Annotated in this window: 48 protein-coding genes and 1 pseudogene (2 of these 49 running past the window's edge); 14 read left to right on the forward strand and 35 right to left on the reverse strand. The window is 64.3% G+C overall.

From position 1 onward, the window contains the following. Together SFA35_RS16680 and SFA35_RS16685 are read right to left on the reverse strand one after the other, a co-directional pair. Positions 1–2,183, reverse strand: the 5' end (the start) of a protein-coding gene (locus SFA35_RS16680; protein ID WP_320571646.1) for a filamentous hemagglutinin N-terminal domain-containing protein. The gene continues 8,773 nt to the left of window position 1, outside the view; the window shows 2,183 of its 10,956 coding nt (coding positions 1–2,183); its start codon is at positions 2,181–2,183; the stop codon falls past the left edge of the window. 20 nt (positions 2,184–2,203) lie between these two features. Beyond that, positions 2,204–3,904, reverse strand: a complete 1,701-nt coding sequence (locus tag SFA35_RS16685) for a ShlB/FhaC/HecB family hemolysin secretion/activation protein (protein ID WP_414058414.1) — start codon at positions 3,902–3,904, stop codon at positions 2,204–2,206. Positions 3,905–4,159: 255 nt separating this feature from the next. Between SFA35_RS16685 and SFA35_RS16690 the strand changes: the two genes are divergently transcribed. Continuing rightward, a complete protein-coding gene (locus SFA35_RS16690; RefSeq protein ID WP_320571647.1) occupies positions 4,160–4,969 on the forward strand; it encodes a shikimate dehydrogenase in 810 nt (269 codons plus the stop codon). Between the two features lie 36 nt (positions 4,970–5,005). Here the strand turns inward: SFA35_RS16690 and SFA35_RS16695 are convergent, their stop codons facing one another. Next, complete coding sequence (locus SFA35_RS16695) at positions 5,006–5,938, reverse strand: LysR family transcriptional regulator (RefSeq protein ID WP_320571648.1); 933 nt, start codon at positions 5,936–5,938, stop codon at positions 5,006–5,008. Positions 5,939–6,086: 148 nt separating this feature from the next. Here SFA35_RS16695 and SFA35_RS16700 point away from each other — a divergent pair, with 148 nt between their 5' ends. Together SFA35_RS16700 and SFA35_RS16705 are read left to right on the forward strand one after the other, a co-directional pair. Further along, positions 6,087–6,836, forward strand: coding sequence for a 3-oxoacyl-ACP reductase family protein (locus tag SFA35_RS16700; RefSeq protein WP_320571649.1), 750 nt, complete (start codon positions 6,087–6,089; stop codon positions 6,834–6,836). A gap of 348 nt (positions 6,837–7,184) precedes the next feature. After that, positions 7,185–7,472 carry a DUF3077 domain-containing protein gene (locus tag SFA35_RS16705; RefSeq protein ID WP_320571650.1) on the forward strand — a complete coding sequence of 96 codons (288 nt, stop codon included), beginning with the start codon at positions 7,185–7,187 and terminating at the stop codon, positions 7,470–7,472. A gap of 54 nt (positions 7,473–7,526) precedes the next feature. Here SFA35_RS16705 and SFA35_RS16710 read toward each other — a convergent pair whose 3' ends face one another. Then, positions 7,527–8,963 carry an MFS transporter gene (locus SFA35_RS16710; protein ID WP_320571651.1) on the reverse strand — a complete coding sequence of 479 codons (1,437 nt, stop codon included), beginning with the start codon at positions 8,961–8,963 and terminating at the stop codon, positions 7,527–7,529. A 200-nt stretch (positions 8,964–9,163) separates the two neighbouring features. Here SFA35_RS16710 and SFA35_RS16715 point away from each other — a divergent pair, with 200 nt between their 5' ends. Beyond that, positions 9,164–10,183, forward strand: coding sequence for a YncE family protein (locus SFA35_RS16715; RefSeq protein WP_320571652.1), 1,020 nt, complete (start codon positions 9,164–9,166; stop codon positions 10,181–10,183). 134 nt (positions 10,184–10,317) lie between these two features. On the opposite strand, the gene SFA35_RS16720 is transcribed toward SFA35_RS16715, so the two are convergent. Further along, positions 10,318–11,169 carry a hypothetical protein gene (locus SFA35_RS16720; protein ID WP_320571653.1) on the reverse strand — a complete coding sequence of 284 codons (852 nt, stop codon included), beginning with the start codon at positions 11,167–11,169 and terminating at the stop codon, positions 10,318–10,320. Positions 11,170–11,719: 550 nt separating this feature from the next. Next, positions 11,720–12,571 (reverse strand): LysR family transcriptional regulator, encoded by an 852-nt coding sequence (locus SFA35_RS16725; protein WP_320571654.1) that lies wholly within the window; start codon positions 12,569–12,571, stop codon positions 11,720–11,722. Positions 12,572–12,645: 74 nt separating this feature from the next. Here SFA35_RS16725 and SFA35_RS16730 point away from each other — a divergent pair, with 74 nt between their 5' ends. Then, complete coding sequence (locus SFA35_RS16730; protein ID WP_320571655.1) at positions 12,646–13,593, forward strand: DMT family transporter; 948 nt, start codon at positions 12,646–12,648, stop codon at positions 13,591–13,593. 168 nt (positions 13,594–13,761) lie between these two features. On the opposite strand, the gene SFA35_RS16735 is transcribed toward SFA35_RS16730, so the two are convergent. The 3 genes from SFA35_RS16735 to SFA35_RS16745 all read right to left on the reverse strand — a co-directional run bounded on the left by SFA35_RS16735 (position 13,762) and on the right by SFA35_RS16745 (position 16,868). Further along, positions 13,762–14,583 (reverse strand): alpha/beta hydrolase, encoded by an 822-nt coding sequence (locus tag SFA35_RS16735; protein WP_320579074.1) that lies wholly within the window; start codon positions 14,581–14,583, stop codon positions 13,762–13,764. 246 nt (positions 14,584–14,829) lie between these two features. After that, positions 14,830–16,131, reverse strand: coding sequence for a HAMP domain-containing sensor histidine kinase (locus SFA35_RS16740; RefSeq protein WP_320571656.1), 1,302 nt, complete (start codon positions 16,129–16,131; stop codon positions 14,830–14,832). Further along, positions 16,128–16,868, reverse strand: a complete 741-nt coding sequence (locus SFA35_RS16745) for a response regulator (protein ID WP_320571657.1) — start codon at positions 16,866–16,868, stop codon at positions 16,128–16,130. The genes SFA35_RS16740 and SFA35_RS16745 overlap by 4 nt, the downstream gene beginning before the upstream one ends. 210 nt (positions 16,869–17,078) lie before the next feature. Between SFA35_RS16745 and SFA35_RS16750 the strand changes: the two genes are divergently transcribed. Then, on the forward strand, positions 17,079–17,852 hold the full coding sequence (locus tag SFA35_RS16750; RefSeq protein ID WP_320571658.1) for an alpha/beta hydrolase: 774 nt from the start codon (positions 17,079–17,081) through the stop codon (positions 17,850–17,852). Positions 17,853–19,209: 1,357 nt separating this feature from the next. On the opposite strand, the gene SFA35_RS16755 is transcribed toward SFA35_RS16750, so the two are convergent. Next, positions 19,210–20,010 (reverse strand): class I SAM-dependent methyltransferase, encoded by an 801-nt coding sequence (locus SFA35_RS16755; RefSeq protein ID WP_320571659.1) that lies wholly within the window; start codon positions 20,008–20,010, stop codon positions 19,210–19,212. Between the two features lie 176 nt (positions 20,011–20,186). Here SFA35_RS16755 and SFA35_RS16760 point away from each other — a divergent pair, with 176 nt between their 5' ends. The 3 genes from SFA35_RS16760 to SFA35_RS16770 all read left to right on the forward strand — a co-directional run bounded on the left by SFA35_RS16760 (position 20,187) and on the right by SFA35_RS16770 (position 23,406). Further along, complete coding sequence (locus tag SFA35_RS16760; protein WP_320571660.1) at positions 20,187–21,062, forward strand: alpha/beta hydrolase; 876 nt, start codon at positions 20,187–20,189, stop codon at positions 21,060–21,062. A gap of 54 nt (positions 21,063–21,116) precedes the next feature. Next, positions 21,117–22,415 (forward strand): dicarboxylate/amino acid:cation symporter, encoded by a 1,299-nt coding sequence (locus SFA35_RS16765; protein ID WP_320571661.1) that lies wholly within the window; start codon positions 21,117–21,119, stop codon positions 22,413–22,415. Positions 22,416–22,491: 76 nt separating this feature from the next. Beyond that, on the forward strand, positions 22,492–23,406 hold the full coding sequence (locus tag SFA35_RS16770) for a LysR substrate-binding domain-containing protein (RefSeq protein ID WP_320571662.1): 915 nt from the start codon (positions 22,492–22,494) through the stop codon (positions 23,404–23,406). A gap of 22 nt (positions 23,407–23,428) precedes the next feature. Here SFA35_RS16770 and leuD read toward each other — a convergent pair whose 3' ends face one another. The 12 genes from leuD to SFA35_RS16830 form a co-directional block, all read right to left on the reverse strand. After that, the gene (gene leuD, locus SFA35_RS16775; protein WP_320571663.1) at positions 23,429–24,043 is read right to left on the reverse strand and encodes a 3-isopropylmalate dehydratase small subunit; all 615 of its coding nucleotides are present in this window, start codon (positions 24,041–24,043) and stop codon (positions 23,429–23,431) included. Then, complete coding sequence (gene leuC / locus SFA35_RS16780; RefSeq protein ID WP_320571664.1) at positions 24,040–25,485, reverse strand: 3-isopropylmalate dehydratase large subunit; 1,446 nt, start codon at positions 25,483–25,485, stop codon at positions 24,040–24,042. The genes leuD and leuC overlap by 4 nt, the downstream gene beginning before the upstream one ends. A 58-nt stretch (positions 25,486–25,543) precedes the next feature. Beyond that, positions 25,544–26,122, reverse strand: a complete 579-nt coding sequence (locus SFA35_RS16785; RefSeq protein ID WP_320571665.1) for a hypothetical protein — start codon at positions 26,120–26,122, stop codon at positions 25,544–25,546. A 56-nt stretch (positions 26,123–26,178) separates the two neighbouring features. Continuing rightward, entirely contained in the window at positions 26,179–26,553 is a 375-nt protein-coding gene (locus SFA35_RS16790; RefSeq protein WP_320571666.1) for a hypothetical protein, read from the reverse strand. Between the two features lie 83 nt (positions 26,554–26,636). Further along, positions 26,637–26,813, reverse strand: a complete 177-nt coding sequence (locus SFA35_RS16795; protein WP_320571667.1) for a hypothetical protein — start codon at positions 26,811–26,813, stop codon at positions 26,637–26,639. A gap of 1 nt (position 26,814) precedes the next feature. Beyond that, positions 26,815–27,345, reverse strand: coding sequence for a hypothetical protein (locus SFA35_RS16800; protein WP_320571668.1), 531 nt, complete (start codon positions 27,343–27,345; stop codon positions 26,815–26,817). A gap of 57 nt (positions 27,346–27,402) precedes the next feature. After that, entirely contained in the window at positions 27,403–27,894 is a 492-nt protein-coding gene (locus tag SFA35_RS16805) for a DUF4272 domain-containing protein (protein ID WP_320571669.1), read from the reverse strand. Positions 27,895–28,720: 826 nt separating this feature from the next. Further along, a complete protein-coding gene (locus SFA35_RS16810; RefSeq protein WP_320571670.1) occupies positions 28,721–29,149 on the reverse strand; it encodes a DUF4279 domain-containing protein in 429 nt (142 codons plus the stop codon). Positions 29,150–29,214: 65 nt separating this feature from the next. After that, positions 29,215–29,847 (reverse strand): hypothetical protein, encoded by a 633-nt coding sequence (locus SFA35_RS16815; protein ID WP_320571671.1) that lies wholly within the window; start codon positions 29,845–29,847, stop codon positions 29,215–29,217. Positions 29,848–29,942: 95 nt separating this feature from the next. Then, positions 29,943–30,509 carry a hypothetical protein gene (locus SFA35_RS16820; protein ID WP_320571672.1) on the reverse strand — a complete coding sequence of 189 codons (567 nt, stop codon included), beginning with the start codon at positions 30,507–30,509 and terminating at the stop codon, positions 29,943–29,945. Positions 30,510–30,624: 115 nt separating this feature from the next. Further along, a complete protein-coding gene (locus SFA35_RS16825) occupies positions 30,625–30,987 on the reverse strand; it encodes a hypothetical protein (protein WP_320571673.1) in 363 nt (120 codons plus the stop codon). Positions 30,988–31,077: 90 nt separating this feature from the next. Next, positions 31,078–31,497, reverse strand: coding sequence for a helix-turn-helix domain-containing protein (locus SFA35_RS16830; protein WP_320571674.1), 420 nt, complete (start codon positions 31,495–31,497; stop codon positions 31,078–31,080). Positions 31,498–31,583: 86 nt separating this feature from the next. On the opposite strand from SFA35_RS16830, the gene SFA35_RS16835 reads away from it, so the two are divergent. After that, entirely contained in the window at positions 31,584–32,429 is an 846-nt protein-coding gene (locus SFA35_RS16835) for an SDR family oxidoreductase (RefSeq protein WP_320571675.1), read from the forward strand. A 91-nt stretch (positions 32,430–32,520) separates the two neighbouring features. On the opposite strand, the gene SFA35_RS16840 is transcribed toward SFA35_RS16835, so the two are convergent. From SFA35_RS16840 to SFA35_RS16860, 5 genes are all read right to left on the reverse strand, one after another. Next, complete coding sequence (locus SFA35_RS16840) at positions 32,521–34,791, reverse strand: glycoside hydrolase family 5 protein (protein ID WP_320571676.1); 2,271 nt, start codon at positions 34,789–34,791, stop codon at positions 32,521–32,523. A 148-nt stretch (positions 34,792–34,939) separates the two neighbouring features. Then, positions 34,940–36,493, reverse strand: a complete 1,554-nt coding sequence (locus tag SFA35_RS16845; protein ID WP_320571677.1) for an efflux transporter outer membrane subunit — start codon at positions 36,491–36,493, stop codon at positions 34,940–34,942. 17 nt (positions 36,494–36,510) lie between these two features. Continuing rightward, positions 36,511–39,618, reverse strand: coding sequence for an efflux RND transporter permease subunit (locus tag SFA35_RS16850; RefSeq protein ID WP_320571678.1), 3,108 nt, complete (start codon positions 39,616–39,618; stop codon positions 36,511–36,513). Then, entirely contained in the window at positions 39,615–42,839 is a 3,225-nt protein-coding gene (locus tag SFA35_RS16855; protein ID WP_320571679.1) for an efflux RND transporter permease subunit, read from the reverse strand. Before SFA35_RS16855 ends, SFA35_RS16850 begins: the two co-directional genes overlap by 4 nt. Then, positions 42,836–44,134, reverse strand: a complete 1,299-nt coding sequence (locus tag SFA35_RS16860) for an efflux RND transporter periplasmic adaptor subunit (RefSeq protein ID WP_320571680.1) — start codon at positions 44,132–44,134, stop codon at positions 42,836–42,838. Before SFA35_RS16860 ends, SFA35_RS16855 begins: the two co-directional genes overlap by 4 nt. A gap of 601 nt (positions 44,135–44,735) precedes the next feature. Here SFA35_RS16860 and SFA35_RS16865 point away from each other — a divergent pair. Both SFA35_RS16865 and SFA35_RS16870 read left to right on the forward strand, forming a co-directional pair. Beyond that, positions 44,736–45,608, forward strand: a complete 873-nt coding sequence (locus SFA35_RS16865; protein WP_320571681.1) for an SDR family oxidoreductase — start codon at positions 44,736–44,738, stop codon at positions 45,606–45,608. Beyond that, positions 45,593–45,847, forward strand: a pseudogene (locus tag SFA35_RS16870) (hypothetical protein); the annotation flags it as partial. The gene SFA35_RS16865 and the pseudogene SFA35_RS16870, both read left to right, overlap by 16 nt. 112 nt (positions 45,848–45,959) lie before the next feature. Here SFA35_RS16870 and SFA35_RS16875 read toward each other — a convergent pair. The 4 genes from SFA35_RS16875 to SFA35_RS16890 form a co-directional block, all read right to left on the reverse strand. After that, complete coding sequence (locus tag SFA35_RS16875) at positions 45,960–48,176, reverse strand: TonB-dependent siderophore receptor (protein ID WP_320571682.1); 2,217 nt, start codon at positions 48,174–48,176, stop codon at positions 45,960–45,962. 246 nt (positions 48,177–48,422) lie between these two features. After that, positions 48,423–49,709 (reverse strand): MFS transporter, encoded by a 1,287-nt coding sequence (locus SFA35_RS16880; protein WP_320579076.1) that lies wholly within the window; start codon positions 49,707–49,709, stop codon positions 48,423–48,425. A gap of 158 nt (positions 49,710–49,867) precedes the next feature. Next, positions 49,868–51,028, reverse strand: a complete 1,161-nt coding sequence (locus SFA35_RS16885; RefSeq protein ID WP_320571683.1) for an L-talarate/galactarate dehydratase — start codon at positions 51,026–51,028, stop codon at positions 49,868–49,870. A gap of 167 nt (positions 51,029–51,195) precedes the next feature. Beyond that, the gene (locus SFA35_RS16890) at positions 51,196–52,245 is read right to left on the reverse strand and encodes a LacI family DNA-binding transcriptional regulator (protein WP_320571684.1); all 1,050 of its coding nucleotides are present in this window, start codon (positions 52,243–52,245) and stop codon (positions 51,196–51,198) included. A 115-nt stretch (positions 52,246–52,360) separates the two neighbouring features. Here SFA35_RS16890 and SFA35_RS16895 point away from each other — a divergent pair, with 115 nt between their 5' ends. Further along, positions 52,361–53,011, forward strand: coding sequence for an HAD-IA family hydrolase (locus SFA35_RS16895; RefSeq protein WP_320571685.1), 651 nt, complete (start codon positions 52,361–52,363; stop codon positions 53,009–53,011). A gap of 66 nt (positions 53,012–53,077) precedes the next feature. Here SFA35_RS16895 and SFA35_RS16900 read toward each other — a convergent pair whose 3' ends face one another. From SFA35_RS16900 to SFA35_RS16915, 4 genes are all read right to left on the reverse strand, one after another. Continuing rightward, positions 53,078–53,362, reverse strand: a complete 285-nt coding sequence (locus SFA35_RS16900) for a hypothetical protein (protein ID WP_320571686.1) — start codon at positions 53,360–53,362, stop codon at positions 53,078–53,080. 219 nt (positions 53,363–53,581) lie between these two features. Continuing rightward, positions 53,582–53,797, reverse strand: a complete 216-nt coding sequence (locus SFA35_RS16905) for a TOBE domain-containing protein (RefSeq protein ID WP_320571687.1) — start codon at positions 53,795–53,797, stop codon at positions 53,582–53,584. Positions 53,798–53,963: 166 nt separating this feature from the next. Further along, a complete protein-coding gene (locus SFA35_RS16910) occupies positions 53,964–54,887 on the reverse strand; it encodes a nucleoside monophosphate kinase (RefSeq protein ID WP_320571688.1) in 924 nt (307 codons plus the stop codon). A 116-nt stretch (positions 54,888–55,003) separates the two neighbouring features. After that, positions 55,004–55,462, reverse strand: a complete 459-nt coding sequence (locus SFA35_RS16915) for an Lrp/AsnC family transcriptional regulator (protein ID WP_320571689.1) — start codon at positions 55,460–55,462, stop codon at positions 55,004–55,006. Between the two features lie 151 nt (positions 55,463–55,613). Here SFA35_RS16915 and SFA35_RS16920 point away from each other — a divergent pair, with 151 nt between their 5' ends. Further along, positions 55,614–56,688 carry the 5' portion of a cysteine desulfurase family protein gene (locus SFA35_RS16920; protein ID WP_320571690.1) on the forward strand. 80 nt of this gene lie beyond the right edge of the window, so 1,075 of the gene's 1,155 nt are visible here — the first part of the coding sequence; its start codon is at positions 55,614–55,616; the stop codon falls past the right edge of the window.

A 56,688-nucleotide genomic window follows, 5' to 3' on the forward strand; every position in this document is an offset into this window, starting at 1 on the left:
TTGTTCAACAGGCCGTGGTTGAGATCGAGGCTGAGGCTGGCATTGCTGAAGAGCTGTCCGCCCTGTTGATCCAGGCCTGTCACACTGGCCGTCAGTGCCCCATCGCTGGCGATGCGGCCAGCGCTGCCGTTGTTGACCTGGCCGGCGAACAGATTGAGGGTGCTGCCGCTGGTGAGGCTGCCGCCCTGGCCGTTGTCGAAACGGCCCGTGGTCACCTGCGTCGCGCCTTTCCCGGAAAGGTGGCCTTGCTGCTGGTTGTCGAGGCTGCCAGTGCTCAGCGTCAAACCCTGGTCGGTGGTGATGGAACCACCCACGTTGAGCAAGGCGCCCGGGAGCACTACCGACAGGGGGCCAGCACTGGTGACCGTGCCTGCGCTGTTGTCGAAGACGCCTGTATTGACACTCAGTACGCCATCGCTGGACAGCAGACCGCCGGCCTGATTGTTCACCTGCGCAACCGTCAAGGCCAACGCCGTACCGGCCAATACCTTGCCATTCTGGCTGTTGTCCAATTGCTGGCCACTCAGCGCGACATTGGCCGCGCCGGAGATCATCCCGCCGCGATTGATAAGATTGGCGCTCGCCACGCTCAGAGGACCCTGAGCGGCCAGGCGACCGCCTTGATTGTTGACGACGCCTGAGGCCGTGATGCTCAGCCCCCCGCCTGCGCTGACCAGACCGGCGACGCCGTCCAGAGACCCCAGGGCGAGGCCGACATCAGCCTGGCTGGAGAGCTCGCCGGCGTTGTTGTTCACGTAGCCGGCCTGGGCGGTCAGCGTACCGTTGCTGGTGATCAAGCCGCCTTGAGCGTTGAGCAATTGATTGGCATTGATGCCCAGCGCGCCGGTGCTCAGCACCCGGCCGCCGTTGCGGTTGTCCAGGGTGTCGGCCGTCACTTGCAGCTGTTGCCTGGCGCTCAGGGTACCGCCGTGGTTGCTCAGCGTGTGCGTCACCTGGGTGTTGAGCTTGCGGCTGGCAATCACGCTGGCCGTGTTGCTCAATGTCTGCGCAGCAAGGCTCACATCACCGCTGGCGTTGCGGCTGTTGTCGGCATTGACCCCGGCTTCGATGATGCCGCTGTTGCTAAGCTGGCCGCCGGCGCTGAGGGTGATGCTGTCCCGGGCGGCGAGGTTCTGGCTGTTGGCCAGGTCGCCGCGGGTGGTCACCGCCAATTGGCTGCCGGCATACACCGGGCCCTGGGTGGTGACGCTTTGCGCGGTGATGCGCACCGCGCCGCTGGCGGCAGCCTGGGCCACCTCCAGGTGCCCATTGGCATCGAGCTGGATGTCGCCGGCGCTGGCGGCAAGGTTGCCCGCCACCTTCACGCCGACCCCGGCCTCGGTGCCCACCAGCTTGATCGCCCCGGCGTACATGCCGCCAAGGGCCGTGGAGTCGATGGCCAGGGTCGGCTTGGCGCTGCCGTCGTCGGCGCGCGGGGTGGCCTGCAGGCTGCTGGCGTCGACGTCGTTGCGCCCCGCCACCACGCTGAGCCGGTTGGCGTTGATCTGCGCATTGATGCGCGCCGAGCGGGTGATGACTTCGAAGCTGTCGACGTTGCCGGCGTTGATGCCGGCGCCTTCGATGGCCACGTCACCGCCGTCGACCTGGTAGTGGTCCAGGCGCCCGGCGGCGTCGAGCACGGTTTTGCCGGTGGTCAGGGTGGCGCGCGGGGTGTTGATGAAGCCGCAGCCGTTGCAGGTGATGCCGTAGGGGTTGGCGACGATGACATGGGCGGCCTGGCCGGCCACTTCGGTGTAGCCGTTGAGCTGGCTGCGGTTGTTGCCGGTGACCTCGTTGACAATGGTGCTGGCGGCCGCCTGGCCCTTGAGGTTGGGGTTGCCGACGATGATGCCGCCCAACTGGGTGCTCTGGGTGCTGCCGTTGGCGTTGTTGAGGATCAGGCCGTTGCTGCCGACGTTGTAGTCGCTGTACTGGTTATGCGACAGGCCGGCGGCGTTGGGCGCGGCGATGTTGACGATCGGCACGCCGTTGCCGGCGCTGCCGAGCGTGGTCCCCGGCCCGCTCACCACCACGCCGCCGGCCTGGGCCCAGAGCGGTTGCCAGAACAGCGCATTGGCCAGAATCAGCGCCAGGCCGCGCTTGGGCAGGCCCCAGAAGTGCTCGCGAGGCTGAAGGCGGGCCGAGGGTTGGCGGGCCAGCAAGGCCAGTTGGCGTACGTCCATGTGCAAGGTCTCGCAAGCTTTTAAAGAAGAAATTCGACGCGCAGGTACACCGGTGCCTCGCTGTCCCGCAGGGCGGCCGGGCGTTCCAGCGAATGGGCCAGGGTCAGGCTGAAGCTCAGGTGGCGGCCGCGGGCGAACAGCTCCAGCGAATCACTGGAGACCCGCCCGTGTTCGCTGCCCGCGTGCGCGACGTCACTGATCACGCCCTGGTCATAGCCGATGCCGCTGCCGTATTCGCTGAACACCGGCTGCAGCCAGTTCCAGGCCACGGGCCGGGTCCAGCGCAGGTCGTTGCGCCAGTAGCCGCCGCTGTCACCGGTGAGGAACTGGTCCTTGTAACCACGAATGGACGACTCGCCGCCCAGGCTCATGCGCTGGGGGCTGAACAGCACGTCTTCACTGTGCTGCCCGGTGGCCAGGCTGCTGAAACTGAACGCCTCGCCCCATAGCTTGAACGGCTGCAGATAGCTGACCGTGGCGGTGTACTTGGTGTAGCGCGCGGTGGGGTCGGCCGGCCCGGGATCGTGCTCGCCCTGGGCACCGAGGGCGCCGATGCCTTGCTGCAGGCCCAGGTCGAGGTTGAGAAAGGCCCCGCCGAGGCGCCGGCCATGGTTCACGCCGTATTGCAGCTCGGTGATGCGGTTGCTGCTGTTGTCCAGGCGGCTGCCCGCCACGTAGTTGTTGCTCGTCAGATGCGACAGGCCCAGGCTCAACGAGGTCTTGCTCAGGGTGTCGCGGTACACCACCCGCTCGGCCTTGAGCTGGTGGGTGGTGCTGTCGCCCCTCTGCTTGAAATCAAAGCTGTTGGCCTGGGCCAGCGCGCGGTAATCGCTGCGGTTGTAGGCATAGTTGAAGTTCCACCAGCCCCAGGGCAGGTTGTAGTTCAGGCCGGCGTTGTGCGAGTTGTGCTGGTCGTCGGCGTGGGCGTCCTGGCCGCCGTTGATACCCAACTGGTCGGCCAGGCCCAGCGGGCTGTCCCAGTCCAGGCGCGTGCCCCACTGCTGTTCGCCGGAGCTCTTCTGGCCGTCGTTGCTGCGCGACAGCGCCACCCGCCAGGGCTTGCGCGCGGTGTTGTTGACCACCACGTCGGTGCTGCCGACGGTCTGCCCGGGCACCAGCGCCATCTGCGCCTGGTTGGAGGGCAGGCGGTTGAGCTGGTCGACCAGCTGCTCGACCGCGCGCAGGTCGAGCAGCTCGCCGGCGCGGTCGGGAAAGCCCATGTCCAGCTCGCGCTGCGACAGGCCGCTGCCCTGCCCCGGCTTGAGGCTTTGCAGGTGGCCTTCCACCACTTGTACCAGCAGGTGGCCGTGGGCCAGATCCTGCGGCGGCAGGTAGGCACGGCTGGTCACCAGGCCCAGGGCTATATAGCGGTCGGTGATGACCTTGAGCACTTCGTTGAGTTGGGCCACGCCCAGGCATTGATGCAGGTAGGGGGCCAGCAACCGCTCGCGGTCACCGTCCGGCAGATGGTCGGCGCCCTTGAGCTCGATGGTATCGATGGTGAAACAACGCGAGCTCGCCGGCGCTGCCGGGGCGGGCTGCTCGGGGCTGGGGGCCGGCAGGTTCTGCAGGTCATCGAGCCGCTTGCGCTGGTCTTCGAGCAAGCGGTCCTGACGCTCGCGAATCAGGTCCTGATCGCCCGGCGTAGGGCTGCCGGCCGCCTGGGCCAGGGGCATGGCCGCGGCCAGGGCGAAAGCCAGGGCGAGGCGCTGCAAGGACATCCTTTTCCACATTGAACACATCGTTGGGTACCGTACCGCTGCGGGGCGAATATTTACATTTGGTTACATTTCAACGGCCGCGATATTAGGTAGCCATCATTCTGACGTCAATTAACTATCGATCCCTTTCGTCGGCACGGCCTCTATCGGCCACTGGCGATTTGTCTGAAGGGTGCGGTTGCCTGGCGAAGCTCAAGGTGCGCTGCCTCACGGCCCGTGCTATTGGTAATGCTTCATTCGCACACAGGAGGCGCCATGCTCGACGGCACAACGCAACTGGTGGCGATCGTCGGCTCGCCGATCGTCCAGGTGAAATCGCCACTCAATTTCAACACCTGGTTCCAGGACCACGGGCTGGACCTGGCCATGCTGCCCATCGACCTGCGCGCCGACAGCCTGCCCGCCTTCATCGGCCTGCTGCGCGGCTGGCAGAACCTGCGCGGTTGCGTGGTCACCGTGCCCTATAAACAGCTGCTGGCCGGGCAGCTCGACCAGCTCAGTGCCCGGGCGCAATTGCTCGGCTCGGTCAACGTCATCCGCCGCGAGGCCGACGGCACCTTGTGCGGTGATAACGTCGACGGCGAGGGCTTTCTCGGCGCCGCTCGCCAGCACGGCTTTGTGCCGGCCGGGGGCAATGCCCTGGTGCTCGGCGCCGGAGGCGTCGGCAGTGCAATCGGTTGCGCGTTATGCGAGGCCGGCCTGGCCCGGTTGGTGATCACCGATGTCGACGCCGCCCGCGCGCGGGCCTTGGGCGATTCGTTGCGCGGGACGTTTCCCGCGACCGAGATCCTGCATGAGTACGCTTCGCTGGCAGACTTTGCGCTAGTGGCCAACGCCTCCCCGGTGGGCATGGGCAACGGCGGTGAACTGCCCCTGTCCGAGGCGATGCTGGCGACCTTGACGCAGGGTTGCCTGGTGGCCGATGTGGTCACTTCACCGGCCGTGACCGCATTCCTGCACCGCGCCCGGGCGCTGGGTGCGCGCACCCAGACCGGCGCCCAGATGGCCCGGGCGCAGATGGGCCATCTGGGGCATTTCATGGGGGTGATGCCGCCAGGGGTCTAAGTCCCTCGCGTACCGTCGGCGGCCATCGGTGAGGGCTTACGGGCCCTGGAGCGCATTGAACCGCTGCATCAACCCCTGCTCGCGAAACCGCTCGATGACGAAGTCGACGAACGCCCGGGTCTTGCCCGGCAGCAGCTTGTGCTCGGCGTAGTACAGGGAAATGTTGCCGTCATCCACATACCAGTCCGGCAGCACCCGCACCAGGCGCTGCTGCTCAAGGTACGGCACGGCGAACGGCAGGCTCACCAGGGCCACGCCCAGGCCCTGTTCGGCGGCTGAGCAGGCTGCCTCCGAGTCGCTCATGGTCATGCGCGGCTTGAGCTGCAACGCGCATTGTTCCTGGCTGCGGTGGGTCAGCGGCCATTGGCGCACGCGGCCGGTCTGCGGCGAACGTATCAGGATGCCGTCCAGCGCATGCAGATCGTCGGGGTGGTGCAGCGGCGCGCGTGCCTGCAAGTACCCGGGCGCGGCCACCAGCACCCGGTGGGCCGGCGCCAGCTTGCGCGCGACCACCCCCGGCGGCAGCTCGAAGCCACCGCCGATGGCGGCGTCGAAGCCCTGGCCGATCAGGTCGACCTGGCGGTTGTCGAAATGCCAGTCGGCGACGATGGCCGGGTAACGCTGCACAAAGTCGGCCAGCAGCGGCACGATGTACAGGCGGCCGAAGACCACGCCCATGCTCACCTTGAGCGTGCCGGCCGGCTGGCCCTCGGCGCTGGCCAGGTTGGCCACGGCGTTCTGGATGATGGCAAAGCTGCCGGCCACCTCGTCGAGAAAACGCCGCCCCGCCTCGGTCAAGGTCAGGCGCCGGGTGCTACGCTGGAACAGCCGCACGCCCAGGCGCGCCTCCAGCCCGGCGACGTTCTTGCCCACCGCCGCCGGGGTCAGGCTCAGGCGCCGGGCGGCCTCGGCGAAGCTGCCGGCTTCGGCACTGCGAATGAAGCTTTCTATGCTGCCAAAGGTTTCCATGGGCCTGCTCCACCGGCAAAGGCTGCGGATTATAAACTGCGGGTTTACTCAGCCTATGCCATTACTGGTCTACACGATAGGTAATCCACAGCGGATACTTCCTTCCATCCCAGGGCACACCGCCCTGTTCAGCTCAGGAACTCTTATCATGTCCAACCCTACCCCACTCGCCGGCAAGGTTGCCCTGGTTCAGGGCGGCTCGCGCGGCATTGGCGCGGCCATCGTCCAGCGCCTGGTCGCCGATGGCGCCAGCGTCGCCTTCACCTACGTCAGCTCGGCGGCCAAGGCCCAAGCCCTGCAGGCGCAAATCGTCGAAGCCGGGGGCCGCGCCCTGGCCCTGCAGGCCGACAGCGCCGATGCCCAGGCCGTGCAACAGGCCGTGGCCAGCACCGCGCAAGCGTTCGGCCGCATCGATATCCTGGTCAACAATGCCGGCGTGCTGGCCTTGGGCTCGGTGGCCGAGCTGCCCCTGGCCGACTTCGACCGTACCCTGGCCATCAATGTGCGCAGCGTGTTCGTCGCCAGCCAAGCGGTGTTGCCGCACATGGGCGACGGCGGGCGCATCATCAATATCAGCAGCACCAACGCCGAGCGCATGCCGTTCGCCGGCGGCGCCACCTACGCCATGAGCAAGTCGGCGCTGACCGGGCTGGCCAAGGGCATGGCCCGCGACCTCGGCCCTCGGGGCATTACCGTCAACAACGTGCAGCCGGGCCCGGTGGACACCGACATGAACCCGGCCGACGGCGAAATGGCGCCTGGCATGCTCGGCCTGATGGCGCTGGACCGCTACGGCACCGCCGAGGAAATCGCCGGCTTCGTGGCGTACCTCGCCAGCCCCCAGGCCGCCTACATCACCGGCGCCAACCTGACCATCGACGGCGGATTCGGGGCCTGAACTGGCCACTGGGCACGGGGCTTGTAGGAAATTCAGACGCACGCCTGTAGGACCTTTCTGAAAGTGTGCCTTACCCTCCCGCCGCGCTTGTTGCTGCCCGGGTGATGGGATAGTTTCCCTCGGTCGCTGATTTTCGGCGGCCGGGTTTAGTCGCCCGCTCAGTGTTCTATCAAGCCCCAGACTGGCCCGGCGGGTGTGCTTCTCCCGTCGGGTCACTATGGCAGCTGTGCATGGGAGGGCTTCGGCCCTGCCGGGCTATTGGTAGTACACGCCGGTCGACTAACCCGTGCACAGCCGCCACCCACCTGTTGCGGGCAGGCGGCTCCATGATTGCTCTGGAGTATGCCCATGGACAGTTCAGACGATTCCAAGCCAGGCCCGAAAACCCCCACCTTCACCCACTCGACCCCCTTCGGCCGTGGCTACACCGGCCAGACCCTGTTCGCCGTACAGGCCGGCATTCCCACCGAGGTGGCGCTGACCCAGGCCTGCGAAGTGCTCGCCGGCACCGCCGCTACCCTCTGTGAAATGGCCGAAATCTGCCCGGTGGAATATCGCCCCTTGGCGCGCTCGGCCATCTACCAGCTGGAGGTGGCCACCGCGCTGGTGGAATCCTCGGTGCCGACGTCGCTCTAGCCCATCACGCTCGACCGATCGGGGGCTTGCCCCCCCGGGCGGCTCGAAGCCTGCCTACACCCCGCGAAACTCGTCGCCTTCGTCCGCCCGCAGGCGGCGGAACCATGCCACCGAGAGCAAGGTGACGCACCCCACCACAATGAACGCGGGGGTGAAGTCGCGCGCCTGCAACGGCCCGCCGGCGTCGCCGTGCCAGGCGCCAATCAACGCCAGCAAGGTGGCGCCGAGCACCACGCCCAGGCACACCGACAACTGCTGGGCCATGCTCGAAGCGGTGGTCGCGTGGCTGGTGCGGTCAGGGGGCACCTGAGTGAAACCCAAGGTGTTCAGCGAGACCATGGCCATCGAGTTGCACAGGCCGCCGAGCAGCAGCACGCAGAAGATCGCCACGTGCGGCGTGGCTGCGGTAAAGAAGCCGTAGCCCATGTAGAACAGGCTCGACAAGCTCGCCGAGCCGACCAGCAAGGTCTTGAAGCCCACCGCCCGAATCGCCCGCGCCACTACCGTACGGGTGCTCAGCGAGCCGACCGCCGTGGCCATGGTGAGTAGCCCCGACTGCAACGGCGACAGGCCGAAGCCGACCTGTAGCAGCAGCGGCAGCATGAACGGCGAAGCGCCGATGGCGATGCGCAGCGGCATGCCGCCCAGCACGGCGGCGCGGTAGCTGCTCAAGCGGAATATCCCCAAGTCGATCAGCGGGTGCACGCTGCGCCGGCTGTGCCAGCCATACCCGAGCAAGGCGCACACCCCCAGCGTCGCGCCGGCGAGCATCACCGGCCAGGGCAACAGGCCTTTGCCGGTGGTTTCCAGGGCGCCAATCAGCGCGGCCAGGCCCAGTGCCAGCAAGACGAAACCCAGGGCATCGAAACGGCGCCGCGGGCCGCTGGGCAGGTCCTTGTCGATAAAGGTCAGGGCCATCACCACCCCCAACAGGCCAAAGGGGATGTTCACCAGAAATATCCAGTGCCAGGAGGCGACCGTCACCACCGCCCCGCCAAAGAACGGCCCGGCCAGCCGGCCGATGGCACCCGGCACGGTGAACCAGACCATGGCGTTGACGATCTGCGCCGGGGGCACCGAGCGCAACAGAATGAGGCGCCCGACCGGCAACATCATGGCCCCGCCCACCCCCTGCAACAAGCGCCACGCCACCAGCGCCGGCAACGAGCCAGCCAGCCCGCACAGCGCCGAGCCCAGCGAAAACAGAGCAATCGCCACACAGAACATGCGCCGCGCGCCGAAGCGGTCGGCCAGCCAGCCGCTGATCGGCAAAAAGATCGCCAGGCTCAGCAGATAGGCGGTCACCGCCAGGTTGAGGTCGAGGATGTGCACGTCAAGCGAAGCGGCGATCGACGGCAGCGCCGTGGCCATCACCGAAGTGTCGAGGTTCTGCAGGAACAGCGGGCAGGCTACAACGAGGGGGACGATACGGGTGTGCGCGGTGGGCAAAGCGATGACCTCGGCAGGGTTGGCATCAGCGATCATAGCCATACCGGGCACTAACCGGCATGGCAGATGAGAAAAATGGCTGCCAATCGCAACGGCCGAGGCCGCCGTGCTCCACAACCCCCTGACTCACGCCCACCCTGGCCCCGCCAACCAATGCATGACCCGCCTGAACGTTCTGCCCTGCCCCGTGCTCTCAAAAGAGCCGGTGCAGAGCCTTCGAGACCCTTTTCAAGGACTATGTCATGACCCCATTCAACCGCCGCCACGTCCTGCAGATGATTGCCGTCAGCAGTGCCTTGCCCCTCGTACCCCGCGTATTCGCCGACAGCCGCCCCAGCAATGAACTGGTGCTGGTGGAAAAGGAAGCGCCGGGCATCAGCTTCTACCAACTGCCCGACGGCCAGCCGTTGGCGCATATCGCCCTGGCCACCCAACCCCACGAAATCGTCGCCGACGCCCAGCACCGCTACGCCTACGTGGCGCAGTACGGCATGGAGAAATGGCTGGCGCCCGGTGACGGTGGGCATCTGGTGTACGTGATCGACCTGGTGGCGCGCAAGCTGGTGCGCACCCTTGACCTGACGCCCTACCACCGCCTGCATGGCATCCGCATGGACGCCGCCGGGCGCCTGTATGTGCTCAGCGAAACCGACTCGGTGATGATCCGCTTCGACAACCCGTCGCAGGACGAGTACCCCAGCCAGATCGTCCCGGTGGGCGGCACCCGCAGCCACTACTTCGCGCTGACCCGCGACGGCCACCGCGCCTACGTGGCCGATACCCTCTCGGGCATGGTCATCATGCTCGACCCCCAGGACCCCACCTTCACCCCGGTCAAGCAGCTGCTGGGCCAGGCGCCCGAGGGTTGCTGCCTGAGCGTCGACGAGCAGACCTTCTACGCCATCGACCGCTTCCAGGGCGTGCTGCACGTGTTCGAAGCCGCCACCTTGCGCCCCATCAGGCAGGTCAAGCTGCGCGGCGAAGCGGTGCGGGTAGTGGCCCTGGCGGACGGCCGGCTGATCGTCGCCAACCAGGCCGACAAGAGCCTCAGCCTGCTGCAGGCCGACACCCTGGCCGAGGCCGCGCACCTGCCGCTGGAGGCCGCCGCCCCCGGGCTCAACCTGTCACCTGACGGCCATACGGTGTATGCGTCGCTGGAGAGCAACAAGGTGGTGGTGATCGACATCGCCCGGTGGCAGATCACCGCCTCCTTCGCCACGCAGAAGGCGCCGGATGCCGCCGCCGTGATCCTGCGCGGCTAAAGCCGAAAATGCTGGCCGATCGCTTCGGCCAGCCGTTCGCAGGCTGCAAGCTATCTCAAAGATGTACAAACAGCGCTCGCTGCACCGCTGGCACCCATTTTGGCTGGTTTGAATTCGAAAACTCTTCCCTCATTTCACGTCTTCTTCAATCTTCGCTCTAAAATGGGCATCAAGTACTGCAATATTTTCGGCATAGTATGGATAGGAATTTGGCTACACGCAAAAAATAACGCCATGCCAGGTGAAAGCGACGCACCTAAAACCGACCAGAGCAGACCGACATTACGATTACCAGCATTTAACCCCATAGTTAATCTTTGGCAAAAATCCCCCGGATAGACCAAGCACATCAATACTTGGGATAATGCATTTAAAAAGTACGCGACGCCTACTAGAGCCAGCACCCATAAAGGATCAGAAAGAATGGCCGCTTGCAGCCCAGCCATTGTGCCGAGAGCGAATACAAATAATGCACAGACTATTCCGCCATCAATCACGAATGGATAACTCTGCACAATCCGAAACGCAAATTTGCGCGTCAACCAAGCTATGGCTTGAGCAGCTACAAGCAGAAAAGCAAGTTTCAAGCCCAATGCCAGCGGATCAATCACCACATCCAGTTCCGCTGCCAAAAAAGTCACCAAAAGCGGTGCCGTGAGTGGCACTAATAGCATGGAACTGAGCGAGGTCACCAATGACATTGACGGATCAAGCCCCAACATTCTACATACTGCAGCATTGCCACTTGCAGGCGGAGATGCGTAAGCCAAGGCAACCGCCATCGACAGCTCCCACTCCCCCGTAACAATCATACAGAGCATGCCAAATGCTACCGGATATCCGACTACCATAACCAGGGGAAAAGCGATAGATATCTTCAAGTCTCTGGCTGCTCGCCAAAACAAATTGGTTTCTACTCGCAGCAACGTCCCCAAGACAAAAACAAAAACCATCAGGGGTAAAAAAGGTCTTGCCAAATCTGCCATGGGCGGCGCCAGGATACCAATAATACATCCTGATGCGAGGACGGTTGGGCCCCTGCGGCTTATCCAACTGAAAAAGCTAATCATTCGACCATCAACCTTTATAGGTGCCTGTCAAAATTCGGTAACCACAGGATTTGTAGATGGCGGCGGAGAGTTCCTGGATTGCCTGACCACTATCTTCCCGTCAATAATTACCAGATTTCAACGCCGATGCACCGGGATGCTGCCTTTTGACTTACCGAAGATTGCCGGCGGCGGTCAGCGATGAATTATGCAGTCAGACACCATGAGCGTTGTCGCCAGAACTACGAAGACAGCACCATACCCCTGCCCCTATAAGTTTTCAGCACCCAAACAGACAATCAGAAAGATCCTACAAAAAGAGGTAAACTTTCCTACGAGCAAAATTAGTTATCTCGCTTCAACGGCAACGCCTAATTACCACGAGTTACGAAAAGAATCCGCAAGCCAAATAAACGCAGCCCGCAACCTCCATACCACGGCCAATACACTTTTGGATAAGCTCGGGCCAGTGTGATATGTCCTAGGGCTAAAGCCGAAAATGCTGGCCGATCGCTTCGGCCAGCCGTTCGCAGGCTTGATCCACCCCCGAGGGCGCACGCAGCAACACCACTTCGTGCTCGGCGATGGCGGGCAGCCCGTCCAGCAGGCGCATGCGCGGGCTGACGTAGGCGCGGTCCATCAGGCCGACGGCCAGGCCGGCCTCGACGCAGGCGCCGATGGCCTGGCTGGACGGGCTGTCGAGCACCACCCGCCATTCCCGGCCAGCGCTTTGCAGGGCCTGCAGCATGGCGCGTCGGTATGGGCAGTCGGCGCCGTACAGGGCCAGGGGCAACGGCCGTTGGTGCTCGGCCTGGCCGGCCAGTGCGGCGACCCACACCGGCGCGGCGGCGCACAGCACCTGGGCCGCCTCGCTGGCGTCCTGACGGGGCCGCGCCATGACCACCATGTCCAGCTTGCCGCCCAGCACCTGCTCGCGCAGCGAATAGCTGGGCGCGGTGGTGACTTCAAGAATCACCGCCGGCCAATGGGCGGCGAACAGCGGCAGGATGTCGCCAATCACGTGGGCGGCGTATTCGTCCGGCACCCCGAGTTTGATCCGCCCAGCCAGCTGCGCGCCGTGCAGGTCGGCGACGATGCGGTCGTGGGTGTGCAGCAGCTCGGCGGTGGCCGCCAGCAGGCGTTCGCCCAGGGCGGTGACGCTGACCGCCTGGTTGTCGCGCTCCAGCAGGCGGCCGCCGGCGACGGCCTCCAGGCGCTGGATATGCACGCTGATGGCGGCCGGGCTCTTGTGCAGGTACTGGGCCGCTGCGCGGAACTTGCCGATGCGCGCCACGGCGTGGAAGGTGCGCACCAGCTCGATGTCGAGGGTCGGTAACATGGTTTCGTTTTCGTGAACGACTCAAGCAATTAATTTTGATTTATCAGACTAGCTCAGAGGCCTAGGCTAAGGCCATGACTATCAGCCCTGACCTGACCAACGCCAGCCAATCCCCGCCCCGCCGCCAGCGCCGCCCCTGGCACCGCGCCGTGCCCTTGCCGCTGCTGGAGGCGGGCCTGGTGCTGACCTGGAGCTCGGGCTTCGTCGGCGCGCGCTTTTCCCTGGACTATGCCCCGGCGTTTCTGGCGGTGTTCTGGCGCTGCGTGCTGGTGACCCTGCTGCTCACCCCGCTGGCCTGGGCGGGGCTGCGGCGGGCTTCGCCCAAGGCGTTGCTGCACAACGCCGGCATCGGCCTGCTGGCCATGGCCGGCTACCTGTGCGGGGTGGTCGGGGGTATCGCCCTGGGCGTGCCGGCCGGCCTCGCGGCGCTGGTGGCCGATCTGCTGCCGGTGGGGGTGGCGCTGCTCAGCGTGGTGCTGCTGGGCCAGCGTTTGCCGGGGCAGGCCTGGGCGGGGCTGGCCATCGGCAGCTGCGGCGTGCTGCTGGTGACCCACGGCGCCCTGGCCTTGGGGCATGCGCCGCTGTGGGCCTATGGCCTGCCGTTGCTGGGCATGCTGTCGCTGGCGTTCGCCACCCTTTGGCAGCAGCGCCTGGGTGAAGGTGCAGCGCTGGGGCCGGCGGTCAATCTGTGGTTGCAGTGTGGGGTGTCGGCGCTGGCCTTTGCCGTGGTGCAAAGTGTGCAGGGCGGGCAAGGAGGCCTGTCGCCATTGCCCACGGCAGGTTTTGCCCTGAGTGTGCTGTGGACCGCCGCGCTTTCGACCTTGGGCGGCTACGGCCTGTACTGGGTGTGCCTGGCGCGCGCGGGGCATACGCGGGTGGCCAGTGTGCTGTTTCTGAGCCCCGGGGTGACCTTGCTGTGGGGCTGGTGCATGTTCGGCGAGCCGTTGTCGTGGGCGATGCTGGCGGGTACGGCGGTGAGCGCCGGGGGGATCTGGCTGGTGCTGCGCGGGCAGCACGGCTAGGCCATCGGCCGCCCGCTCCCACGTCGTGGGGTGCTGCGCCTTCGACGTGGGAGGGGCATGGACCCGAGAGGCCGCAGGCCGGTGTGATCTTCGATCAGATCCAGGGCCTGACCTGGAATGCAATCACGGCCACCACTAGCCGCCCGCGCGGGGTGAGCCGCAGCGCTGTCAGCCCTGGATGAACGCCAGCAGATCGGCATTGATCACATCGGCATGGGTGGTGCACATGCCATGGGGGTAGCCTTTGTACACTTTCAGGGTGCCGTGCTTGACCAGCTTGATCGACAGTTCGGCCGAGTCGGCGATGGGCACGATCTGGTCGTCGTCGCCGTGCAGGATCAGCACCGGCACGTCGATAGCCTTCAGGTCTTCGGTGAAGTCGGTCTCGGAGAAGGCCTTGATGCAGTCGTAGTGCGCCTTGATGCCGCCGGCCATGCCCTGGCGCCACCAGTTTTCGGTGACCCCGTCGAGCACCTTCACGCCTTCGCGGTTGAAGCCGTAGAACGGAATCGGCACTTCCTTGTAGAACTGCGCGCGGTTGGCCGCCAGGGACGTGCGAAAGCCGTCGAACACCTCGATCGGCAGGCCGCCCGGGTTGGCAGCGGTCTTGAGCATGAGCGGCGGTACTGCGCCGATCAGCACCGCCTTGGCCACATGGCCGGCGCCGTGGCGGGCGACATAGCGCGCCACTTCGCCGCCCCCGGTGGAGTGGCCGATGTGCACGGCATTGGTCAGTTTGAGGTGAGCCACCAGCGCGGCGACGTCGGCGGCGTAGGTGTCCATGTCGTTGCCATGGGCGGTCTGGGTCGAGCGACCATGGCCACGGCGGTCGTGGGCGATGACGCGGTAGCCCTTGGAGAGGAAGAACAGCATCTGTGCGTCCCAGTCGTCGCTGCTCAGCGGCCAGCCGTGGTGGAACACGATCGGTTGCCCGCTGCCCCAATCCTTGTAGAAGATTTCGGTGCCGTCAGCGGTGGTGAAGGTGGTCATGGCGTCTTTCCCTTTGTGCGAGGTGGAAGCGGCGTTGGAGGTGGCAGCGGCCTGGGCGGAACCTGCGCCCATCACCATAGCTGAAAGGGAACCGGCCGCCAGTGCGGCGGCACTGGCCTTGAGTACTTGGCGACGCGAGCTCGATGTTGCCTGGGTTTGTTCGGACACAAGGCTTCCCCATTCGGTGGTGGGATGAATGATTCAGAGGTACGGTCAACGGTACCCCTTAAGCCGGCCCGGCGGTCTTTAAGCGTTCTGAAATGAGCTGAAGCGCAATTGCACAGCCAGGCCCCCGCCCTCCCGGGGCGCCAGCAGCAGTTGCGCGCCCAGCGCCTGCGCCAGCTGCTGGGCGATCGCCAGGCCCAGGCCGCTGCCGCCGCTCTCGCGGTTGCGCGAGTTTTCCAGGCGGTAGAACGGTTTGAGCACCTCGCCCAGGTGCTCGGCGGCGATGCCCGGGCCGCGGTCGAGGATCTCGATCACCACGCCCCGGGCATCGGCGCGCACGTGCAGCTCGGCGGCGCCGGCGAACTTCAGGGCATTGTCCAGCAGGTTGACGAGGATGCGCCGCAGCGCGTGGGGGCGAGTGTCCAGCACCACGGCGCTGGTGCCTTGCAGGCTTACCGGCTTGTCGAGGTCCTGGTAGTCGAACACCAGGCTCTGCACGAAGGCGTCCAGGTGAATGCGCCGCGCCGGCTCGCTGGCCTCGTGGCTGCCGCGGGCGTAGGCCAGGCCTTCGCGAACCAGCTGCTCGATCTCGCCCAGGTCGTGCCAGAGTTTGTCCTTCTCGGGAGATGGCTCCATGAATTCGGCGCGCAGTTTCATCCGCGTGATGGGCGTCTGCAGGTCGTGGGCGATGGCGCCGAGCATGTGCATGCGCTCTTTGAGCGACTCGGCGATGCGCCGCTGCATGGCGTTGAAGGCCGCCGCCGCGTGGGCCACTTCCCGCGGGCCCTGTTCGGCCAAGGGTGCGCCGGGCTGGTTGGGGTCCAGCTGCTCGGCGGCCCTGGCCAGACGGGCCAAGGGGCGGATGGCCAGGCGCACGGCCAGGCCGGTGCACAGTAACAGCAGCAGCAGTTGCACCGCCAGCGCCGTGGGCAGCCACAGCGCCAGCGGCAGGTCCAGGGGCTGCACATCAAGGGTGACCGGCGCGCCGTCGGTCAGGCGCAAATGCACCTCGAAGTGCAACACCGGCCCCGGCACGCGGCTGAAGCTCAACGGGTAGCGGGTGCCGAGTGCCTGGGCGATGGCGGCCGCAGCCGGGATGCCGGCCGGGTCGAGCGCTTGGCCCGGGCTGCCCTCGCCCAGCTGCAAACGGTAGCTGCGACCCTGCAGGCGCTCGAGCCAGGCGCCCCGCTCGGCGGCCGGCAGGCGATCGAGCACCGCCACGCTGACGCCCACCTCGCGCTCGATGATGCTGTTGATCATGCTCGACGAGCTCTGGTAGCGCTCGTAGAACTGCGCGGCGAACGACAGGGCGTAGGCCAGCAGCAGGCCCAGTAGAAAGATCAGCGACAGCTGCCCACTCAGGGTCCCCGGCCAGCGCTTCATGCGCCGCCCGCTTCGGCGCGCACGGCCATGGCGAAGACATAGCCCTCGCTGCGCACGGTCTTGATGAAGGCGGGCTCGCGGGCGTCGTCGAGCAGGCGCTGGCGCAGGCGGCTGACCAGCAGGTCGATGGAGCGGTCGAACAGCTCGGCGTCGCGGCCCTGGGTCAGGTTGAGCAGCTGGTCGCGGCTGAGCACGTGCTGCGGGTGGTCGAGAAACACCTTGAGCAGCCGGTATTCCGCGCCGCTCAGGGCCACCAGGGTGCCGGCGGCGTCCAGCAGATGGCGCGCCACGGTGTCCAGCCGCCAGGGCCCGAAGGCCAGCAGGGCGCCGCTCGGCGGGGTCGCCAGGTTGGGCGGCAGCATGCGCGTGCGGCGCAACACGGCGTTGATCCGCGCCAGCAGCTCGCGGGCGGAGAACGGCTTGGTCAGGTAATCGTCGGCGCCCATTTCCAGGCCGACGATGCGGTCGGTCTGGTCGTCGCGAGCGGTCAGCATCAATACCGGCGTGGCCCTGTGCTTGCCGGCGCGCAGCTCGCGGCACAGCTGCAGGCCATCGTCGCCAGGGAGCATGATGTCGAGCACGATCAGGTCGACCGGGTTGGCCTCGAGAAATCGGCGCATCTGCCTGCCGTCGGCGACCACCGAGGCGCGCAGGCCGTTCTTCTTCAGGTAGCCGCCGATCAGCTCGCGGATCTCGCGGTCGTCGTCGACGATCAGGATATGGTCAACGTGGTCCATTCGCGCTCCAGGGGGCAGTGATCGGGTCCGATTCTAACGGCCGACCGGCGCCGCCAGTGACGGCTTTGTATCGCAGTGTATCCAGCCCGGCGGGCGACACAGAACATTTCAATAGGCCCGCCTGCGGACACAGTGCAGATACCTCACAAGCGCTCAATAGCCTCAACGCCACACACCGATTGCACTGACCCCACCGATAGAGGCCCCACCATGAACATTCTGCACAAGGCTGCATTCACCCTCCTTGCCAGCGCCGCCCTCGCCTGCGGCGTGGCCCAGGCCGCCCAGGCCGCCCCCGTAAAAAACATCGTGCTGGTCCACGGCGCCTTCGTCACCGGCGCCGGCTGGAAGCCGGTGTACGACATCCTCAGCAAAGACGGCTACCACGTCTCGGTGGCCGAGCACCCCCTGACCTCGTTCGCCGACGACGTCACCGCCGTCAAGCGTATCGTCGATGCCCAGGACGGCCCGACCATTCTGGTCGGCCACAGCTACGGCGGCGCGATCATCACCGACGTCGGCAACGCGCCGCAGGTAAAGGGCCTGGTGTACATCGCCGCCCACGCCCTGGACCAGGGCGAAACCGAAGCGGGCAACGGCAAGCTTTACCCCAACGCCACCAAGGCGGTGAAAAAGACCGCCGACGGTTTCCTCTACCTCGACCCGGCCGCCTACCCGGCCGACTTCGCCGCCGACCTGCCCAAGGCCCAGGCCGCCTTCGAGGCGCAGAGCCAGGCGCTGACCAACAGCAGCGTGTTCACCACCCCGGCCGGCGCTCCGGCCTGGAAGACCAAGCCCAGCTGGTACGCCGTGGCCAAGGCCGACCGCATCATCAACCCGGACCTGGAACGCCTGTATGCCCAGCGTGCCCACAGCCATACCATCGAAGTGGATGGCGCCAGCCACTCGGTCTACGAGTCGCACCCCAAGGAGGTCGCCGCACTGATCGAACAGGCCGCGCTGCACGCCGAGGATGGGCAGTAAGCCGGGCTTCGCCGGCTCCTACGCCACCTGTGGTGCATCCCGGGCCGATGTAGGAGCCGGCGCAGCTGGCGAGCGCATCACCTCGATGACCGGGTGGATGATCTAACGGTATCGCGCCCCATGGCCAATCAAGCCTGCCGTCCGGTGCTGCCCCGCTCGCCAGCTTCGCCGGCTCCAACGCCATCTGTGGTGCATCCCGGGCCGATGTAGGAGCCGGCGCAGCTGGCGAGCGCATCACTTCGATGACCGGGATGGATCATCTAACGGTATCGCGCCCCATGGCCAATCAAGCCTGCCGTTCAGGGTTGCCCCGCTCGCCAGCTTCGCCGGCTCCTACGCCACCTGTGGTGCATCCCGGGCCACAGTAGGAGCCGGCGCAGCTGGCGAGCGCATCACCTCGATGGCCGGGTGGATGATCTATCGGTATCGCGCCCCAGGGCCAATCAAGCCTGCCGTCCGGTGCTGCCCCGCTCGCCAGCTTCGCCGGCTCCTACGCCATCTGTGGTGCATCCCGGGCCGATGTAGGAGCCGGCGCAGCTGGCGAGCGCATCACCTCGATGGCCGGGTGGATGATCTATCGGTATCGCGCCCCAGGGCCAATCAAGCCTGGCGTGCGGTGGTGCTTCACTCGCCAGCTTCGCCGGCTCCTACGCCACCTGTGGTGCATCCCGAGCCGCTGTAGGAGCCGGCGCAGCTGGCGAGCGCATCACCTCGATGGCCGGGTGGATGATCTATCGGTATCGCGCCCCAGGGCCAATCAAGCCTGGCGTGCGGTGGTGCTTCACTCGCCAGCTTCGCCGGCTCCTACGCCACCTGTGGTGCATCCCGAGCCGCTGTAGGAGCCGGCGCAGCTGGTGAGCGCATCACCTCGATGGCCGGGTGGATGATCTATCGGTATCGCGCCCCATGGCCAATCAAGCCTGCCGTCCGGTGCTGCCCCGCTCGCCAGCTTCGCCGGCTCCAACGCCATCTGTGGTGCATCCCGGGCCGATGTAGGAGCCGGCGCAGCTGGCGAGCGCATCACTTCGATGACCGGGATGGATCATCTAACGGTATCGCGCCCCATGGCCAATCAAGCCTGCCGTTCAGGGTTGCCCCGCTCGCCAGCTTCGCCGGCTCCTACGCCACCTGTGGTGCATCCCGGGCCACAGTAGGAGCCGGCGCAGCTGGCGAGCGCATCACCTCGATGGCCGGGTGGATGATCTATCGGTATCGCGCCCCATGGCCAATCAAGCCTGGCGTGCGGTGGTGCCCCGCTCGCCAGCTTCGCCGGCTCCTACGCCAGCTGTGGTGCATCCCTGACCGCTGTAGGAGCCGGCGCAGCTGGCGAGCGCATCACCTCGATGGCCGGGATGGATCATCTAACGGTATCGCGGCCTATGCCCGGCCAATCCACTCGCTGGCACACATAGGCCTGAGTGAAATACGGCATTTCGATGGTCGCCTTGCCGCGCAGCGCCGGGTGGGTGTCGATCAAGTCATGCAACTGGGCCGTGACCTTGGCCTTTTCTGCCTCCGGCAACGACGCGATAAAGCTCACCGACATGAAGCGGTCGATGATCACCGTCTGCGGGCTGCCGACATGCCGGTACTGGAACTGGCTCAGTTGCGGCTCGCTGAAATAGCGACCATTGAACGCCTGGCGCCACTGGCCGGTATGAAAGCGCGGGGTGTCACCCTCATACGGCGTAACGATGTCGGTCAGCCGGGCGACCCAGTCCTGGGCCTCGTCTCGCACGTTCCACACCAGCCCCAGACGCCCTCCCGGTTGCAGCACCCGGTGAATCTCCGCCAGCGCCGCCTCGGTGGCGAACCAGTGGAAGGCCTGGGCGCAGACCAGCGCCTGGGCGGTGCCGCTGTCGACTGGAATGGCCTGAGCGGTGCCGGACAGCAGCTTGATGTGCGGCAGCTGCGCGAGCAGTTGCTCGCCCATCTTGGCCACCGGCTCCACGGCAATCACCTCGGCGCCGATGGCATCGAGCAGGCGGGTGAATTTGCCGGTGCCGGCACCCAGGTCGATCACCGCAGCGCCGCTGCCGGGCAGCAGCGCGTCGCGCAGCCAATCCTTGAGCGCGGGCGGGTAGTCCGGGCGACCTTGCGCGTAGGTGTCGGCCTGGGTGGAGAAACCCTGCTGGGCGGCGTGATGGACATCGGTCATGGCAGTGAGTCCTGAAGGCTGGTCGCTGTGGGGGGCGGTGCCGCCATTCTAGTTCAGCGGCGCTGCACGAGCCCGCTCGAGGTACACATTTCATGAACCGTTCGACCACGCTGCGCACATTGCTGGCGACGCCCTGCCCTTGCAGGATGCGAGCACCATTACAAGGAGTCATGCCCATGTTCGCCGGTTTCGTCAAACAGCAGCGTCACGTCAACGGCGTCGACATCAGCTACCGCATCGGTGGCAGCGGGCCGGGCCTGCTGTTGCTGCACGGTCACCCGCAAACCCATGTGATCTGGCACAAGGTCGCCGAACAACTGGCCGAGCATTTCACCGTGGTCGCTGCCGATCTGCGCGGCTACGGTGACAGCGGCAAGCCGCCGGCCAGCGACGATTCCAGCCACTACTGCAAGCGCGAAATGGCCGGCGACGGCGTCGAGCTGATGCAGGCGCTGGGCTTCGAGCGCTTCAACCTGCTGGCCCACGACCGCGGCGCGCGGGTCGCCCACCGGCTGGCGCTGGACCATCCACAGGCAGTGCTGCGCCTGATCCTGCTGGACATCGCGCCAACGCTCGCCATGTACAGGCAAACCAATGAAGCCTTCGCCCGCGCCTACTGGCACTGGTTCTTCCTGATCCGCCCGGCGCCGTTGCCGGAAAGCTTGATCGAGGCCGACCCCGAGCTCTACCTGCGCAGCGTCATGGGCAGCCGCAGCGCCGGGCTCAAGCCTTTCACCGACGAAGCGCTCGGCGAATACCTGCGCTGCCTGAAGCTGCCCGGCACGGCCCGCAGCATCTGCGAGGACTACCGCGCCAGCGCCGCCATCGACCTGGACCACGACCGCGCCGACCTCGCCGCCGGGCACCACTTGCAGGTGCCGCTGCTGGTGCTGTGGGGCCAGGACGGCACCGTCGGCCGCTGCTTCGAGCCGCTGCACGAATGGCAGCAGGTGGCCTTGGACGTACGCGGCAAGGCCCTGCCCTGCGGCCACTACGTCGCCGAAGAGGCGCCCGAGCAACTACTCGGCGAGGTGCTGGCTTTCCTGCGCTGACGCCACAGGCTGCACCCGTTCGCCCCGCCTGAACCCAACCTCGAGATAATAACAATGACAATCCGAAAACTGCTGGGAACCCTCTACGTCCAGGTGGTCATCGCCATCGCCTGCGGTGTGCTCATCGGCCATCTGTGGCCCGACACCGGCGTCGGCCTGAAACCGCTGGGCGACGGCTTCATCAAGCTGATCAAGATGATCATCGGCCCGATCATCTTCTGTACCGTGGTCTCGGGCATCACCAGCATGCACGACGTGCGGCAGGTCGGCCGGGTGGGCGGCAAGGCGTTGTTGTACTTCGAAGTGGTGTCGAGCATCGCCCTGCTGGTCGGCCTGCTCGCGGCCCATGTGCTGCACCCCGGCAGTGGCTTCAACGTCGACGTGAAGACCCTCGACTCCGCAGCCATCGCCGGCTACGTCGGCGCTGCGCAGCACAGCGAAGGCATCACCGGCTTTGTGCTGAACATTATTCCGACGACCTTCTTCGATGCATTCGCCAAGGGCGAGATCCTGCCGGTCCTGTTCGTCTCGGTGCTGTTCGGCCTGGGCCTGGTGATGATCGGTGACAAGGGGCGGCCGCTGGCGAGCATGATCCACCAGGCCAGCGAAGTGTTCTTTCGCATCGTTGCCATGATCAGCCGCGTGGCACCGATCGGCGCCCTCGGCGCCATCGCCTTCACCATCGGCAAATACGGGGTGGGCTCGCTGCTGCCGTTGCTCAAGCTGGTCGGCACGTTCTACCTGACCGCCTTCATCTTCGTCGCCTGCATTTTGGGCAGCATCGCCCGCTACGTCGGCTTCAGCATCTTCAAGCTGCTGGCCTATATCAAGGCGGAGCTGCTGATCGTGCTCGGCACCAGCTCTTCGGAGTCGGCCTTGCCGCAGCTGATCCAGAAGCTCGAGCGCCTTGGCGCGTCCAAGGGCGTGGTCGGCATCGTGGTGCCCACCGGCTACACCTTCAACCTCGACGGCACCAACATCTACATGACCCTGGCCGTGCTGTTCATGGCGCAGGCCACCGGGATCGATCTGTCGCTGGAGCAGCAATTGACCCTGCTGCTGGTGGCCATGCTCACCTCCAAGGGCGCCGGCGCGGTGGTCGGCGCCGGCTTCGTTGCGCTGGCCGCAAGCCTGGCGGTGGTGCCGACGGTGCCGGTGGCGGCAATGGTGCTGATTCTCGGCGTGGACCGTTTCATGGCTGAATGCCGTTCGTTGACCAACATCATCGGCAACGCCGTGGCAGCCCTGGTGGTGGCGGCCTGGGAAGGCGAACTGGACCGCGAGAAGATGGCGCCGATCGCCTTGAAAGGTCGCCGGCGGCCGGTGGTGAGCGAGAAGGTTCGGGTTGAGTGAATCAAACCGGCCTGGCGGGGGCTCTGGCCCCTCTCCCGTTGATCGCGATGAATGCACCAATGCTATGCTGGGCGCCATGACCCAGCACAAAGATGCCATCCCCCTTCCGGAAGACCTGCGGGTCTTCCTCATGGTGATCCGCAAGAGCGGCTTCGCCGCGGCGGCCGATGAACTGGGGCTGTCGCCGGCCTACGTCAGCAAGCGCATCCAGATTCTCGAAAGCACCCTCGGCACCCGGCTGCTGCACCGCACCAGCCGGCGCATCGCCCTCACCGACGACGGCGAGCGCGTGCAGCGTTGGGCGCTGCGCATCCTCGACGACTTCCTGCAACTGCACAGCGAACTGGCCGACGCCCACGCCACGCCCAGCGGCCACCTGCACTTGTGCAGCAGCTTCGGCTTCGGCCGCAACCACGTGGCGCCGGCGATCTCGCAGTTGGCCCAGGCCTACCCGGCCCTGGAAATCCGCCTGGACCTGTTCGACCGCGAAGTGGACATCGTCAACGAAGGCTTCGACCTGGAGATTCGCGTCGGCGACGACATTCCCGGCCAGCACATCGGCCGGCACTTGGTGAGCAACCGCCGCGTGCTCTGCGCCGCCCCCGACTACCTGCAACGCCGTGGCACGCCGACCCATCTGGCCGAGCTGGAGGCGCATGACTGCCTGGTGATCAAGGAGCGCGACAACGCCTTCGGGGTGTGGGATCTGCAACACGGCGCCAGTGCCGAGAGCGTGCGGGTGCGCGGCCCGCTGTCGTCGAACAACGGCGAGATCGTGCTGCAATGGGCATTGGATGGTCGCGGCGTGTTGCTGCGCTCGATGTGGGACGTCAAGCCGTTACTGGAGCAGGGTCGCCTGGTGCAGGTATTGCCGGGCTACAGCCAGCCGGCCAACGTCTGGGCGGTGTACCCGACGCGGCTGGCGTATTCCGGCAAGCTGCGCGCCTGCGTGGAGTTTCTGGAGCAGCATTTCAAGGGCTTGTCGCTGTAGGGGCCTGTGATTGCAAGGCCGGTCAGGCCAGCCAGGGGTTCTCGGCCAGGTGCCGCTGCTCGAAGGCCTGGATCTGCGCGCGGCGCTGCAGGGTGTTGCCGATCGCATCCAGGCCCAGCAGCAACGAGGTCTTGCGCAGGGCATCGATGCTGAACTCGATCACCTCGCCATCGGCCAGGTGAATCTGCTGCGCCTCTAGGTCAATGTCGATCTGCGCGCCCTCAGGCTGGCTGACCGTCGCCCCCAGACGCTGCAGCACGGCCTCGTCCAGGTTGATGACGAGCACGCCGTTGCGCTGGCAGTTGTCGTAGAAGATACCGGCGAAGCTGCTGCCGATCAGCGCGCGAATGCCCATCTGCTGCAGGCCCCACACGGCGTGCTCGCGGCTCGAGCCGCAGCCGAAGTTGGGGCCCGTCACCAGGAAGCTCGCACCCTGCCAGGCCGGCTGGTTGAGCACGAAGTCCGGGTTGGGCTGGCCGTCGGCCAGAAAGCGCAGGTCGAAGAACAGCCCGCGATCGAGGCCGGCGCGGTCGATGCCCTTGAGAAACTGCTTGGGCATGATCACGTCGGTGTCGACGTTGGCAGCGAGCATCGGCGCGGCCTTGCCGCTGACCCGGGTAAACGGTTGCAGGCTCATGATGGGTCTCCTGGGGCGATTTCGGTGGCGCGGGCAAAGTGGCGAATGTCGGTGAGGTGGCCGCTGATCGCGGCGGCGGCGACCATCGCCGGGCTCATCAGGTGGGTGCGCGCACCGGCGCCCTGGCGGCCTTCGAAGTTGCGGTTGGTGCTGGAGGCGCAGCGGTCGCCGGGGGCCAGCACGTCGTCGTTCATCGCCAGGCACATCGAGCAGCCGGACTGACGCCATTCGAACCCGGCGTCGATGAAGATCTGCGCCAGGCCCTCGGCCTGCGCCTGTTCGCGCACTTCGGTGGAACCGGGCACGATGATCGCCCGTACATGCCTGGCAACGCGCTGGCCGCGTGCGACCTGGGCGGCGTCGCGCAAGTCCTCGATGCGCGCATTGGTGCACGAACCGATGAAGGCGTGGCTGATGACGATATCGCTCAACGGCATGCCGGCTTCAAGCCCCATGTAACGCAGCGCGCGTTGCATGTCCTGGCGCAGGATGAGGTCGTCGACCGCCTGCGGGTCGGGCACGCTGGCGCTGATCGGCGCCGCCTGATCGGGGCTGGTGCCCCAGGTGACCATGGGTTGCAGGCGGCTGGCGTCGACCCACGCCTCGCGGTCATAGCGCGCGCCGGGGTCGCTGCGCAGCTGGCGCCACTGGCTGACCGCGCGCTCCCACAACTCGCCTTTGGGCGCTCGCGGCTTGTTCGCCAGATAACTGAACACCTTGTCGTCGGGGGCCATGAACGCGCCACGCGCGCCAGCTTCCACGGCCATGTTGCAGATGGTCATGCGCGCCTCGACGCTGAGCGCGTCGATGGTGCTGCCGCAAAATTCGATGGCATAACCGGTAGCGCCCGATGCGCCGATCTGTTGGATCAACGCCATGATCACGTCCTTGGCCGTGAGCCCGCTGGCGAGTTCGCCGGTGACCGTCACGCGCATGCTTTTCAGGCGCTTGTACACCAGGGTCTGGGTGGCCAGCAGGTGCTCGATTTCCGAGGTGCCGATGCCGAAGCCAAATGCGCCCAAGGCGCCATAGGTGGTGGTATGGCTGTCGCCGGCGGCGATGACCATGCCCGGCAGGACGAAGCCCTGCTCCGGGGCGATCACGTGCTCGATGCCCTGGCGCTTGTTCAGCACGTCGAGCAGCTCGATGCCGAAGTCCGCGCAGTTCTCGGCCAGGTACGAGACCTGGCGCGCCCCGCCGGCATCGGCCATGGCGGCGACGCGCACGGGTGCGGTGGGGTTGACGTGATCGACCACCGCCAGCGCCGTGCGCGGGCGCCACACACTGCGGCCGGCCTCGCGCAAGCCACTGAAAGCCTGCGGGCTGGTGTACTCGTTGATGACCTGGCGGTCGATGTACAGCAGCACATGGCCCTGGTCGTCGAGGTCGCAGACTCGGTGGGAATCGATGTGCTTGTCGTAGAGCGTTCTAGGGGCAGTCACGGGCGGGCTCGCTGGCGGAGAAAGGCATGCACCCATCTTAGGCAGGCGGTCAGCGCCATCAATCGGTGAGCGGTGATGGCGTGGTACACGGATCGTGTTTGATCAGGCTTGCCCCGGGAGGCTTGGATGCTGCACAACTCTCCACGGGATATCGGGGTAGAAACAGATTATTTGAAGAATGCAGTGAAACCGACAACTGGAATGGCATCTCACCGATCGCCACAATGAAAATTTCACCTGCAAGGCCTTTGAGCAAGATCCCACATTCGCTAAAGACAAGATCTTCGGTACAGGTCAACAATTCGACTTCATTCACAACAAACGGATCAACTGCCAGCCGCTTATAAATGGCCGCGTCAACTGGCACACCACCAGGCCGGAAGGCCAGGTTGATAGTACCTATTTCGTTCCAGTCCACGACTTCCGTTTCAGACGCGGAGACTTCAAGCATTTCGCCTGACCCAAATTCTATTAGAACTCTCCAACAACTGGACAAGTCGTCCCTCTTGTGAATATGCAAGCACTCCACTGACTTATTAATCAGCCGGTTGGAAATCTCATGAGGGGCTGCTCCCTCGACCTGCATATTCAGGTAGGTATGCCCATTTTCAACGTGGCCAATGATGTAGTGCCTCATAGTATTTGATTCCGTTTCATGTGATGTAGATGGGCTGATAGGTAGGAATTTTAAAGTCATCGTTGCTTGATAATCATTTTCCTGAGAGAAATAAAGAATGTAATAAAGATCACGAACTCCAAAAACTGGGCCATCCAATAAGATACCGCTTCAGCGTGGGCTGATACAGCAAAAAAACAATAATGCCAAACAATCACCATAAAGGCTAGAAACAGGGCAACCAAATTATTGTTTGACCGCCAAAAAACTGCCAGGAGCACCCACGTAACCCAAGGCATGAAGCCGGCGACCAATACTTGATATCTGAGAAAATCACTAATCCCGCCAAACCCCTCGACGTCACGCGAACCTAAATAGAGCGCGATGGAAAGAACCACATACACGGTGGTGGCCAAGACAATAACTATGACCCTCAAAAAACGCGAAATCATGGTAACAACCTATCAAATGTATTGGTTTGGCGGCACCGGATTTGGCGGAATATCTTGCAGTCGGCGGCCCTTGTATCGTTCACTCAAGGACCGCGATCACGATGACGATCTTCCCAATCAGCAATCAACCCGTTCGCAATCAATGCAAGCCCCGCGATTAGCGATGCAACCCAGAAATTCACCTTGAAGAGGTAATGACCTGCCGCACCTGCCAGCAACGAAATGGCAAGCCAAACCAAGGTATAGAGCATCCTTTTCATATCAGGGGCATCCACAAGTTCCCGCGCCAACAGCGCCGCCAATGGCCATATCGGCACCAGCCGCGCTCACCGCCGGATGGGTCCGTACTGCTGCCGGTTGAATAGCCTCATCCGAACCGTACTTTGAAAGCAAGTCCTCGTAGCTCTTGATTCGGTAATCCGACCCAGCAAGCGGACCTCTCATAACTCGCTTCAACCCGTTACGGAAGGCCATGGCTCCTGTGCCATCTGCAGCCGCAGCGGCGCCGATCTTTACAATACCCGCATATGCCATACACCCTGCGCCAAGGCCAAGGGACGCCCATTCTCCATCCCCGTCCTCGTCCCCGTCCCCGTCCACATCCTCGTTCGGTGCCCCTACCCCGTACGCATCGCTGTTCCAGCTCCACTGCAAGGTCTGCCCACTGTCGGTCGCCAGACGTGGCATGTCCAGACGTGGCATGTTCAGGTGATCCGCGTGCAGGTACAGCACCTTGCTCGCGCTGATCGTCCCATCAGCGGCGAAGTCGGTATTGACCTGGGCCAGCGGCATGCCGTCCGGCCAGGACCAGTACTGCCCGCTGGCCCTCGATCGATGCTCCCTATTGCTCTACGTATCCTGAGATATTCCATCCCATCCGTCAGTGCTGACCAACCAATCTAATGCATGGCGACGCTTGGTAACCACATACGGATCCAGAGTACCCGGCAATGATCCATGTGTTTGTTGAACCTGCCTAATTGCCCAGTGCAAACAATAAGCCACATCGCATGCTTGCGCCAACTCAAACATTGAACGACGCTTTACAAGCGTGAAGATATGCCAAGACCCCTGCAAATTTTTTAAATTTGGTAAAATCTTAGCAAATTCAACATCACAAACTTTATCAAGATTTATATAAGGCACTAGCCCCAAAAACCAGGCTAACGCCCACATACTTTCAACTTGCATTCTGAATTCATGTAAATCTCCGATTGAGCTTTCAATAAAGAGCCGTTCGGAGTCTGTCAAAAATTCATCTAGCCGCTCGGAGTCGATCCATATTTTTGCCTTGCTTCGATCAAATCCATATGCGCATGCAGCTGAAACATGCAAGCACAACAGCTTCTTAAATATTTATTCGTTTGACCGCAACATTGAAAAATCGCTTAGCAATGGCAAAGCGCCATCCGCAGGGAGCCCTAAATTCGCTGCGATGCCAACCGAATTTTCTCGTATCTGTTTAATGTCCATAGAATGTCCCAAAGCCACCTATACCTTCTGGATGCAGAACGGCAATACAGGATCAGCATGCTCAGACTTACGCAACAAACGCATAACCTCCGAACTGCCAAATCAAGACTTGGTTGCAGGCTGTCTAAGCATGCTTCATATGCCGAACATCAATAAGCATAGACATCTAAACTTAAATCAAACCCTAGCGCTCCAAGTCTACTGAGTAATGAGCTGTCGAGAACATCGCCGATATTACCATCGCCATACTAGCCAACAAAAAATTCTACTTTGTTTCCGTCCCGTTTTAATTTATGGAAAATCGTGGTAAAAAGTTCAAATCCAGCTAAAGCATCAGTTAAGCATTCAGATAAAAACCCTTTGTTTTTCTTACATAAAAGGTACGAGACGTAGTTTGTAGCATACTTTCCTCCTAACTCTCGTCCATCAGGCGCCAGGCGCAATACGCCCTTCACGTGCTCCCATTTCGGTGTTAGACCTAGCGTGGAGCTTAATTTTTTGGTGTCGAATTTGTCACCCTTAACTCTAAGTGACACGGTCTATTGAGTTTCGTCTTTTTCTATAGTTTTCATGATATGTAGGCATCCAGCGGACCGTTCTCGTAAGGATCCCCATTTTCAAGCATCGACTGCACCTATCCCAAGCCTACAACTGCGCCTACTGCTGCTCCAATAGGTCATTGTCATGACCTGTATTACTCATCATTCGAAATATTGATAGTGAATTTGATAGGCATGCCAATTTCAGCCATCTTATCAATGGTCTCAGGCTGAAGAGTGAAGTCCAGGTTCGTGCCACTATCACGGTCGCCCACAACCGATATGAACAGGTCAAGAAATAAATCTTCAACGCCTTGAAGAGATGACCTTCTTTCGCCAATTGAATAATACCTACTGATCCATTCAACAATGAATCCGTCCAGGCTCTCGCTGTAGGATTCCTCTCTCAGCACCCACAGCCCTATGGGCGCCACGATTCCCCCTCCACTGGGAAGACGCCTCAATGCGCCTTTTATTCGAGTTTCGGTGGGCGACAACTTCAATGCCGAAGAGACCGCCTCCGGATTTAGGCTTTCTCCTTTCGCATATATAGCACTCACGATATAGTATTTTTTATTGATCATTTGCTTCCGACTTGAATTGACTATATACGGATTTCACAATGCGTGCCGATAGGGCGTTTGGAATCTCACATGCCTGGCCCTGCGTCTGCCGCTATCCACTGCCCAACTGACGAACCCCACTCCTCCCAGCGGCAAGCCGATACCGTGTCACATTCCACGTCTAAAGATTCAAGCCCTGTAGCGCCATCATGGTATTCCAGCTGGAACGGGTCGTCGTCCGAGTAGCAGATCCATCCCCCGATCCGGGAATCACTCAAAAGATTCCATGAAACTCCGACGAGTGAGACCCCCACTGCCGCAGCGTCTTGAGGAATGTCGGCCTTTTTTCCGCGACGGCGTATGATGGGTTCCCGATTCGCGGGCACCTCGCCACTCGCCGCCGGCCTCTCCCATTCGTGCCGAAACAGAAAGCTGAACGCGAGTGGGCTGTCATAAGATGCAATGTTCCGAGCTGCGCGTTCTTGCTCTGAGGTGGGGACGACAAAATCCAGACCAAAAACCTCAAACTTGAATCGCACGTCCAGATAATCACTCAGGATATGGACCGGCTTAGCATCAAGCATCAACACGTACGACATACTTGTGCTAAAGCTGGATGTCAACTCCAGCACTTCCAGACGTGAAGTCGGCGCTTGAAGCAAGCGAATGGCATCTGGATGGGGGGCTAGATATTTCCTTATCATGACCATTTTATCCAAACCACCTCCCTACCCAAGACAACAGCCTGGTCATGCGCGTTACGCACATACAAAGCAAAAAAACATAGTCTGATATTCTTCACAGCGCCTCCAGCCTACTTGATGCTTTGCTGTTCATGAGGATAAGCCAGCGGATTGCGCTCAAAGTCTGCGAGGAACTGTCGAGACGCCGCTGCGCTGTCAATATCGGTCCACAAGCAGACAACGCCATCTTGAATGCTGAGTATTTTTTGGCTACCGATTGCGGAAGATACGATATGCACGTGACCTTCAAAAAGCAGAAAAAAATAGACTACCGTAGCCAGGCCCCACTCGGTCTGACGATCTACCGCTGGAGATCCTGAAAACTCGAACAAGAACGGCTGGCTGAGGATTTCTGTTGCATCATCCTCTTGCCTGAGCAGCCTGTTGAGAGTGACCTGCGCGCGCTCTTCCAGCGCATTTGAATGATCGCCTTTGAGCATTATCCATTCACCGCGCGGCAGCCAGGCTACAAGGTGCTGAGCCAGGCAGAACAGTTCGGATGCAGTGCTGGGCGGCCGGAATGCGAATGAGCACAACGGTGGCTGATCTTTCTTTGCGCAGATCTGCCCCCACTCACCCATTTGCTTGTCGACGGCATGAAGATAATCTTCCGCTTGATCGATCGTGATATTGCGCACAAAGCCTCCCCGGTCCTTGGGTACATTTCGCGCCTTGATCAATCAGCCAGGGCGGATTCGTTTGCATCTCGCGGGTGCCCTGCATGCTTCGTAGCTTGCTGCACGATATCGTCTGTCATGCAGACTGGCAAACCCGAGTCAAAGCAGCCTCGAATGCTTTTCGGTCAATAGCCTTGAATGCCTTGCCACGACGCATGATACCGAATCTGTCGATAAAATAGCGCTGCCCGTCGAACTCCACCAGCACCCTGGTGTTTTCAGGATCATAACCGTGAACGCTGCCACTCATGCCGCTGGAGATAGCCTGCAGGTCAGCAGCGCTCATGTACCTGACTTCAAAAGCCTTGGCCTTCATTGAGGCTTCAGATTCCGGCGAATACAGTTCGGCGTCAAAAGTAATGATCCAGACTTTGCCGCACTCGCCCGCCGATGCCTGACTCATGAACATCAGCAATAAAACCAGGGACAGCCACTTCATCGATTCCAATCCCTTATGTCTTGACTCATGGCCGCAATGGGCCCCGGCCTGAGCAGGGTCCGGCAAAAAGAGGAGCTCAAGGCCGCAGCCTCAATCCTGCCCTACACCTTCTTCCCGCCGCTCCCGACTCTCCCGCCCCGCCATGATCAACGGCAGCTTGTCCTCGATCCAGTCGACCATGGCCTCCATATGACCCGCCGCTTCCACACCCAGCGGCGTCAGCCGGTATTCGACATGGGGCGGCACCACGGGCAGCGACTTGCGTTCGATCAGGCCGTCGCCTTCCAGGCCCTGCAGGGTTTGCGCGAGCATCTTTTCGCTGACGCCGCCGATCTTGCGGCGCAGTTCGCTGAAGCGGTGCATGCCGCCGAGCAGGATGACCAGCACCAGTACGCCCCAGCGGCTGGTCATGTGCTTGAGCACCTCGCGTGACGGGCAATCGGCCTTGAGCAGGTCGCCTCGGCGCACGGCCACGGAAAAGGGTACGGGGAATGCTTCGGGAGTACTCATTGCACTTACCTTTTGGTACGTACTTACATTTAGTTAGCTTGGGGTTTAGGGTGACGACTCTTTCCATTTCAAGCAAGGAAATAATCATGATCGCTGTCACTGGAGCCACCGGCCAACTGGGCCGTCTCGTCATTCACGCATTGCTGTCGCGGGTACCTGCCAGCGACATCACCGCCCTGGTCCGCGACCCAGCCAAGGCTCAGGACCTCGCCGAGCTCGGCGTGGACGTGCGCCAGGCCGACTACAGCCAGCCGCAGACGCTGACTGCCGCGCTGGAAGGTGTCGACAAGCTGCTGTTGATTTCCTCCAACGAGCTGGGCCAGCGCGTCGCTCAGCACCGTGCGGTGATCGACGCCGCCAAGGCTGCCGGGGTCAGCCTGCTGGCCTACACCAGCGTGCTGCACGCGGACGTCTCCAAGCTGGGCCTGGCCGCCGAACACCGCGACACCGAGCAGGCGCTGATCGCTTCAGGCGTGCCTTATGTGCTGCTGCGCAACGGCTGGTACACCGAAAACTACCTGGCCAGCGTGCCGGCGGCGGTGGAACACGGGGCCTTGCTCGGCAGCGCGCAGGAGGGGCGCATCAGCTCGGCGGCGCGCAGCGACTATGCCCAAGCGGCTGCCATTGTCCTGAGCGCTGAAGGCCATGCGAACACCGTGTATGAGCTGGCCGGCGACGACAGCTACACCCTCACCGAACTGGCCGCGCTGATCGCCGCCAAAGCTGGCAAGCCGGTGGTTTACCAGAACCTGCCGCAGGCCGAATTCGAGAAGATCCTGGTCAGCGTGGGCCTGCCCGCGCCATTGGCCGAGCTGTTGGCAGACTCCGATGCCGCGGCCGCCCAGGGCGCGCTGTTCGACGACAGCCGGCAGTTGAGCCAGTTGATTGGCCGGGCGACCGTGCCCGTGGCGCAGTCGCTGGCTGAGGTTTGACCGCCAGCGGTGCCTGGCGTGGGGTTCGATACGGCCGCCACCGGCCGCCCGTGCGGCCGGTGGCGATGGCAATCGATGTACGGCGTACAGCTCACCGCCACACCCGATAGGCCTCCTCCGCCAGCAGGCGGTGCCCCGGACTGGCCAGGTGCATTTCGTCGAAGGGCACTCGCTCGCTCGCCGGCAGCCACTTGCAGGGGTCGCCGGGGCTGCGGACCGCATCGTTGCTCAGCACGCAGTCGAAGGCGTCGGGAGCGACCATGGCGTTGAACCGCGCCGGGGCATCGCCCTCGGCCCAGCCGTCGACCACCGTCTGCCCGGCGTCGCTGGCCCACTGATCGCTGGAGCGGGTGCGCGGCAGCAGGCGCGCCACGGCAATCGGGCCGCTGGCACCGGCACGGCGGCATTGCTCGATATGCTCCAGCAGCTGGGCGAACAACTCCTCGGCCGTGCTTGCATCGCGCCCGTTCAGGTCGTAGCTGCCGAAGAACAGGCAGCCGCCATCCGGGCAATACTCCAGCAAGGCGCTCAGGCGGTGCTCGTCCAGGCCGCACACGGCGGTGGCGTTGGGCACGGCAAAGTTGATCGAGCCGGGCTTGCGCGGGTGCAGGGCCACCCAGCGCTGGAACCAGCCCGACCCACGGCCGAGGGCCGCGTCGCCATAGTTGGTGCTCTGGGTGTCGCCGCGCATGAACAGCGCGTACCCGGGCTCGCCCACATGCCGGCCGAGGACGATGGGGCAGTAGCCGCTGTCGTGGTGCCGCGGCGCCGCGCCCTGGTGCGTGAAGGCGCCGGGCTGGTAGAGGTCGGACAGCGTGGTGTGCGCCGGGTCGCTGATCGACACGCTGCTGCCCGGCTGGTCGTGGGTGGTGCGCCAGGAGCGCGGCACGCGGTGACCGGCGCCGTTGAAATGAATCACCCCCTTGATCCAGCCCATGGCGTCATTGTCGAACTGGCTCAGGCCGAACAGGTCCGCCGCCAGGGGGTCGGCGTGCACGTCGCCGGCGCCGTCCCATAAGGTGAAGCTGCGGCTGCCGTCGAAGGTCACCGGCTGCACCTGGCCATTGAATTCCACCGCCAGCCCGGTGAAGGGCAGCAGGTTGCCGGTGTCTTCGCCGGTGCGGCTGTGGGGCGGCAGGAACCAGTTGCTCAGCGACAGCACCAGCTCGGCGACGTCGCCACCGCCGATGAAGAACGGGAAGCGAAAGGCGTATTCGGTCTGCGCCCCGCCGCTGTCGGCTGCCTGCACGGCGGCGTTGATCGGGTTGAATTGACTGGCGACGCGCAGACCCTCCCCAGGTCCTGGTTCTGGTTCTGGATCGATCACCTCCTCTTCCTCGGGCAGCAGCGAAGGCTGCTCATCGGGCTGGCGGTCCACCGGGCCGATGCGGTCGGCGAAGTGCAGGTGCCGGGTCACCCATTCGACCTGGCCGAGCAGCTCGCCGTTGTATTCGCAGGAGGTTTCGTGGCCTTCGTTCCACTGCGAACCGCCCGCCCAGTAGAACACCGGGATCTGGTTGCGCACGGCGTAGGCCAGCAGGCGGTCCATGGCGCGCAAGGCCTTGGGCATGAACTCGGGCACCCCCAGCTCGCCGAGAAAGCCCTGTTGGCCATGGGCCTTGAGCCAGTTGAAGAAAGGCACGGCGCGGTACACACCGATATTGGGGTGTATGTCTTCGTCGAGGTCCGCGTAGCGCCCGCTGGTGTCGCGGTCCAGGTAGATGTGCGCTTCGTACAGCAGGTGCTCGCCGCGCAGCGGGAAATACGCGCCGTTCTGGTCTTCCCAGAATTGTGCAGTGGAAAAACCGTCGCCGGCGATGATGATCGGCGTGGTGGGGTCCACGGCGCGAATGGCATCGACGCAGCGCTGGGCGCCAGCGGCCCATCGACCCTCAGTGCCCTTGGGCTCGTTCATCAGGCCATAGCCCCACACGGCCGGGTGCTGGCTGACCCGCGCGACCAGCTTGAGCCAGGCGTCGATCCAGGCGTCGACCGAGACCTGCGGGTCGCGGCCGATTTCCACGTACTCGCGGTCGTCGACCTTGCGCTCGTAGTAGTTGTGCATGTCCAGCAGCACTTGCATGCCGGCCTCGTGGGCGCCGTCGAGGGCGGCCATGAAGCGCTGCATTTCGTCGGGGTCCAGGTCAGCGAACAGGCTGTGCTGGATGCGCTCCCAGCGAAACGGCAGGCGCACCAGCTTGAACCCCGAGGCGACGTAGCGCTGGAAATTGGCCGCGCGCGGCCAGGTGTAGTGGTGGCCGTGCTGGCCGGGCATGCTGTCGCTGAATTCGGCGCCGGCGATGTTCATGGCCATCAGCTGCAGCGGCGCCTGGCAGCGTTTGGCGGGTGGGTTGGCTGGCATGGCAAGCCTCCTGAATGAGCGATCCGTGGGGATGCAGCTCGCTCAGTAAGGCCTGCAAACCCGGCCCTGTCACGCCGCGATACTGAAAACCTTTTGCCTCACCCAGGCCTGTGAAAGTCCTGGCACAAGGCGCTCTGGCACGGGCGTTTCAGGGCGCCGACCAGGAGCCGCCCAAAGCCGCCTGCAACTGCACGCTGGTGACCAACTGGGTGCCCACCAGGCTGAGCAGGGTCTGGCGTTCGCTGAGGCTGGTGGCCTGGGTGGTGGCGACGTCCAGGTAATCGATGACGCCTGCCTCGTACTGGTCGCGGCTGACCGAGGCGGAGTCTTCGGCCGACTGCGCCGAGTTGCGCCGCGCCACCAGTTCCGGTTCCAGAGTGCGCAGTTCGACCAGATAATCCTCGACCTCACCCAGGCCGGTGAGCACGGTCTGGCGGTAGGCGGCGACCTTGGCGTCGTAGTTGGCGCGGGCCTGGTCGACGCCGGCGCGGGTGGCGCCGAAGTCGAGCAAGGTGCCGCTCAGGCTTGGGCCGATCGACCAGAAGTGGTTGGGCAAGGAGAACAGATTGCCGAAGCTGCTGTTCTGGTAGCCGCCGCTGGCGCTGAGGGTCAGGTCCGGGTAGTAGGCCGCGGTAGCCACCCCCACGGCCGCGTTGGCGGAGGCCATGGCCCGTTCGGCCGAGGCGATGTCGGGGCGACGTTCCAGCAGACGGCTGGGAATACCCAAGGGCACCTGCGGCACGTGGTAGGTCCAGTCGTGATCGGCCGCCAGGCTGAAATCGGCCGGCGCCTTGCCCATCAGCAGGGCGATGGCGTGCTCGTATTGGGCGCGCTGCCACCTGAGGTCAAGCAGCGAGGCCTGGGCGCTCAGCAGCTGGGTCTTGCCGGTGGCCAGGTCGGCGCGCGAGGAGATCTGCTCGTCATATTTGTTCTGGATGATCTGCAGGTAGCGCTGGTAGCCGGTAATGGTCTGTTCGTAGAGGGCGATGCGCTGGTCGAGGATGCGCAGCTGGAAGTAGTCCTGGGCCAGCGAGGATTGCGCACTCAGGGTGGCGTTGGCCAGGTCTGCGGCGCTGGCCTGGGCGCTGGCGCGGTCCTCCTCGACGGTGCGGCGCAGCTTGCCCCAGATGTCGGCCTCCCAGCTCAGCTTGAGGCTGGCCGAGACGCTTTTGCTGACGCTGCTGCCACCACCGCTGTTGCCGGTGCTGGTGGTCGTGGTGGTGCCGGTGGTGGTGGTCGCCCCCGTGGTGCTGCCGGTGGCAGTGCCGGTGCTGGTGCCGGTGGTGATGCCGCTGCCACCGGTGATCACACTGGTGCTCGACGAGCCGCTTCCGCTGCCGCTGCGGGTGCTGTCACCGGTGGCGGTCAGGGTCGGAAACAACCCGGCCTGGCTCTGGTCCACCAGCCCCAGGGCCTGGCGATACAATGCGGCGTATTGCGCGACGTTCTGGTTGTTCAGCTGCACCTGGCTGACCAGCGCATTGAGCTGCGGGTCCTGGTACAGCTCCCACCACGGCCCCTTGGGCAGTTCATCCTGGGGGCTGGCGGCCTTCCAGCCGGCGGCCTCCTTGAACTGGGTGGAGATCGGCGCGGTCGGGCGCTGGTAGTCCGGGCCGACCATGCAGCCACCCAGGACCACCAGGGTGGCCAGTGCGCACAGCTGGAACGGAGCGCGGAGCCTGAAAAGCAGATAAGCGTTCATCGAATAACCCATTTCAATCAGCCGGCAGCGTGAGTACGGCGAATACGTGTGTGCCACAGGTGCCGAGTGGCGCGGCTCAAGCGGTCCAGATAGAGGTACACCACCGGGGTGGTGAACAGCGTCAGCAACTGGCTGAGCGCCAGGCCACCGGCGATCGCCATGCCCAGCGGCTTGCGCAGGTCGGCGTCGCCGCCGCTGCCCAACGCCAGCGGCAAGGCGCCGAAGAAGGCCGCCAGGGTGGTCATCATGATTGGCCGCAAGCGCATGCGGCAGGCTTCCATGATCGCCTGCTCCGGGCTCATGCCGCCCTGGCGCTCGGCGATCAGGGCGAAGTCGATCATCATGATCGCATTCTTCTTGACGATGCCGATCAGCAGCAGGATGCCAATCAGGGCGATCACTGTCAGCTGCATATTGGTGATCTGCAGCAGCAACAACGCCCCGACCCCGGCCGAGGGCAGCGTCGAGAGAATGGTCAGCGGGTGGATATAGCTCTCGTAGAGCACGCCGAGCACGATGTACACCGCCAGCAAGGCCGCCAGGATCAGCCACGGCATGCTCGCCGCCAGCGCCTGGAAGGCCTTGGCGGTGCCGGCAAAACCGGTCTGCACGTCGCGCGGCATGCCCAGCTTGTCGATGGCTGTGTTGACCGCCAGGGTGGCCTGCTCCAGCGACACGCCGTCGGCCAGGTTGAAGGCCAGGGTGCTGGTCGCCGACTGCCCTTGGTGGGCCACCGACAGCGGCGCGTTGTCCGGGGCGAAGCTGGCGAATGCGGTGAGCGGCACCTGCTGGCCGCTGCTGCCGATCACGTACAGGCGCGAGAGCATGGCCGGGTCGGTGGTGTAGGCCGGGTCCAGCCCCATCACCACGTGGTACTGGTTGAGGGTCTTGTACAGCGTGGCCACCTGGCGCTGGCTGAAGGCGTTGTTGAGCAAGGTATCGATGTCGGTGACGCTGACGCCCAGGCGGCTGGCGGCGGCGCGGTCGATGTGCAGCTTGATCTCCTGGCCGCCGGTCTGCGAGTCGGAGTCCAGGCCGGTGATCTCGGCCAGGGGGCGCAGCGCCGCCTCGACCTTGGGCGTCCATTCGCGCAGCACGCTGAGGTCGTCGGCGCGCAGGCTGAACTGGTAGGTGGCGTTGGCCGAGCGGCCCCCGACGCGGATGTCTTCGGCCGGCTGCATGAACACCTGCACGCCGGCGGTGTTGCCGTTCTCGCGCATGATCCGGTTGGCGATCACCTGGGCACTGCTGGTGCGCTCCTGGTAGTCCTTCAGGCGAATGAAGAACTGGCCGCTGTTGCGCGACCCGAAGCCGCCGCCACCGGTGGACGACATCACCGCCTCGACGTCGGGGTCCTTGGCGATATTGCGGGCGATCTGCAGCAGGTAGGGCTTGAGCGCGGTGTAGGAAATCGCCTGGTCGGCGCGCGCGCCGCCGATGATCAGGCCGGTGTCCTGGGCCGGGAAGAAGCCTTTCTGCACCGTGGCGTACAGGTGCACGTTGAAGATTACCGTGAGCAGCAGGCTGAGCATGGTCAGCACGCGGTGGCGCAGCACCCAGGCCAGCGCCGCGAGGTAGCCGGCCTGGAGCCGCGCCAGGCCCTTTTCCACCCATTGGTAGAGCCGCGGCACCGGCGCCTGGTGGTCGGGCTGGCGCAACAGCAGCACGCAGAGCACCGGCGTCAGGCTCAGGGACACCAGCATCGACAGCACCAGCGCCACGCTCAGGGTGATGGCGAACTCGCGAAACAGGCGGCCGACGATGTCGCCCATCAGCAGAATGGGAATGAACACGGCAATCAGCGACAGGGTCATCGACAGCACGGTGAAACCGACCTCGCGGGTGCCCATCAGGGCCGCGCGCAACGGGCGCATGCCCTGCTCCTGGTAGCGGGCGATGTTCTCCAGCACGACGATTGCGTCGTCCACCACGAAGCCGGTGCAGATGATCAGCGCCATCAGCGACAGGTTGTCGAGGCTGTAGCCCACCAGGTACATCACCGCGCAGGTGCCGATCAGCGACACCGGCAGCACCACCGCCGGGATGAGGGTGGCGCGCACGTTGCGCAAGAACACGAAGACCACCGCGATCACCAGCAGGGTGGCGATCAGCAGCGTCTCTTCGGTGTCGTGCAGCGAGGAACGGATGGTTGGCGAGCGGTCGATCACCCGTACCAGCTGCACGTCGCCCGGCACCATGGCCTGCAACTGCGGGATCAGCGCCTTGATGCTGTCGATGGTCGCCAGCATGTTGGCCCCGGCCTGGCGCGTGACGCCCAGGGTCACCGAAGGCTGGCCGTTGTAGAAGCCGCCGACGAAGTTGTCTTCCACGGCGTCGTAGACGTTGGCGACGTCGCCCAGGCGCACGGCGGCGCCGTTCTGGTAGCTGACGATCAGCTGGCGGTAGTCGTCGGCCTTGTCGATCTGGTCGTTGCCGTCGATCAGCCAGTGCTGGCCCTCGCCTTGCAGGATGCCCTTGGGCTTGGCCTGGGTGGCCTTGTTGACGGCGCTGCGCACGGTGTCGAGGGAAATCCCGGCGCGCGCCAGCATGTTCGGCTGCAGGTCGATGCGCACCGCCGGCAGCGAGCCGCCGCGCACCGAGACCTCGCCGACGCCGTTGACCTGGGCGATCTTCTGCTGAAGCTTGCTGTAGGCCAGGTCATACAGCTCCCCGCGCCCGCGGGTGGCCGAGGTCAGGGCGAGCATGATGATCGGCGCGTCGGCCGGGTTGGCCTTGCGGTAGGTCGGCAGCGACGGCATCGAGCTGGGCAGCAGGCTGCGCGAGGCGTTGATCGCCGCCTGCACATCGCGGGCGGCGCCGTTGATGTCGCGGTCCAGGCCGAACTGCAGCACCAGGGTGGTGGAGTTCTGCGCGCTGCTGGAGGTCATCTCGCTGATCCCGGCGATCTGCCCCAGGGCCCGCTCCAGCGGCGTGGCCACGGTCGCGGCCATGGTCTCGGGGCTGGCGCCGGGCAGGCTGGCGGTGACGATGATGGTCGGGAAATCCACCTGCGGCAGCGGCGCCACCGGCAACAGGGCAAAGCCCAGCACCCCGGCCAGGGTGATGCTCAGGCTCAGCAGCAAGGTGGCCACGGGCCGGCGGATGAACACCCGCGACAGGTTCATGGTGCGCTGCCCTGCTCAACCCGGCGGTTGCGGCCCAGGCGCGCCCGCGCGCGGTCGCTGAGGCGGTCGAACATCAGGTAGATCACCGGCGTGGTGAACAGCGTGAGCAACTGGCTGAGCAGCAGCCCGCCGACGATCACCAGGCCCAACGGGCGGCGCAGCTCGGCGCCGGCGCCGGTCGCGAGCATCAGCGGCAAGGCGCCGAACAACGCCGCCAGGGTGGTCATGAGGATCGGCCGCAGGCGCAGCAGGCAGGCCCGGTGAATCGCCTCGCGGGCATTCAGGCGCAGGTGCTGGCGGCCTTCAAGGGCGAAGTCGATCATCATGATGGCGTTCTTCTTGACGATGCCGATCAGCAGAATCACCCCGATCAAGGCGATCAGGCTGAATTCGGTGCCGCACAGCAACAGCGCCAGCAAGGCGCCGATGGCCGCCGAGGGCAAGGTCGAGAGGATGGTCACCGGGTGGATGAAGCTCTCGTAGAGCATGCCCAGCACGATGTACATGGTGATCAGCGCCGCGAGGATCAGCCACAGGGTGTTGCCGGTGGCGCTCTGGAAGGCCTGGGCCGCGCCCTGGTAGCGCAGGGTGATGCTGTCGGGCGCCTTGACCTCAGTCATCACTTCGCTGATCGCTTTTTGCGCCTGCTCCAGCGAATAGCCGTCGGCCAGGTTGAACGACAGGGTCACGGCGGCGAACTGATCGAGCCGGCTGAGCATCAGCGCGCCGGTGCGCTGGCTGACCTTGGCGATGTCGGTCAGGCGCACCATCTGCGTGGCGGTAGTGGTGCTGCTGGTGGTGCTGGTCGCGGTGCTGCTGGAAGTGCTGCTGGTGGACGTCGGTGCACCGGCGGCGGTGCTGGTGCTGCTGTTGGAACCGGTGGTCGAGGCGCTGGTGCCCGCCAGGTAGATATTGCCGAACGCCGCCAGCGACTCCTGGAACTTGCCCGGCACCTGCAGCACCACGCGGTACTGGTTGGACTGGGTGAAGATGGTCGAGATCAGGCGCTGGCCGAAGGCGTTGTACAGCGCTGTGTCGACGTCCGAGGCGCTGATGCCGTAGCGCATGGCGGCGGCGCGGTCGAGCTCGACGTAGGCGACCAGGCCCTGGTCCTGCAGGTTGTCGATGACGTCGCGCAGTTCCGGGCGGGCCTGCAACTTGGCCATCAGGCGCGGCATGATGGCCGACAGGTTGCTGCTGTCGGAGTCGTCGAGGGTGAACTGGTACTGGCTGGGGGTCAGCTGGTCGTCGACGGTGAGGTCCTGGGACGACACCAGGTTGAGCTGGATGCCGGCGACCGAAGCCGCGGCCTGCTGCATGCGCGTGATGATCTGGGCGGCGGTGTCGCTGCGCTCTTCGAACGGCTTGAGTTCGATCTGCAGGCGGCCGTTGTTCAGCGAGCCGTTGGTGCCGTCCACGCCCAGCGTCGAGGACACCGAGGCGACGGCCGGGTCCTGGCGCACCACCTCGACCATGGCCTGTTGGCGGCGCGCCATTTCGCTGAACGAGACGTCCTGCGAGGCGCGGGTAAAGCCCTGAATCAGGCCGGTGTCCTGGGACGGGAAGAAGCCCTTGGGCACGATCAGGTAGAGGAACGCGGTGAGCGCCACGGTGCCGACTGCCACCAGCAGGGTCAGCCGCTGGTGGTCGAGCACCCACAGCAGGCCGCGGTCGTAGGCGCCCAGCACCTTCTGGTACTGGCGGTCACCCCAGGCGGCGAAGCGGCCCTGCTGCCCTTGCGGCGTGTGCCGCAGCAAGTGCGCGCAGAGCATGGGCGTGAGGGTCAGGGAAATGACCATGGACACCAGGATCGCCACCGCCAGGGTGATGGCGAACTCGCGGAACAGCCGCCCGACCACGTCGCCCATGAACAGCAGCGGAATCAATACGGCGATCAGCGAGAAGGTCAGCGAGATGATGGTGAAGCCGATTTCCTGCGAGCCCTTGAGCGCAGCGGTCAGTGGTTCCTCGCCCTCCTCCAGGTGCCGGGAGATGTTCTCCACCACCACGATGGCGTCGTCGATGACAAAGCCGGTGGCGATGGTCAGGGCCATCAGGGTCAGGTTGTTGAGGCTGAAACCGGCCAGGTACATGACGCCGAAGGTGCCCACCAGCGACAGCGGCACGGCCACGCTGGGGATCAGCGTGGCGGTAAGGTTGCCGAGGAACAGGAAGGTCACCAGCACCACCAGGGCAATCGACAGGCACAGTTCGATCTGCACGTCCTTGATCGAGGCGCGGATGGTCTGGGTGCGGTCGTTGAGCACGGTCAGCTTGACCGAGTCTGGCATGGCCGCCTGCAGGGTCGGCAGCTGTTTCTTGATCGCGTCGACCACCTGGATGACGTTGGCGCCGGGCTGGCGCTGCACATTGATGACGATCGCCGGCGCGCCGTTGGCGGTGGCCGAGAGGTACTGGTCCTGCGGCGCCTCGACGGTGGTGGCGACGTCCTTGAGGTGCAGCGCGGCGCCGTTCTCGTAGGCCAGCACCAGTTCGCCGTACTCCACGGCGTCGCGCAGCTGGTCGTTGGCGTCGATGGTGATCGAGTGCGCCGGGCCGTCGAAGCCGCCCTTGGAGCCATTGACGTTGGCGGCGTTGACCTTGGTGTAGACGTCTTCCAGGGTCAGGCCGTGGGCGGCCAGGCTGGTGGGGTTGACCTCGATCTTGACCGCCGGTTGCTGGCCGCCGGCCAGGCTGACCAGGCCGACGCCGGAGATCTGCGAGAGCTTGAGCGCCACGCGGTTGTTGACCAGGTCCTGCACGCGGGTCAGCGGCAGGCTGTCGGAGGTGGCGGCCAGGGTCAGCACGGCGGTGTCGGCCGGGTTGACTTTCTTGTAGGTCGGCGGGTTGGGCAGGTCGCTGGGAATCAGGCTGGTGGCGGCGTTGATCGCTGCCTGCACTTCCTGCTCGGCGACGTCCAGCGACAGGTCCAGGGAGAACTTCAGGGTGATCACCGAGGCGCCCGCCGAACTGGTCGAATACATCTGCGACAGGCCCGGCATCTGCCCCAACTGGCGTTCCAGCGGCGCGGTGACCGCCGAGGCAAGCACGTTGGAGCTGGCCCCGGGGTACAGCGTGGTGACCTGGATGGTCGGGTAGTCCACCTCGGGCAGGGCCGAGGTGGAGAGCAGCTTGTAGGCGAAGATGCCGGCCATGAGCACCGCCATCATCAGCAGCACGGTGGCGACCGGGCGCTGGATAAAGAGGCGTGAGGGGTTCATGACTTGGCGTCGCTGGCAGCCGGTTTGTCGGCGCCGTCACGCTTCTTGTGCGTGCCCGCCGGCTGGTCGCCACTGGCCGGTTGCGCGGCCTGGCCGTCGGCTTGCTCCAGGGTCACCTTGGCGCCATCGCGCAGGTGGTCGATGCCGCGCGTGACCACCTGCTCCTCGTTGGCCACGCCCTTGGTCACCACGGTACTGTCGCCGACCACCGGGCCGACCTCGATGGCGCGGCGCTCGACCTTGTCGTCCTTGACCACGTAGACGAAGTGGCCCTGGTTGCTCAACTGCACCGCCGCCGAAGGGACTACCACGGCGTTGTGCAGGGTGTCGGTCTGCAGGCTGACGTTGACGAACTGGTTGGGGTAGAGCTTTTCGTCCGGGTTGTCGAACACCGCCTTGAGCTTGATGCTGCCGGTGGTGGTGTCGATCTCGTTGCTGATGAACTTCAGTGTGCCCTGAGCCAGCACGCCGGTGCCCAGCTGGTCCATGGCCTTGACCGGCAGTGCAAGGTTCTGGCGCAGCTTGGGCAGCACATTGGCGATCTGCCCCTGGGGAATGCTGAAGGTCACGGCGATCGGGTTGGTCTGGGTCACGGTGACCAGGCCGCTGGTACTGCTCGACTGCACGATGTTGCCCGGGTCGACCAGGCGCAGGCCGGTGTAGCCATCGATTGGCGAGGTGATGCGCGCGTAGGTCAGGTTCAGCCGGGCCGCATCGATCTGCGCCTGGTCGGCCTTGACCGCACCGGCGTACTGGCCGACGGTGGCGATCTGCGTGTCGAGGTCCTGCTTGGCCAGCGAGTCTTTCGCCACCAGGCGCTTGTAGCGCTCGGCGGTCAGTTGCGCATTCTTCAGCAGGGCCTGGTTCTGCGCCAGGTCGCCGAGGTACTGGTCGAGGGTGGCCTGGTAGGCACGCGGGTCGATCTGCGCCAGCAACTGGCCCTTTTTCACGTACTGGCCTTCGGTGAAGTAGACCTGCTGCAGCTCGCCGTCGACGCGGCTGGTGACCGTGACCGAATAATTGGGAATCACCGTGCCCAGCGCCTGCTGGGTCACTGGCACGTCGGCCAGGCCGGCCTTGCCCACCGCAACGCTGACCGCCTGCGACGGGTCGTTTGCCCCGCGCCCCATGCCCGGCCCACGCCGCCCCCCGGCCGGCGGCCCGGCATCGTCGGCGGACGAATGAGAGCCGCGCAGCAGAGGCACGCCATAGAAGATCGCCAGGGCGATGGCGACGACAACGAGCACCGTCAGCAACAGACGCGAGCGAGAACGGGTGGCGGGGTTCTGGTTCATTGAACACTTCTGTATCAGCGAGTGAAATGGGAGGCTGGGGCGCGGAAATGGTTCCTGTCCAGGTTATCGGCAAGGTAGCGATTAAATGTGCAGGAAATATGGAGGGGGGGAGATTCCGAGCGCTTGGCGAAATGTCCATTGGCCCATAAGCGGTCGGCTTGAGATGCAAGCACGGCCACCACCGGCCAACTTGAGATTCAATTACGGCCACCACCGGCCGCCCGCGCGGCCTATCGCGGGCTTCGCGCGCTCCCACGTTTGTTTCGAGCGTGCCGTTCCAGGCAGATTTCCTATGACCGCCCTGGTGCTTTACGGTCTATCGTGGAACATCAAATGGATGCATGCGAACGAAACAACCGTAGGAGCGCGCGAAGCCCGCGATAAGCCCGCGCGGGCGGCCGGTGGTGGCCGTGATTGTGTCTCGAGACCGGCCTGGCGGCCTCTCGGGGTCTTCGCCCCCTCCCACAATGGATTCGCGATCAAAGTGGGAGGGGTCGCAGACCCCGAGAGGCCGCCAGGCCGGTTTGATCTTCGGGCGCGTCACCGCGCTGAACGCGGCCTGCCGGCCCGCAACGACAACAACAAAAAACAGGAGTCGCCCATGTCCCAAGCCCCCCATCCGCAACCCGACACCAACCGCCCGTTCAACAACCGCCCTTTCCAGGGCCAATACTTCGTCGTTACCGGCAGCACTCAAGGCCTGGGCGCTGCCGTTGCGCGCACCCTGGCCTTGCGCGGAGCCGCCGGGCTGATCCTGTGCGGCCGCAGCCTGGCCAAGGGCGAGCAGCAGGTGCGCCAGCTGGCCCAGCTGGACTGCCCGGCACACTTCGTCGAGGCCGACCTGGAGCAGGTCGCCGACTGCCGACGCATCATTGCCGCCGCGGACGAGCATTTCGGCCGCCTGCACGGGTTGGTCAACTGCGCCGGCATGTCCGACCGCGGCACCATTCTGGACACCAGCCCGGAGCTGTTCGAGCGGATTTTCGCGGTCAACGTACGCGCGCCGTTCTTCCTGATGCAGGACGCCATCAAGCTGATGATTCGCGATGCCATTGCCGGTGGCATCGTCAACATCCAGAGCGTCAGCGGCCACGGCGGGCAGTCCTTCCTCACCCCTTACGCCACGTCCAAGGGTGCGCTGGCGATCCTCACCAAAAACGTCGCCTTCAGCACCCTGCACAACCGCATCCGCGTCAACGCCCTGAACATCGGCTGGATGGACACCCCCCACGAAGACGACATCCAGCGTCAGTATCACGGGGCCCAGGACGGCTGGCTGGCAGCGGCCGAACAGGCGCAACCCTTTGGCCGACTGCTCAAGCCCGACGAAGTGGCGCGCAACGTGGCGTTCCTGCTGTCCGACGAATCGGGGATGATGACCGGCTCGGTGATCGACCTGGAGCAAGGCGTGATCGGCTGCGGCGACGGCTCCAGCCCGCGGCCGGCCGCCGCCTTGCAGTGGCCGCTGCCATGAGCAGCTTCGTCGGCCCTGCCGACCTGTCGCTGGCCGACTTCGCCGCGCTGTGCCAGCATCGCTGCGACGCCGCGCATTACCCCCATTGCAGCGAAGCCGCCGACCCCTTCGCCAAGGCCGGGGTCAACGGGCGCATCTGGAATTCGCTGCAGAAGGCCGCCCTGCTCGACCCGGACTCGTTCATCGAGTACTACAGCAACCCGCTGCTCGGCCTGATCGCCGAAGCCTGGCTGGGTCCCGGCAGTACCCCATGGGCGACGTCGCCTGGCGCGACCCGGCATTCATCGCCTACTTCGTTCCCGAGCAAGCTCGGTCCTACGGGGAATGGGGCGCCAGCCCCGGCGGCTGGAATCAGAAATCAACCGTCCCGGAGAACTTCACCAGGCGCGGATCGCCCTGGGTCAGGTAGCCGCCGTTGGCCGAGGCCCAGTAGTTCTTGTCGGTGAGGTTCTCGACGTTGACGCGCAAGGTCACGTCCTTCTGCTCGAGCTTGAATTTGTAGCGAGCACCGGCATCGAAGCGGTTCCAGGTCGGCAGGCTCAAGGTGTTGGCCTGGTCGGCGTACTGGCCGCCGGTGCGCAGCATGCGCGCGTTCAGCGCAACGCCATCGAGGCCCGGCACGTCCCAATCGACGCTGGCGTTGAGCTGGAAGGTCGGCACGCCGATGGCGTGGTTGCCGTCGTCGGCGCCGCCCTGGGTGTTCTGCAGCTCGGACTGCATGCGTGTACCACCGGCCATCAGGCGCAGGCCTTCGACCGGCTCGCCGAACACGCTGAGCTCCACACCGCGGTTGACCTGGTCGCCGTCCCGCACGAACAGCGAGTAGGCAGTGCCGTTGGCATCGGTCAGGGATTCGGTATAGCCATCGGTCGGCTTCTCGATGCGGAACACCGCCAGGTTGGCGCCGAACGACTGCATGTCGAGCTTGACCCCCGCCTCGCTCTGCTTGGTGCGGCCCGGAGAGAAGGTGTCGGTGCTGTTGCGCGCGGTGGCCGACGGCGACGGCCCCTGGGCCAGGCCTTCGATATGGTTGGCGTAGACCGAGAGGTAGTCGGTGGCCTTGTAGACGATGCCGTACACCGGCGAGTTGATCGACTTGTCGTATATCGAGCTGCGGGTGCCGTCGCCGGCCAGCTGGGCGCCGTTATAGAAGACGCCGTCATAGCTGTAGCCTTCGACCAGCAGTTGCTGGCGCCGCAGGCCGGCGGTGACCAGCAGTTTGTCGTCGAAAAAGCCCAGGGTGTCGGAAAGGGCCACGCTGCGGTTGCGGGTCTTGCCGGTGACACCCGGGTCGCCAAGGTCGCCACCGGTCAGGTAGGCGTCGGTGGGCTTGGCCAGGTCCGGGGTGTGATAGATGTTGGTGGCGCCGGTCGAGTTGTAGAACGCGTAGGCGTTCTTCTGCTCGGTCCAGATGCTCGACAGGCCAAAGGCGATCTGATGGCTGACCGGCCCGGTCTGCAGCTTGCCGTTGAGGCCCGCCATGACCGTGGTGTTGTCTTCCTGGTGAGGGATGAACGAGCCGGCGATGCTGGCCGCACCGGTGCTGGCGTTGGTCAGCGACGGGGTGCCGTATTGGCCGGTCTCACGGGTGTGCTTGGCGCCACCGGCCAGGTAGGCGGTCCAGCTGTCGTTGAGGTCCCATTCGCCGCGCAGCATGCCGAAGGTGTCTTCGGTTTCGGTGTAGGTCCAGTCCTGGCCATAGTTGTGGCTGGCGCTCGGCGCGTGGGGAATGCTGGTCAGGCCGCTGCCCAGTTGCACCGTGTTGCGCAGGCCGTTGATGCGCTGCTTCTGATAGCCGAAGTCGCCGGACAGGCGGAAGTTGTCGCCACGGTAGTCCAGCCCGAGGGTGAACAGCTGGGTGCGCTGGGATTCGTCGTCGATGGCGGTGTCGCCCTCGCGTTGCGCCAGGTTGACCCGCGCGCCGAAGCGGTTGTCCTCGCCGAAGCGCTGGCCCAGATCGAGGTGCTCGCCAATGCGGCCATCGCTGCTGATGTCCTGGGTGTAGCGGCGGATCGGCTCGTCGCCGGCGCGCTTGGGCACCAGGTTGACGCTGCCGCCCAGGCCGGTACCGGTGGGGCTGACGCCGTTGACGAAGGCGTTCGGGCCCTTGAACACTTCGACCCGCTCCAGCGCGTCGGTGGAGATGATCTGCCGTGGCAGCACGCCGTACAGACCGTTGTAGGAGATGTCGTCGCTGGCCAGTGGCAGGCCGCGAATCACGAAGACCTGGGACTGGTTGCCATAGCCGAAGGACTCGCGCACCGATGGATCGTTGAGCAGGACGTCGCCGACGTTCTCGGCCTGCTGGTCTTCGATCAGCTTGGAGGTGTAGCTGGTCAGGGTGAACGGCACGTCCATATTGTCCTGGTTGCCCAGCACGCCCATCCGCCCGCCGCGCGCCACCTGGCCACCGGCGTATTCTTCGGGAGTGGAACTGCTGCTCTGTTTCACCGCGTCGGCGTTGATGGCAGTGGCGCCGAGCTGCAGGCTGTCGTCGGCGTGGGCGCCGAGAGTGACCGAACAGCACAGCGCGAGCAAGGTAGGGCGAGAAGGAAAACGAAGGGCCATGGAGGGGGTTCCGGCAAAGGCTCATGAAATGTGAAGAGCCCTCCGTGGCGCATGAGAACGTGTCTCAACTGCGCCTATGCTATCAGGGGTTGTTGGGAATTGTTACTATTCTATGACTTTTATTTCATGAATATTTGACGCAGCCGGCGCGCGCCTTGGCCGGTCGTGCCGAGCGTGGCCTGGCCCGGCACTGCCGGTGCTGAGCTTCGCCCACGCGCTGATTCAGGTTCACCGCGCAAGGTACCGCTAGGTGCGTGCCAGCTGCAGTTTTTTCAGCGTGCCCATGCTTAGAAACGCCAGGGCACCGAGCAGTGCGTGCCCGGCCACCACGTACAGCGCGCCTTCGAATGAGCCGGTGGTCTGCACGATGTAGCCGATGATCACCGGGGTAATGATTCCGGAGATATTGCCGAACATGTTGAACAGGCCGCCGGCCATGCCGGTGATCTCCTTGGGCGCTGTGTCCGACACCAGCGTCCAATCCACCGCAACTACGCCTTTGCCGAAGATCGCCAGCGACATCAGCAAGGTCACCACCCACACCGAGTCGGTGTAGTTGCACAGCACCAGGGTTGCGCCCACGCTCATGCCGCACACCAGCGGGATCTTGCGCGCGGCGCTCAGGGAGAAGCCCTTGCGCAGGAGCACGTCGCACACCGCGCCGCCGGTCAACGCGCCCAGCAGGCCGCAGATGCCGGGTATGGCGGCGATGGCCCCGGCCTCCATGATGTTCAGGCCACGGCCCTTGACCAGGTAGATGGGGAACCAGGTCAGAAAGAAATACTGCAGGGAAGTGTCGCAGTATTTGCCGAGGTAGATCGACCACATCATGGGGCTCCTGAGCAGTACCTTGAGGTCGCCCAGCCGCGGCTTGAAGGCACCGGCAACTCTCGGCCTGTCCATGTCCACCTCGGCGCCGCCACTGCGGATGTGCTCAAGCTCCGCGTCGTTGACCCACGGGTGGTCTCCTGGTGCGCGCACCAGCTTGAACCAGATCAGGCTGACCAGAATGCCCAGGCCGCCCATGAACCAGTACACGTGTTCCCAGCCATAATGATGGGCGATAAAGCCCATGGCCGGCGCCAGCAACACCACCGAAAGGTACATCGAGGAGTTGTAGATCACCGTGGCCAGCCCGCGCTCCTGCAAGGGGAACCAGGCTGCGACGATACGGTTGTTGGCCGGGTACACCGGGGCCTCGATCAGGCCGAGCAAAAAGCGCAGGGCGAACAGCGTGGCCACGGCCAGGGGCACGCTGAGAAAGCCGATCAGGCCCTGGGCCACGGTGATGGCCGACCAGAGAAACAGCGAGGTGCCGTAGACCCGCGCCGAGCCGAACTTGTCCAGCAACCAGCCGCCAGGCAGCTGACCCAGCACGTAGGCCCAGGCAAACGCCGAGAAGATATAGCCCAGGGTCAGCGAGTCGATGCCCAGCACCCCGGTCAGCGCACTGCCGGTGATGGACAGTGTGGCGCGGTCGCCCACGTTGATGGCGGTGACGATGAACAGCATGGCGAGGATGCCGTAGCGCATCCTGCTGCGCACGCAGGTGCCGACGGCAGGCGCCGCGGCGCCCGTCAGGGAAGAGTTTTTCACATGAATGTCCTTGAGTTGTTGTTATGCAGGGGGTCATGTTGGCCGTGGAAAGTCGGTGATTGCCGCCCGCGACAAGGCCGCAAGCGAGCACCGGATCAGCCGCGCTTGCCCACTTCGAACTGCTGCGCCGTCCACCCCGCCACTCGCTCGCTCAGCGACAGGCCAAGGCCGGGGCGCCTGGGCACCTGCATGCGACCATCGCGCGTTTCCAGGCGCTCGTTGAACAACGGTTCCAGCCATTCGAAGTGTTCCACCCAAGGCTCGGTGGGATAGGCCGCCGCCAGGTGCACATGCAGTTCCATGGCAAAGTGTGGCGCGAGCATCAGCCCGGCCTGCTCGGCCATGGCAGCAACCTTAAGGTATGGCGTGATACCGCCGACCCGGGGTGCATCGGGCATCAGGAAATCGGCACCCCGCAGTTTGATGAACTCGGCATGCTCGGCAACGCTGGTGAGCATCTCCCCGGTGGCGATCGGCGTGTCGAACTGCCGGGCCAGCGCGGCGTGGCCCTCGGCGTCGTAGCAGTCCAGCGGCTCCTCGATCCAGATCAGGTTGAACTCTTCGAAACGCCGGCACATCCGCTGGGCGGTCGGGCGGTCCCATTGCTGGTTGGCGTCGACCATCAACGGGAAGTGCTCGCCCAGGTGTTTGCGCACTGTGGCCACGCGATGCAGGTCGAGGGCGCTGTCGGGTTGACCCACCTTCAGCTTGATACCGCCGATACCCTTTTCCCGAGACAGGTCGGTGTTGTCCAGCAGTTGTTCGAGCGGCGTGTGCAGGAAGCCTCCCGAGGTGTTGTAGCAGCGCACCGAATCGCGCTGGGCGCCCAGCAGGCGCGCCAGCGAGAGGTTGGCGCGTTTGGCCTTGAGGTCCCAGAGCGCGACGTCGAAGGCGCCGATGGCCTGAGTCGACAGGCCACTGCGGCCCACCGAAGCGCCGGCCCAGCACAGCTGGGTCCACAGCTTGGCAATGTCGCTGGGGTTCTCCCCTATCAGCCCCGGCGCCAGTTCGCAGGCATGGGCGAACTGGCCGGGCCCGCCGGCGCGCTTGGAATAGCTGAAACCCAGGCCGTCGTGGCCGTCCTGCGTCTGGATCTCGACGAACAGCATGGCGATTTCGGTCATCGGCTTCTGCCGCCCGGTCAGCACCTTGGCGTCGCTGATCGGGTTGGCCAGCGGCAGGAACACGGAAGAAACACGCAGCCAGGCGATGCGGTCGTCATCGGCGCAGCTTAGCGGGGTCTGAGCGGTGGGCATGACAGTTTTCCTTGTTATGAGTAATGGCAGCAATGACGGCAGGTTGATTGATTGCGCAATCATCAATCAGCCAAAAGAACGGGCTGGGCAGCCCGACTGCTGAAAATCCTACAGTGATTGCGCAATCATTCAAGGTACCGTTCGTCGCTGGACCCGCAACACCAAGCTCAGGTGCTTTGTCGGTCGATCAGGGTGAAGCCGGTGTCGATGCGCACCGGGCCGGCGCTGCGCAGTGGATCTTTGAAGCACTCGAGCAAGGCTGATGCCACCTGCTGGCCAATCTTGTGGCCGTCGACCCGTACGGTGGAGAGTGCCGGGTAGACCTGCGCAGCGCTGCTGAGGTCGCCGAAGCCCATCACCGCCAGTTGCCCGGGCACCTGCAAGCCACGGCTCGCCGCTTCGGCCAATACGCCTTGAGCGATGGTGTCGGAGCTGCACACCACCACGTCGGGCGACGCGCCCTGCTCGAGCAGCTGACGCAGGCCGGCGCGGCCGACTTCTAGGGTCGCCGGAGGTGTCAGTACCTGCATCGGCACCGCGTCGTGCCCCTGGCGCTGCAGTTCTGCGATCAGGCTGTGGCACCGGCGCAGGCCGCGTGGATCGCCGATGGTGACCACGGCAAAACGCCGGTAGCCCTTGGCCAGGAGATGCTGTGCGGTGGCCTGCCCTACCCCTTCGTGGGAAAAGCCGACGAGCATGTCCACTGGGTCTTCACTGAGGTCCCAGGCTTCGACCACCGGAATGCCCGACTGCGCCAGGCGCAAGCGGCTGGATTCTGTGTGCAGGGTGCCCGTCAGAACGATGCCGTCGGGGCGCCGACCCAGTACGGCCTCCAACAGTTTCTCCTCCTGCTCGGCGGAGTACCCGGTGAGGCCCAGCAGGGTCTGGTAGCCGGCCTCGGTGAGGCGGTCCATCAGCGCCTGCACGGTGTCGGCGAAGATCGAGTTGGCGATGGTCGGCAGGAAAATCGCCACCAGGCGGCTCTTGTTGCTCGCCAGGCCGCCGGCGAGCATATTCGACACGTAGCCGGTCTGGCGCACCGCTGCCATGACCTTCTCACGGGCCTTTTCGCTGACCACTTCGGGCCGGTGCAGCGCGCGTGACACAGTGATCGGCGACACTCCGGCCACCTTGGCCACATCGATCAGGGTCAGGTTGGCAGCTTTTTTCGGGGCGGATGCAGCGTCAGTCGGGGTGCCAGCGGTTTTCTTGACCATGTCGTCAGGTGGCTCGTCGTTGCTAGGGTTGGGCTCGGCGCGGGATCTATACGATACTCCGTTCTGCACCATTTTCCCGCCCGGGCCTGCAACCCGACACCTCACAGGAGCCAGCATGTATCCCCAACAGCGATTCGCCGCTTTTCTCTTCGATATGGACGGCACCCTGCTCACTTCCATCGCCTCGGCCGAAAGGGTCTGGTCGCGCTGGGCCGAGCGCCATGGGCTGGACGTCGCCGCCTTCCTGCCGACCATTCATGGTGTGCAGGGCGTCGAGACGATTCGCCGGCAGAACCTGCCCGGCATCGACCCGCACGCCGAGGCCCAGGGTGTGCTCGAGGAGGAGATGCGCGACACCGAAGGTACCGCCGCCATCGACGGCATCCTGGCCTTCCTCGAAAGCCTGCCGCCCGAGCGCTGGGCCATCGTCACCTCGGCGCCGCGAGCGCTGGCACTGCTGCGCCTGAAAGCGGCGGGCATCGAACCGCCAGCGCTGCTGATCACCGCCGAAGACGCCCCGCGTGGCAAGCCGGCCCCCGACTGCTTCCTGCTGGCCGCCGAGCGTCTGGGCGTCGACATTCGCCAATGCCTGGTGTTCGAGGATGCACCGGCCGGCATCACTGCCGCCCAGGCCGCTGGCGCCAAGGTGGCGGTGATCACTGCCACCCACAGCCATCCGCTGGACACCGAGCACCCGCGCCTGAACGACTACGCGGGCTATCGGGTCAGCGTCAACGAAGATGGGCTGGAACTGCACCCGGTTTGATCGGGACGAAAAAAAAGCGCGCCTTGCACAAGGCGCGCTTTTTTTCGTTTGACGTGCCAGCGAGCATTAAAGAACCTGCTGGTCGACCATCATCGAGTGCACCACGAAGTCTTTCTGCTGCGGGGTCAGGCCATCCCAGATGTGCACCTTGGCGTAGTAACCCAGGCCGCCGGCGATGTACAGGGCCAGCGCCGCGATGATCATCACCGCGCTTTTGCTGAACCCATCGGTGTCGTCGACAGCATTGTCATTTTGAGTCAGAACCGCCGAATCGCGACGGATCGACGCAATACCAGCGGAAACACGCTTGAACGCTTGGGAAAGCAGCATCAAGACCAGGCGCAGCAACATGGTGTGGAACCTCTCGGGGAATGGTTTAAAGCGGATCAAAGGTTTGGCAAAGCGTAAAACGCAAAAAGCCCGTCTAGTGGACGGGCCTTTATTATTGGGTGGGTCAGCTCATACAGTTGTACGATGACTGCCTTGGTGCCCATTCTACGCAACCTTCGGTAACATGTTCAAATGAAAATGTAACCTTTGACCCCCTTCCTCGACAGAAGGTTAGCTGGCTCACAATTTGGCGATGGAAACCTCGGTGGATTTCACGAAGGCGATGACTTCGCTGCCGACGACCAGCTCCAGTTCATGGACCGAACGAGTAGTGATGACGGAAGTGACGATACCGGCAGGGGTCTGCACGTCGATCTCGGAGACCACAGGACCTTCAATGATTTCCTTGACGGTGCCGCGGAACTGGTTACGAACGTTGATAGCCTTGATGGTCATGGACGGTGCTCCCTGTGGATGTGAAACAAGGATGCGCCGCTTCTCTGATATTTAAAAAGAATAAATAGGCAGATGGTTATAACCGTTTTAACGTAGAACCTTGGGCCCCAACTTGCTGGGAACCGTGAGCGCCGGTTCCCGAGCAAGCTTGGTCCTACCTCACTGCTCAGTTCTGCCGGGAAGCCACGAGGGCGCGCGCCAGCACGTTCGACAGCCCGATGCTGATCAGCGCCGCATACACCACGTTGTTGATCGAGCGGTCAAGGTTGAAGACCTTGTCTTCACCGACGATGTCGTAGTGCGGCTGGTGCGCGTCGATCAACGCGACCTTGTCCGAACCCACCTGATCCTTGAGGTAGTCGACGCTGGGTTGCACGCTCTCGACGTAGAATTCGTAACGCTTGAGCAGTGCCTGATTGTTGTCGTCCATGCGCTGACGCTTGCCGGCGCGGCGCAGCATCTGCTGCTTGCTGATACTCAGGTGCAACACCTTGAGCACCGGGATCTCGTTGCGCTCGAACACCTGCAGCAGGTGCATGGCGGCCGCCTTGGTACGCGGATAGCCATCGACGATGAAGGGCTGGTCGACCTCGGTGGCGAACAGTTCGATATGCGCCTCGATCAGCGCCTGGGTCCAGCGGTTGGGCACCAGCAGACCGTTGATGGTGCAGTACTCCAGCCATTCCAGCTGGCTGGTGGTGCGCCAGATATCGGTAGCCCCGGCCGGCCGACGGTCCTTCAGGAAACCTTCGAGCGCTTCCTGGTGCGAGCTGACCTTGGCGACCAGCTCTTCGGTGGCGTCTTCGCATTCGATGATGGGTGTGGCGTCGCTGATGCCGTACTTGCTTTGCAAGGTGGCGGCGAATTCGGGGTATTCCTTGGCGTGCTCGAAGGAGTGGCGAAGGATGTTGCCCATCGAGAGCCAGCGCTCCTGCGGGATGCTCAGGGCATCGCAGAGCGCCTGGGCGAGCTCACCCTTGCCGCAGCTGGAGGGGCCGGTGAGGATGAACGCCCCTTTGCCTCGAATTTCCGCGCGGGGGATAACCAGGCGAGATTCAATGTCGACGTTGCTTGGCGGCTTGCTGTGCATCCTGTTTTTTCCCCTGTTGAAGTGGTGAGAGATTACCGGATTGACGCCTGGCAGGAAAGTTGTATGCAGTTTTCGAAACCGGTCACGCCGCCGTCAGTGAACGGCTGGGGCCGGCTCTACAGATAATGCAAGGGCAGTTCGGTGGTCGATTTGATCCGCTCCATGGCAAAGCTGGAACTGATGTCGATAATGCCCGGCACGCGAATCAGCTGCTTGTAGACCGCGTCATAGCCGGCAATATCCGGAACCACCATGCGCAGCATGTAATCGGTGTCGCCCGCCATGCGATAGCACTCGACCACCTCGGGCAGGGTGGCGATGGTGGCGTGGAACCGTTCCAGCCACTGCGCGTTGTGCTGGTTGGTGCGGATGGCAGCGAACACCGTGACCGCCACGTTGAGCGCCTGCGGGTCGAGCAACGCCACGCGACGGCGGATCAGCCCACTCTCCTCGAGCTTCTGCACCCGCCGCCAGCACGCGGTACTGCCCAGGCCGATGCGTTCGGCAATTTCCGCCACGGGGCGGGTGCAGTCATCCTGGAGGATCTGCAGGATGGCGCGGTCGAACTTGTCCATGACGGTCTTCCGTGAAATAGATTTTCAATGATAGCTTGACTATTAGAATGAATTTTCGCCATCCGTGGAAAAAACCGGGGATTTATCAATTTTTTTGCGCCGCCGCGTCGGTAGCCTAGTACTCATCTTCAGACACCGCCGAATCCAGCCCATGACCTCGACCACCCGCCCCCTGTATTTCGACTACGCCGCCACCACCCCCGTCGACGAGCGCGTGATCCACGCCATGGTCGAGTGCCTGGGCCAGGCGGGCAACTTCGGCAACCCGGCTTCAAGTGGCCATGCCTACGGCGCGAGCGCGCGCCAGGCGGTGGAGCAGGCGCGCCGCCAGGTGGGCGAACTGGTGGGCGCCGATGCCAATGACCTGATCTGGACTTCAGGCGCCACCGAATCGAACAACCTGGCCATCAAGGGTGTGGCCCAGGCTGCCGGGCGTGGGCACCTGATCACCAGCGCCATCGAACACAAGGCCGTCATCGATACCGTCAAACTTCTCGAGCAACAGGGCTTTGCCGTCACCTGGCTGCAGCCCGACGAGCGTGGGCTGATCCAGCCGCAGGCGGTGAGCGAGGCGTTGCGACCCGATACCCTGTTGGTCTCACTGATGCTGATCAACAACGAGCTGGGCACCCTCACCGACATCGCCGCCATCGGCGAGCGCGTGCGCGCTCTCGGTGCGCTGTTTCATGTCGATGCAGCACAGGCCACCGGCAAGGTCGCCATCGACCTGCGCCAGCTGGCCGTGGACCTGATGTCCTTTTCCGCGCACAAAACCTATGGGCCCAAGGGGATCGGGGCGCTGTACGTGGGTGAACGCGCCCGCGGCGCGTTGCAGGCGCAGATGCACGGTGGCGGTCATGAACAGGGCCTGCGCTCCGGCACCCTGGCCACCCACCAGATTGTCGGCATGGGCAGCGCCTTCGCCTTGGCCGGCGCCGTGCAGGAGGAAGAAGTCGCGCGCCTCGGGGCGCTGAGCCGGCGCCTGCGCGAAGGTCTGCTGGCGCTGCCCGGCGTGCGCCTGAACGGCTGCGCCAGGCAGCGCATCGCTCATACGCTCAACGTGCAGGTGGACCGCACGGGCTTCAATTCGGCAAGTCTGGCCGGCGCCCTGGCGCTGTCGTCGACCTCGGCCTGCAACTCGGCCAGCACCGCGCCCTCGCACGTGCTGCTGGCGCTGGGCCTGACCCCGCAACAGGCCCTGGGCAGCCTGCGCCTGAGCCTGGGCC

This window comes from Pseudomonas sp. HR96, assembly GCF_034059295.1.
GTDB lineage: Bacteria > Pseudomonadota > Gammaproteobacteria > Pseudomonadales > Pseudomonadaceae > Aquipseudomonas.

Bases quoted from the DNA above. Each gene is read 5' to 3' on its own strand.
- SFA35_RS16910 (WP_320571688.1), bottom strand. From the start codon at position 54,887: ATGCACAGCAAGCCGCCAAGCAACGTCGACATTGAATCTCGCCTGGTT.
- SFA35_RS16905 (WP_320571687.1), bottom strand. From the start codon at position 53,797: ATGACCATCAAGGCTATCAACGTTCGTAACCAGTTCCGCGGCACCGTC.
- SFA35_RS16865 (WP_320571681.1), top strand. From the start codon at position 44,736: ATGTCCCAAGCCCCCCATCCGCAACCCGACACCAACCGCCCGTTCAAC.
- SFA35_RS16855 (WP_320571679.1), bottom strand. From the start codon at position 42,839: ATGAACCCCTCACGCCTCTTTATCCAGCGCCCGGTCGCCACCGTGCTG.
- SFA35_RS16790 (WP_320571666.1), bottom strand. From the start codon at position 26,553: ATGATTTCGCGTTTTTTGAGGGTCATAGTTATTGTCTTGGCCACCACC.
- SFA35_RS16800 (WP_320571668.1), bottom strand. From the start codon at position 27,345: ATGCCGCTGGCCCAGGTCAATACCGACTTCGCCGCTGATGGGACGATC.
- SFA35_RS16885 (WP_320571683.1), bottom strand. From the start codon at position 51,028: ATGCCCACCGCTCAGACCCCGCTAAGCTGCGCCGATGACGACCGCATC.
- SFA35_RS16900 (WP_320571686.1), bottom strand. From the start codon at position 53,362: ATGTTGCTGCGCCTGGTCTTGATGCTGCTTTCCCAAGCGTTCAAGCGT.
- SFA35_RS16860 (WP_320571680.1), bottom strand. From the start codon at position 44,134: ATGAACCAGAACCCCGCCACCCGTTCTCGCTCGCGTCTGTTGCTGACG.
- SFA35_RS16890 (WP_320571684.1), bottom strand. From the start codon at position 52,245: ATGGTCAAGAAAACCGCTGGCACCCCGACTGACGCTGCATCCGCCCCG.
- SFA35_RS16700 (WP_320571649.1), top strand. From the start codon at position 6,087: ATGTCCAACCCTACCCCACTCGCCGGCAAGGTTGCCCTGGTTCAGGGC.
- SFA35_RS16690 (WP_320571647.1), top strand. From the start codon at position 4,160: ATGCTCGACGGCACAACGCAACTGGTGGCGATCGTCGGCTCGCCGATC.
- SFA35_RS16725 (WP_320571654.1), bottom strand. From the start codon at position 12,571: ATGTTACCGACCCTCGACATCGAGCTGGTGCGCACCTTCCACGCCGTG.
- SFA35_RS16895 (WP_320571685.1), top strand. From the start codon at position 52,361: ATGTATCCCCAACAGCGATTCGCCGCTTTTCTCTTCGATATGGACGGC.
- SFA35_RS16795 (WP_320571667.1), bottom strand. From the start codon at position 26,813: ATGAAAAGGATGCTCTATACCTTGGTTTGGCTTGCCATTTCGTTGCTG.
- SFA35_RS16735 (WP_320579074.1), bottom strand. From the start codon at position 14,583: ATGACCACCTTCACCACCGCTGACGGCACCGAAATCTTCTACAAGGAT.
- SFA35_RS16715 (WP_320571652.1), top strand. From the start codon at position 9,164: ATGACCCCATTCAACCGCCGCCACGTCCTGCAGATGATTGCCGTCAGC.
- SFA35_RS16705 (WP_320571650.1), top strand. From the start codon at position 7,185: ATGGACAGTTCAGACGATTCCAAGCCAGGCCCGAAAACCCCCACCTTC.
- leuD (WP_320571663.1), bottom strand. From the start codon at position 24,043: ATGAGCCTGCAACCGTTTACCCGGGTCAGCGGCAAGGCCGCGCCGATG.
- SFA35_RS16785 (WP_320571665.1), bottom strand. From the start codon at position 26,122: ATGAGGCACTACATCATTGGCCACGTTGAAAATGGGCATACCTACCTG.
- SFA35_RS16875 (WP_320571682.1), bottom strand. From the start codon at position 48,176: ATGGCCCTTCGTTTTCCTTCTCGCCCTACCTTGCTCGCGCTGTGCTGT.
- SFA35_RS16740 (WP_320571656.1), bottom strand. From the start codon at position 16,131: ATGAAGCGCTGGCCGGGGACCCTGAGTGGGCAGCTGTCGCTGATCTTT.
- SFA35_RS16840 (WP_320571676.1), bottom strand. From the start codon at position 34,791: ATGCCAGCCAACCCACCCGCCAAACGCTGCCAGGCGCCGCTGCAGCTG.
- SFA35_RS16765 (WP_320571661.1), top strand. From the start codon at position 21,117: ATGACAATCCGAAAACTGCTGGGAACCCTCTACGTCCAGGTGGTCATC.
- SFA35_RS16845 (WP_320571677.1), bottom strand. From the start codon at position 36,493: ATGAACGCTTATCTGCTTTTCAGGCTCCGCGCTCCGTTCCAGCTGTGC.
- SFA35_RS16880 (WP_320579076.1), bottom strand. From the start codon at position 49,709: ATGCGCTACGGCATCCTCGCCATGCTGTTCATCGTCACCGCCATCAAC.
- SFA35_RS16830 (WP_320571674.1), bottom strand. From the start codon at position 31,497: ATGAGTACTCCCGAAGCATTCCCCGTACCCTTTTCCGTGGCCGTGCGC.
- SFA35_RS16915 (WP_320571689.1), bottom strand. From the start codon at position 55,462: ATGGACAAGTTCGACCGCGCCATCCTGCAGATCCTCCAGGATGACTGC.
- SFA35_RS16720 (WP_320571653.1), bottom strand. From the start codon at position 11,169: ATGGCAGATTTGGCAAGACCTTTTTTACCCCTGATGGTTTTTGTTTTT.
- SFA35_RS16745 (WP_320571657.1), bottom strand. From the start codon at position 16,868: ATGGACCACGTTGACCATATCCTGATCGTCGACGACGACCGCGAGATC.
- SFA35_RS16770 (WP_320571662.1), top strand. From the start codon at position 22,492: ATGACCCAGCACAAAGATGCCATCCCCCTTCCGGAAGACCTGCGGGTC.
- SFA35_RS16750 (WP_320571658.1), top strand. From the start codon at position 17,079: ATGAACATTCTGCACAAGGCTGCATTCACCCTCCTTGCCAGCGCCGCC.
- SFA35_RS16710 (WP_320571651.1), bottom strand. From the start codon at position 8,963: ATGGCTATGATCGCTGATGCCAACCCTGCCGAGGTCATCGCTTTGCCC.
- SFA35_RS16755 (WP_320571659.1), bottom strand. From the start codon at position 20,010: ATGACCGATGTCCATCACGCCGCCCAGCAGGGTTTCTCCACCCAGGCC.
- SFA35_RS16730 (WP_320571655.1), top strand. From the start codon at position 12,646: ATGACTATCAGCCCTGACCTGACCAACGCCAGCCAATCCCCGCCCCGC.
- SFA35_RS16685 (WP_414058414.1), bottom strand. From the start codon at position 3,904: ATGTCCTTGCAGCGCCTCGCCCTGGCTTTCGCCCTGGCCGCGGCCATG.
- SFA35_RS16835 (WP_320571675.1), top strand. From the start codon at position 31,584: ATGATCGCTGTCACTGGAGCCACCGGCCAACTGGGCCGTCTCGTCATT.
- SFA35_RS16825 (WP_320571673.1), bottom strand. From the start codon at position 30,987: ATGAAGTGGCTGTCCCTGGTTTTATTGCTGATGTTCATGAGTCAGGCA.
- SFA35_RS16760 (WP_320571660.1), top strand. From the start codon at position 20,187: ATGTTCGCCGGTTTCGTCAAACAGCAGCGTCACGTCAACGGCGTCGAC.
- SFA35_RS16850 (WP_320571678.1), bottom strand. From the start codon at position 39,618: ATGAACCTGTCGCGGGTGTTCATCCGCCGGCCCGTGGCCACCTTGCTG.
- SFA35_RS16810 (WP_320571670.1), bottom strand. From the start codon at position 29,149: ATGATCAATAAAAAATACTATATCGTGAGTGCTATATATGCGAAAGGA.
- SFA35_RS16695 (WP_320571648.1), bottom strand. From the start codon at position 5,938: ATGGAAACCTTTGGCAGCATAGAAAGCTTCATTCGCAGTGCCGAAGCC.